The sequence below is a fragment of the Virgisporangium aliadipatigenens genome, assembly GCF_016863615.1.
Classification (GTDB): domain Bacteria; phylum Actinomycetota; class Actinomycetes; order Mycobacteriales; family Micromonosporaceae; genus Virgisporangium; species Virgisporangium aliadipatigenens.
This window is the reverse complement of record NZ_BOPF01000010.1, coordinates 170418-228088: the sequence shown is the minus strand read 5'-3', so window position 1 is coordinate 228088 and position 57671 is coordinate 170418. Positions and strand designations below refer to the sequence as shown.

General features: G+C 72.9%; 44 protein-coding genes (2 of these 44 cut by a window edge). 16 read left to right on the top strand and 28 right to left on the bottom strand.

Annotated elements, in window-relative coordinates:
- On the bottom strand, positions 1-691 hold the 5' portion of the coding sequence (locus Val02_RS16805; protein WP_203900002.1) for a sugar ABC transporter substrate-binding protein. Its footprint begins 386 nt before the window's first position; 691 of the gene's 1077 nt are visible here — the first part of the coding sequence; its start codon is at positions 689-691; the stop codon falls past the left edge of the window.
- 118 nt (positions 692-809) lie between these two features.
- Between Val02_RS16805 and Val02_RS16800 the strand changes: the two genes are divergently transcribed.
- Positions 810-2030, top strand: coding sequence for an ROK family transcriptional regulator (locus tag Val02_RS16800; RefSeq protein WP_203900001.1), 1221 nt, complete (start codon positions 810-812; stop codon positions 2028-2030).
- Between the two features lie 54 nt (positions 2031-2084).
- Here the strand turns inward: Val02_RS16800 and alc are convergent, their stop codons facing one another.
- Genes alc through Val02_RS16785 form a run of 3 tightly spaced genes read right to left on the bottom strand, consistent with a single transcriptional unit; the run spans position 2085 to position 5624 of the window.
- Entirely contained in the window at positions 2085-3167 is a 1083-nt protein-coding gene (gene alc / locus Val02_RS16795; RefSeq protein ID WP_203900000.1) for an allantoicase, read from the bottom strand.
- Positions 3160-4428: an allantoinase AllB gene (gene allB, locus Val02_RS16790; protein WP_203900100.1), complete on the bottom strand. Its 1269-nt coding sequence runs from the start codon at positions 4426-4428 to the stop codon at positions 3160-3162. Before allB ends, alc begins: the two co-directional genes overlap by 8 nt.
- A gap of 20 nt (positions 4429-4448) precedes the next feature.
- On the bottom strand, positions 4449-5624 hold the full coding sequence (locus tag Val02_RS16785) for a DUF6986 family protein (RefSeq protein ID WP_203899999.1): 1176 nt from the start codon (positions 5622-5624) through the stop codon (positions 4449-4451).
- A gap of 128 nt (positions 5625-5752) precedes the next feature.
- Here Val02_RS16785 and Val02_RS16780 point away from each other — a divergent pair, with 128 nt between their 5' ends.
- Positions 5753-6310 carry a hypothetical protein gene (locus Val02_RS16780; protein WP_203899998.1) on the top strand — a complete coding sequence of 186 codons (558 nt, stop codon included), beginning with the start codon at positions 5753-5755 and terminating at the stop codon, positions 6308-6310.
- On the opposite strand, the gene Val02_RS16775 is transcribed toward Val02_RS16780, so the two are convergent.
- The 3 genes from Val02_RS16775 to Val02_RS16765 form a co-directional block, all read right to left on the bottom strand.
- Positions 6268-8559, bottom strand: coding sequence for a putative bifunctional diguanylate cyclase/phosphodiesterase (locus tag Val02_RS16775; protein ID WP_239153025.1), 2292 nt, complete (start codon positions 8557-8559; stop codon positions 6268-6270). The two genes, Val02_RS16780 and Val02_RS16775, sit on opposite strands and share 43 nt — an antisense overlap.
- Positions 8560-8680: 121 nt before the next feature.
- Complete coding sequence (locus Val02_RS16770; protein ID WP_203899997.1) at positions 8681-9382, bottom strand: response regulator; 702 nt, start codon at positions 9380-9382, stop codon at positions 8681-8683.
- Positions 9383-9705: 323 nt separating this feature from the next.
- Positions 9706-10737, bottom strand: a complete 1032-nt coding sequence (locus tag Val02_RS16765) for an App1 family protein phosphatidate phosphatase (RefSeq protein WP_203900098.1) — start codon at positions 10735-10737, stop codon at positions 9706-9708.
- A 171-nt stretch (positions 10738-10908) separates the two neighbouring features.
- Between Val02_RS16765 and Val02_RS16760 the strand changes: the two genes are divergently transcribed.
- Positions 10909-12468 carry a hypothetical protein gene (locus Val02_RS16760; protein ID WP_203899996.1) on the top strand — a complete coding sequence of 520 codons (1560 nt, stop codon included), beginning with the start codon at positions 10909-10911 and terminating at the stop codon, positions 12466-12468.
- 88 nt (positions 12469-12556) lie between these two features.
- Here Val02_RS16760 and Val02_RS16755 read toward each other — a convergent pair whose 3' ends face one another.
- From Val02_RS16755 to Val02_RS16725, 7 genes are all read right to left on the bottom strand, one after another.
- Complete coding sequence (locus tag Val02_RS16755) at positions 12557-14770, bottom strand: tetratricopeptide repeat protein (RefSeq protein ID WP_275415581.1); 2214 nt, start codon at positions 14768-14770, stop codon at positions 12557-12559.
- A gap of 23 nt (positions 14771-14793) precedes the next feature.
- Positions 14794-18405, bottom strand: coding sequence for a methionine synthase (gene metH, locus Val02_RS16750; protein ID WP_373317903.1), 3612 nt, complete (start codon positions 18403-18405; stop codon positions 14794-14796).
- A 331-nt stretch (positions 18406-18736) separates the two neighbouring features.
- Positions 18737-19633, bottom strand: coding sequence for a TIGR03619 family F420-dependent LLM class oxidoreductase (locus Val02_RS16745; protein WP_203899994.1), 897 nt, complete (start codon positions 19631-19633; stop codon positions 18737-18739).
- A 5-nt stretch (positions 19634-19638) separates the two neighbouring features.
- Positions 19639-20394, bottom strand: a complete 756-nt coding sequence (locus Val02_RS16740; RefSeq protein ID WP_203899993.1) for a hypothetical protein — start codon at positions 20392-20394, stop codon at positions 19639-19641.
- 111 nt (positions 20395-20505) lie between these two features.
- The gene (locus Val02_RS16735; RefSeq protein ID WP_203899992.1) at positions 20506-20832 is read right to left on the bottom strand and encodes a hypothetical protein; all 327 of its coding nucleotides are present in this window, start codon (positions 20830-20832) and stop codon (positions 20506-20508) included.
- 77 nt (positions 20833-20909) lie between these two features.
- Entirely contained in the window at positions 20910-21893 is a 984-nt protein-coding gene (locus Val02_RS16730) for a phosphotransferase (RefSeq protein ID WP_203899991.1), read from the bottom strand.
- A gap of 73 nt (positions 21894-21966) precedes the next feature.
- Positions 21967-22698 (bottom strand): SDR family NAD(P)-dependent oxidoreductase, encoded by a 732-nt coding sequence (locus Val02_RS16725; protein WP_203899990.1) that lies wholly within the window; start codon positions 22696-22698, stop codon positions 21967-21969.
- A gap of 78 nt (positions 22699-22776) precedes the next feature.
- Here Val02_RS16725 and Val02_RS16720 point away from each other — a divergent pair, with 78 nt between their 5' ends.
- Positions 22777-23628 (top strand): LysR family transcriptional regulator, encoded by an 852-nt coding sequence (locus tag Val02_RS16720; protein ID WP_203900096.1) that lies wholly within the window; start codon positions 22777-22779, stop codon positions 23626-23628.
- Here Val02_RS16720 and Val02_RS16715 read toward each other — a convergent pair.
- The 6 genes from Val02_RS16715 to Val02_RS16690 form a co-directional block, all read right to left on the bottom strand.
- Positions 23601-24554, bottom strand: a complete 954-nt coding sequence (locus Val02_RS16715) for a TAXI family TRAP transporter solute-binding subunit (RefSeq protein WP_239153068.1) — start codon at positions 24552-24554, stop codon at positions 23601-23603. The two genes, Val02_RS16720 and Val02_RS16715, sit on opposite strands and share 28 nt — an antisense overlap.
- Positions 24554-25972 carry a sensor histidine kinase gene (locus Val02_RS16710; RefSeq protein WP_203899988.1) on the bottom strand — a complete coding sequence of 473 codons (1419 nt, stop codon included), beginning with the start codon at positions 25970-25972 and terminating at the stop codon, positions 24554-24556. The genes Val02_RS16715 and Val02_RS16710 overlap by 1 nt, the downstream gene beginning before the upstream one ends.
- A complete protein-coding gene (locus Val02_RS16705; protein ID WP_203899987.1) occupies positions 25972-26640 on the bottom strand; it encodes a response regulator transcription factor in 669 nt (222 codons plus the stop codon). Before Val02_RS16705 ends, Val02_RS16710 begins: the two co-directional genes overlap by 1 nt.
- A gap of 115 nt (positions 26641-26755) precedes the next feature.
- Positions 26756-28813 (bottom strand): carbohydrate-binding protein, encoded by a 2058-nt coding sequence (locus tag Val02_RS16700; RefSeq protein ID WP_203899986.1) that lies wholly within the window; start codon positions 28811-28813, stop codon positions 26756-26758.
- Positions 28814-28823: 10 nt separating this feature from the next.
- On the bottom strand, positions 28824-30452 hold the full coding sequence (locus tag Val02_RS16695) for a mucoidy inhibitor MuiA family protein (protein ID WP_275415580.1): 1629 nt from the start codon (positions 30450-30452) through the stop codon (positions 28824-28826).
- Positions 30449-33976, bottom strand: a complete 3528-nt coding sequence (locus Val02_RS16690) for an adenylate/guanylate cyclase domain-containing protein (protein ID WP_203899985.1) — start codon at positions 33974-33976, stop codon at positions 30449-30451. The genes Val02_RS16695 and Val02_RS16690 overlap by 4 nt, the downstream gene beginning before the upstream one ends.
- 200 nt (positions 33977-34176) lie before the next feature.
- Between Val02_RS16690 and Val02_RS48215 the strand changes: the two genes are divergently transcribed.
- Positions 34177-34308 (top strand): hypothetical protein, encoded by a 132-nt coding sequence (locus tag Val02_RS48215; protein WP_275415579.1) that lies wholly within the window; start codon positions 34177-34179, stop codon positions 34306-34308.
- 120 nt (positions 34309-34428) lie between these two features.
- Entirely contained in the window at positions 34429-36270 is a 1842-nt protein-coding gene (locus Val02_RS16685) for a glycosyltransferase 87 family protein (protein ID WP_203899984.1), read from the top strand.
- On the opposite strand, the gene Val02_RS16680 is transcribed toward Val02_RS16685, so the two are convergent.
- Together Val02_RS16680 and Val02_RS16675 are read right to left on the bottom strand one after the other, a co-directional pair.
- A complete protein-coding gene (locus Val02_RS16680; RefSeq protein WP_203899983.1) occupies positions 36170-37573 on the bottom strand; it encodes a dihydrolipoyl dehydrogenase family protein in 1404 nt (467 codons plus the stop codon). The two genes, Val02_RS16685 and Val02_RS16680, sit on opposite strands and share 101 nt — an antisense overlap.
- 141 nt (positions 37574-37714) lie before the next feature.
- Positions 37715-39229, bottom strand: a complete 1515-nt coding sequence (locus tag Val02_RS16675; RefSeq protein ID WP_203899982.1) for an LVIVD repeat-containing protein — start codon at positions 39227-39229, stop codon at positions 37715-37717.
- A 320-nt stretch (positions 39230-39549) separates the two neighbouring features.
- Here Val02_RS16675 and Val02_RS16670 point away from each other — a divergent pair, with 320 nt between their 5' ends.
- Positions 39550-40044, top strand: a complete 495-nt coding sequence (locus tag Val02_RS16670; RefSeq protein ID WP_239153023.1) for a DUF305 domain-containing protein — start codon at positions 39550-39552, stop codon at positions 40042-40044.
- Here Val02_RS16670 and Val02_RS48210 read toward each other — a convergent pair.
- Entirely contained in the window at positions 40041-41588 is a 1548-nt protein-coding gene (locus Val02_RS48210) for a hypothetical protein (RefSeq protein WP_203899980.1), read from the bottom strand. The genes Val02_RS16670 and Val02_RS48210 overlap by 4 nt on opposite strands.
- Before the next feature lie 46 nt (positions 41589-41634).
- Between Val02_RS48210 and Val02_RS16660 the strand changes: the two genes are divergently transcribed.
- The 6 genes from Val02_RS16660 (at position 41635) to Val02_RS16635 (ending at position 50471) form a co-directional block, all read left to right on the top strand.
- The gene (locus Val02_RS16660) at positions 41635-42264 is read left to right on the top strand and encodes a hypothetical protein (RefSeq protein WP_203899979.1); all 630 of its coding nucleotides are present in this window, start codon (positions 41635-41637) and stop codon (positions 42262-42264) included.
- 282 nt (positions 42265-42546) lie between these two features.
- A complete protein-coding gene (locus tag Val02_RS16655) occupies positions 42547-46857 on the top strand; it encodes a choice-of-anchor D domain-containing protein (protein WP_203899978.1) in 4311 nt (1436 codons plus the stop codon).
- 247 nt (positions 46858-47104) lie between these two features.
- On the top strand, positions 47105-48718 hold the full coding sequence (locus tag Val02_RS47385; protein ID WP_239153021.1) for a beta-1,3-glucanase family protein: 1614 nt from the start codon (positions 47105-47107) through the stop codon (positions 48716-48718).
- A gap of 81 nt (positions 48719-48799) precedes the next feature.
- Positions 48800-49303: a hypothetical protein gene (locus Val02_RS16645; RefSeq protein ID WP_203899977.1), complete on the top strand. Its 504-nt coding sequence runs from the start codon at positions 48800-48802 to the stop codon at positions 49301-49303.
- Positions 49304-49321: 18 nt separating this feature from the next.
- Positions 49322-50092: a M23 family metallopeptidase gene (locus tag Val02_RS16640; protein WP_239153019.1), complete on the top strand. Its 771-nt coding sequence runs from the start codon at positions 49322-49324 to the stop codon at positions 50090-50092.
- A gap of 37 nt (positions 50093-50129) precedes the next feature.
- Positions 50130-50471, top strand: coding sequence for an ArsR/SmtB family transcription factor (locus Val02_RS16635; RefSeq protein ID WP_203899976.1), 342 nt, complete (start codon positions 50130-50132; stop codon positions 50469-50471).
- Here the strand turns inward: Val02_RS16635 and Val02_RS16630 are convergent.
- Both Val02_RS16630 and Val02_RS16625 read right to left on the bottom strand, forming a co-directional pair.
- Positions 50455-51411 (bottom strand): zinc-binding dehydrogenase, encoded by a 957-nt coding sequence (locus Val02_RS16630; RefSeq protein WP_203899975.1) that lies wholly within the window; start codon positions 51409-51411, stop codon positions 50455-50457. The genes Val02_RS16635 and Val02_RS16630 overlap by 17 nt on opposite strands.
- A gap of 18 nt (positions 51412-51429) precedes the next feature.
- On the bottom strand, positions 51430-52005 hold the full coding sequence (locus tag Val02_RS16625) for a TetR/AcrR family transcriptional regulator (protein WP_203899974.1): 576 nt from the start codon (positions 52003-52005) through the stop codon (positions 51430-51432).
- Between the two features lie 40 nt (positions 52006-52045).
- On the opposite strand from Val02_RS16625, the gene Val02_RS16620 reads away from it, so the two are divergent.
- Positions 52046-52870 (top strand): alpha/beta fold hydrolase, encoded by an 825-nt coding sequence (locus tag Val02_RS16620; RefSeq protein WP_203899973.1) that lies wholly within the window; start codon positions 52046-52048, stop codon positions 52868-52870.
- Positions 52871-52958: 88 nt separating this feature from the next.
- Here the strand turns inward: Val02_RS16620 and Val02_RS16615 are convergent, their stop codons facing one another.
- From Val02_RS16615 to Val02_RS16605, 3 genes are all read right to left on the bottom strand, one after another.
- Positions 52959-53855 carry an anti-sigma factor RsbA family regulatory protein gene (locus tag Val02_RS16615; RefSeq protein WP_239153017.1) on the bottom strand — a complete coding sequence of 299 codons (897 nt, stop codon included), beginning with the start codon at positions 53853-53855 and terminating at the stop codon, positions 52959-52961.
- 23 nt (positions 53856-53878) lie between these two features.
- The gene (locus Val02_RS16610; RefSeq protein WP_203899971.1) at positions 53879-54217 is read right to left on the bottom strand and encodes an STAS domain-containing protein; all 339 of its coding nucleotides are present in this window, start codon (positions 54215-54217) and stop codon (positions 53879-53881) included.
- Positions 54218-54307: 90 nt separating this feature from the next.
- Positions 54308-55717 (bottom strand): hypothetical protein, encoded by a 1410-nt coding sequence (locus Val02_RS16605; protein ID WP_203899970.1) that lies wholly within the window; start codon positions 55715-55717, stop codon positions 54308-54310.
- A gap of 61 nt (positions 55718-55778) precedes the next feature.
- Between Val02_RS16605 and Val02_RS16600 the strand changes: the two genes are divergently transcribed.
- Both Val02_RS16600 and Val02_RS16595 read left to right on the top strand, forming a co-directional pair.
- Positions 55779-56282, top strand: coding sequence for a DinB family protein (locus tag Val02_RS16600; RefSeq protein ID WP_203899969.1), 504 nt, complete (start codon positions 55779-55781; stop codon positions 56280-56282).
- Positions 56283-56302: 20 nt separating this feature from the next.
- A protein-coding gene (locus Val02_RS16595) for a peptide MFS transporter (RefSeq protein WP_239153016.1) crosses the window boundary here: on the top strand, positions 56303-57671 show its 5' portion. 98 nt of this gene lie beyond the right edge of the window; only the first 1369 of its 1467 coding nucleotides appear in the window; it begins with the start codon at positions 56303-56305; the stop codon falls past the right edge of the window.

The window sequence follows — 57671 nt, the reverse complement described above, 5'->3', positions numbered from 1 at the left end:
CCGACAGGACGCCGACGATGTTGTCGCGCCCCAGGGCGGTGATGGCCTGCTCCATCTCCTGCTGGGCCTTGTCCGGGCTCCAGTCCGGGGTGTCGAACTCCCGGCCGATCTGGACCTTCCCGTCGAGCACCTTGTGCGCGCCGTTCTTGTAGTCGGCCGAACTGGGATCGGTCGGCGCGCCGTTGATCATGACGATCTTGCCCTTGTCGACCGTTCCGGCCCTGGTCATGGCGTCGAGCAGCGCCTGGCCCTGCATCTCGCCGACCCGCACGTTGTTGAACGACACGTAGTACTCGTAGGAGATCGCCGAGATCAGCCGGTCATAGGCGATCACCGGAACCTTCTTCTGCTTGGCCTGGTTCACGAGCGAGGCGACCGCGCTGGCGTCGACCGCGTCGAGCACGAGCACGTCGGCACCCTGGGTCAGGGCGGCCTCGACCTGCTGTTGCTGCTTGGCCGCGTCCTGGTCGGCATTGGAGTACAGCAGTTTGCAGTCGGCGCACAGCGCCTTGACCTTGGCCTCGAACAGCGGCCGGTCGAACGCTTCGTAACGGGTCGTCTTGGACTCGGGGAGGAACAGGGCGATGGTCGGGGCGTCCTTGTCGCCGGAGTTGCCGGTGGCCGAACCGTTGCCACAGCCGCTGATCAGGGTTGCCGCTACCAGAGCGACGGCGAGCCAGCTGGTTCTCATGAGGTTGCCTCCTGAACCTCGGTGGTGCTGAGCATCGTGGGTCACGCGGCGCGATTTGGCTAGGTCCTTTACGAATTTGATAAGAGACCTTTTCGAAAGGCTGTGGCACGCTGGGCCGGTGCAGATCACCGGGGCCGCCAGTACGACCAGCGTGTTGCGCGTGATGAACTCGCGCGCCGTCTTCGCCGAGGTGTTCCGCCTCGGTAAGGCGTCGCGGCCCGAGCTGGCGCAGACGACCGGCCTGTCCAAGCCGACGGTGGCGATGGCGCTCACCCACCTCGAACGGGCCGGCCTGCTGCGCCAGGTGGGCCAGCGCTCCGGGGCGGCCGGACGCTCCGCCCTGCTGTACGAGGTCCGGCCGGAGGCCGGCTGGGTGCTCGGCGTCGACGTCGGCCGCGGATACGTGCGGGTCGCCGTCGCTGACCTGCTCGGCACCATCGTCGCCCGTAAGGACCGGCCGTCGCGTGGTTCCCGCGCGTCGACCCTGGTCACCCAGCTCACCCGCCTCGCCGACGAACTGACGGCCGAGGTGGGCATCGCCCGGTCCGACATCACGCTCACCGTGTTCGGCACGCCGGGCGTGCACGACGCGCAGACCGGGGCGCTCCGCTCGGCGCCCAACCTCCCCGGCTGGGACCGCCCCGGCTCGGTCGAGCGCCTCGCGGAGGTGGCCGGCGCGCCGTTCGTGGTGGAGAACGACGTCGACCTCGCCGCCGTCGGTGAGAGCGCGTACGGGCTCGGCGCCGGCATCGACCACTTCGTCTACGTGTCGATCGGCACCGGAACCGGCATGGGCATCATGATCGACGGCAAGCTGTACCGCGGGTTCCGCGGCGCGGCCGGCGAGGTCGGCTACCTACCCGTCGCGGAGGGCGACCCGCTGCAGGACGAACCGGCATCGCGCAAGCGCGGCATGTTCGAATCGGTGGCGTCCGCCGACGGCGTCGTCTCCCTCGCCCGCCGCCTCGGGATGGCCGACGCGGCCAGTGCCAAGGACGTGTTCGAGGCCGCGCGCGCCGGCGACCCCACCGCCACGCGGGCGGTGCTCCACGAGGCCGACCACGTCGCACACGCCCTGGCCGCCGTCACGGCCATCCTCGATCCCGAACTGGTCGTGCTCGGGGGCGGCATCGGCACCCAGGGCGGAGACCTGCTCACCGGACCCGTCCGGGATCGGCTCACCAGCCTGGTCGCCCTCGACCCGCCCCGGATCGAGGTCTCCGCGCTCGGTGCCGACGCGGTGCTGCGCGGCGCGCTCGCCGTCGGTCTCACCGGCGCCCGCGACCTGGTGCTCGACCGCGCCGCCAGCATCGCCACCGCCACGACGGGCCAGCGGTGACGGTGCGCGCGGGTCGTCGGCCACGCCGCGACGCCTACCGCCGGCGGCCGCGCCTCACCCGAGCCTGAGCGCCGGGACGAGCGGGGCCAGCGCCGCCGGGTCCGCCAGCGGGCGTTCGACGCCGGGGAGGAGGGCCGCCGCGTGCGCCTCCGGCAGCGCCTCGAACCAGCGCAGCGCCAGCGCGGCGAACGCCTCCGGCGTGAGCCTGCCCCACAGGCGCAGCCGGGCCAGGCCGCCGTCCGGGTACGCGTCGAGTCGGACGTTCACGGCGTCGCGGTCGGGTGTCAGGGGGAAGCGGTGCCGGGTGTCGGGTTGGAGGCGGGTGCGGGGCAGCAGTTCGAGGCGTTCGCCGGCCGCGTCCACCGCCGTCAGCGAGGCCCAACCGGGTGCGTTGCCCTTGAAGTGCGTGGCGTCCAGTTCGGCCAGGTGGATCCGGCCGGGGGCGGCGAGGCGCACCTCGACCCAGTCGTTCCCGTCGTCGCGGCGGCGTCTGGTCTCCCAGCCCTCGCCCATCACCCGGGCCTGACCGGGCAGCAGGAGGTTGGCGGGCGAGCCGTAGAACATGTCGCTGCACCCGACGATGCGCCCGCCGTGCTCGAGCGCCGCGAGGTCCAGGAAGCGGTCGGGAATGTGCCTCGGGTCGGCGACGGGTTCCCCGTGCACGCGCAGCCGCGCCACCCCGCCGTCCGGGTAGATGCTCAGGCGCACGTGCGTGTACCGGCGGCCGCTGTCGACCGGGAACACGTTGCGGCTGTCCCCCGCCAGCGGCGAACGTGGCACCAGCGTCTCCCACCCGTCCAGTTCGTCGGGGGCGGGGTGGCCCTCGGCGCCGCAGGCCTCCACCGAGGCCTCCGTCGGGTAGTTGCCGGTGAAGTGCGCGGTGTCCACGACGACGCCCCGCACGACGCCCGGCGCGCCGAGCCGCACGATCGCGTGGTCGTGCCCGGGAGTGCGCCGGCGGCGGGTCTCCCAGCCGTCGTACACCTGCCCCTTGGGCCCGAACGTGGCCCGCGTGAACCCCGGCGGTTCGGCCAGTACGAGGTGGTCCGCGGCGGCGAAGAACTCGTCGTTGGCGTGGATCACCCCGCCGCCCAGCGCGCGGGAGGCCAGATCCGGGAACGTCTCCAGGTCACTCATGGGTCAGGAACCTTCCCCTCGGAGTCGTGCCGTCCACGGGAACGCCGCGCAGCCACACGTGGCGCACGACGCCGTGCAGGCGCTTGCCGGCGTACGGGGTGACCGGGTGGCGGTGGTGCAGCGCGGCCGGTTCGACCAGGAACTCCTCGTCGGGCGCGAACGCCGTCAGGTCCGCGTCGGCGCCGACCTCGATGCGCCCCTTGCCCCGCAGCCCGGCCAGCGCGGCGGGGTGCGCGGCCATCCAGCGCACCACGTCGTCGAGCCCGAACCCGCGCCGCCGCGCCTCGCTCCACATCACCGGCAGTCCTAATTGGACACTCGCGATGCCGCCCCACGCGGCGCCGAAGTCGCCGGTCTCCGGCCGTTTCAGGTCCGGCGTGCACGGCGAGTGGTCCGACACGACACAGTGGACGGTGCCGTCGGCGAGGCCGGCCCAGAGCGCGTCCCGGTTGGCGTCGTCGCGGATCGGCGGGCAGCACTTGAACTCCGTGGCGCCGTCGGGCACCTCGTCGGCGCTGAGCGTCAGGTAGTGCGGGCAGGTCTCCGCCGTGATCCGCACGCCGTCGGCGCGGGCGGCGGCGATCAGCGGCAGCGCGGCGGCGGCCGACAGGTGCAGGATGTGCGCCCGCGCGCCGGTGGCCCGGGCGGCGTCGATGACGGCCGCGACGGCGCGCGCCTCCCCCGCACCCGGGCGCGACGCCTCGAAGTCCGCGAACCGCCGGGTCGGACCGGGATCGCTGACCGCCGAAGGGTCCTCGGCGTGCACGATGAACAGGGCGTCCACAGTGGACATCGCGGCGCGCAGCCCGGCCGGGTCCAGCGGCGGGAACTCCGGCACGCCGGAGTCGATGAGGAAGCTCTTGAACCCGAAGACGCCCGCCTCGTGCAGCGGCACCAGATCGGGGGCGTTGCCCGGGACGGCGCCGCCCCAGAAGCCCACGTCGACGTGGCACTGGCCGGTGGCGGCGGCCTTCTTCTCCTGCAGGGCGGCGACGGAGGTGGTGGGCGGCAGGGAGTTCAGCGGCATGTCGACGATCGTGGTGACGCCGCCGGCGGCCGCCGCGCGGGTCGCCGTGGCGAAGCCCTCCCACTCGGTGCGCCCGGGCTCGTTGACGTGCACATGGGTGTCGACGAGGCCGGGCAGCAGCGCCACGTCGCCGAGATCGACGTCCACTGTGGACGGTGCGTCGTAGGCCAGCACCGCGGCGATCACGCCGTCGTGCACCCGTACGGCGGCGGGCTGCGGGCCGGAAGGCAGCATCACCTGCCGGGATCGAACAATCACAGGTCCTCCAGAACCGCGCGCTCGAACGGGATCTCGGAAACGTCCACGGCTCCGCAGTCGAGCGCGCGCAGCAGGAATCCCGCCATCGCCCGCGCGGTGGCCGGCTCGTCCAGCACGCCACCGACCCTGCGTTCGAGATAGTCGGACAGGCGGCGGCAGGCGGCCGGCAGCCCGTCGCGGAAGAACGCGTAGGTCGCCGCGTACCGCGTGGGCAGCTGCGCGGGATGCAGGTCCCAGCCCTGGTAGAACCCGCGTTCCAGGGAACGGCGCACCAGCCGCAGGTGCAGCGCCCAGGCGGCCTGCACGGCGGTGGGCTCGCCGTCGGGGACGATGTTCGTCGAGCCGTCCGCCACGGGCACACCGGTGCCGGCGGCCGCCACCTGCAGCACGGCCTTCGCGTGGTCGGCGGCGGGATGTTCCATCGACTGGTGCGCCGGTGCGATGCCCAGCGCCGCGCTGTAGTCGTAGGTGCCGTAGTGCAGGCCGGCGCAGCGCCCCGCGGCGGCGTGCAGCATGCGGGCCACCGTCGCGGTGCCGCCCGCGTCGAGGATCGCCGGGGCCGTCTCGATCTGGATCTCGAACCGGAGCGCGCCCGGCGCCAGCCCGTGCGCCGTTTCCAGGGCGGCGCACACCTGCACCATCGCCTCCACCTGTGCGACGGCGCTGACCTTCGGCAGTGTGATGACGAAGCCCGCGGGGAGCGGACCGAGTTCCCCCAGAAAGAGATCCAGGGTCCGCACGGCCCGGGCCCGGGTCCGCGCCTCCAGGCTCTTGCACCGCAGGCCCACGAAGGGCGGCAGCGGCCCGGTCCGCAGCCCGGCCACGCACACGGCCACCGCGGCGTCCTCCTCGTCGTCGGGCCGGATCCCGTACCCGTCCTCGAAGTCGACCCGCAGATCCTCCACCGGTTCCCGCTGAAGCTTGTCGACGACCCGCGCGCGCAGCGACTCCTCGAACGGCAGCGGCGGGAAACGGCCGAGGGCCGTCAGCGCGGCCTGCCCGAACTCCTCGACGAGCCCGGGCTTCACGCGGTCGGCCGGGACGTAGACGGTGTGGATCGGCAGGCGGCCGCGCACCGGGCCGGGATATCGCGCGGCGAGGTCTGCGTCGGTGGCCGCGAGGTGGGCATCGAGCCTGGCCAGCAGGCTTTCGGGCAACCGTCCCGCGTCCATCCGTTCAGCTTAGGCGCCGAACCGGCAACCGGGGATCTTCACGCGAAGTGGCTACTTTCACTACGCAGAGTCGGGGTCGGCCGGGTTACTCTTCGAGAATTGATCCGAGTAGATGGGTCGGGGGGCGCATGCGGATCGACGTCGCCGGGGCCGTCCCGGCAACCCTCCTCGAAGGGGCGTGGAAGCTCTACACGGAGGCCTTCGAGGAACTCCAGTGGCAGGCGGTGCAGCGGCACCTGATGTACCGCGCGGAGTTCGACGCCGTCATGGCCGACACCCGGGTCGACAAGTATCTGGCGATCGACGGCGAGGGCGTGCGCGGGCTCGCGACGTTCACCAACGACCTGGACGCCGTTCCGCTGATCTCGCCGCTGTACTTCGCCCGCCGGTGGCCGGTGCACTTCGCCGAGAAGCGCGTCCGCTACATCGGATTCGTGGCCGTCGCGGCGGGAAGCGAGGGGGCGTTCCGGCGGATGATCACCGCCATGTACGAGGTGGCGCACCGCGAACGGGCCGTCGTCGCCATGGACTTCTGCCGGCACCGCACCGAGGTCAACCGGATCGCCGACGTCGTCGGCCTCATCGTGCGGCGGCTCCCCGCACCCCTGCGCGGCCACCGGATGGACGAGCAGTCGTACTGGCTCTACGAGTTCCCCGAGGACGAGCTCCCCGAAGCGGCGGCCTGAGTCGGGACGGCCCAGCCCGCCGCGAAAGCAGCGGGGTCCGTGGCGCGTCCCCAGAGCCAGCCCTGCGCCAGCGTCACCCCGAGCGCGTCCAGCACCGACCGCTGGTCGACCGTCTCCACCCCCTCGGCCACGACGGTCAACCCCAGCGCCGAACTCATCGCCACCACCGCCCGCACGATCTCCTCGTCCTCGGTGTTGGCGCCCAGCCCCGCCACGAACGACCGGTCGATCTTCACCCCGGTCACCGGGTGCCGCCGCAGGTAGCCCAGCGCCGAGAAGCCGGTGCCGAAGTCGTCCACCGCGATCCGCACCCCGAGCGCGCGCAGATCCTCCATCACGTGTTCGGTCACGTCGCCGCCGTCGACCATCACCGATTCCGTGATCTCCAGAACGACGCACGCCGCCGGCACGTCCCAGCGTTCGAGCTCGGCGCGCAGCACCCCGGCGAGGCCGCGGTCGGTCAGTTGGCGCGGCGACACGTTGATCGACAGCCAGAAGTCGTCGTCCACCACACCCGCGCGGCGCCACTGCGCCAGCTGCTCGATCGAGCGCAGCAGCACCCAGGTCCCGATGGCCGAGATGAGGTTGGACCCCTCCGCGATCGGGATGAACGTCGTCGGCCCCAGCACGCCCCGCGTCGGATGCCGCCAGCGCACCAGCGCCTCCGCGCCCGAGGGCGCACCCGTCGCCAGGCGCACGATCGGCTGGTACTCCAGCACCAGCTGGTCCTGCGCCACGGCGCTGCGCAGGGCGACCTCGATGTCGAGGCGTTCGCGCACGGCCATGCGCATCGACGCGTCGAAGACCGTGAAGCTGCCGCGCCCCTCCGACTTGGTGCGGTACATGGCCGTGTCGGCGTCGCGCATCAGCGCCTCGGTCGAGTCCTCGTGCGCGTCCTCGCCCGTGCAGGCCATGCCGACCGACGCGGTGAGCACGACCTCGGCGCCGTTGACCAGCAACGGTTTGTCGACGCAGTCCAGGATCTGCTGGGCCTGCGCCAACGCCTCGGTCTCGGTGCAGCAGCGGATCACCACGAACTCGTCCCCGCCGACCCGGGCCACCGTGGCCGGCTCCGGCAGGGCCTGCCGCAGGCGGCGCGCCACGTCCTTGATGAGCTGGTCGCCGGCCGGGTGACCCCAGGAGTCGTTCACCACCTTGAAGCCGTCGAGATCCAGGTAGAACAGCCACACCGGGGCGCCGTCCGGGCGGGGACGGGCGAGCAGGTCGTCGACGACGGTGCGCACCATGCGCCGGTTGGGCAGCCCGGTGAGCGGGTCGTGGGTGGCCATCTCGACCAGGCGGTGCTGCACGGCGGCGTAGTTCTGCACCGCCGACAGCGAACGCATGAGCAGCAGCGCCACCATCAGCGCGCCGCCGGCGCCGAGCACCCACCGTTCGGTCGAGCCCTTGTCCTGCACCGCGATCGTCAGCACGAACGGGCACGCCAGCGCCGGCAGGATCAGCAGCAGCCGCGGCACCGACCACTCCTGCACGGCCAGCGGCGTCGGCCGGTCGAGGTGCCGCGCCGACGGGTGCAGCCCGGCCGCCCCGCCGAGCGTGAACGCCAGCAGGAACGGCAGGTCCAGCCACGGCGACGCGTACAGTTCGCCGGAGATCCCGATGATCGCGTACGACACGTCGCCGACGAACATCCACACCATCATCAGCAGGATGAGGATGAAGCTCGGCTGGCGCACCGCCGTCGTGAACGCGAGGTTGGCGACGATCAGCACCAGCACGGCGTCGAGCACCGGATAGACGCCGGCCACCACGGACACGGCCACCGGGCGCCCGGGGATCGACGCGGCCGGCAACGCGAACACCACCACGGAGGCGACCGCCGCACCGGTGAACACGATGAGGCCGTCGATGACGGTGTGGCGTTCGGTGCCCCGGCGCGCCGCGAGGAAGTGCGCGAGGCCTGCGATCGCCAGCAGGTAGCCCGGCAGCGTGAACACGTCCGACAGCAGCACCAGGTAGCCGTGCGCGCCCGCGACGACCGGCCGGATCAGCACGCCGAGGAGGAAGAACACGCCGGCGAGGGTGAGCAGCCGCCACGGCCGGCGCAGCTGCGTGCGGTGCAGCCACGGCGCCAGGAACCAGGTCACCACGCTGCCCACGCCCACCACCGCGAACGCCGCCTGCGGCGCTATCCCGGCCGCGTACAGCCCGGTGGCGGCCAGTCCGCCGCAGAGGTAGAGCAACCAGGGCCACCCGCGCCGCAGGGCGGTGTCAGTTGCTACGACCACACAACCCGACAAACCGCCCACCTATCCGCATTAGCCCCGGCAAGACAGTGCGGACCCCAATTCGGCCCCGGCTCACCTTATGGCCAAGGAGGTGGTTATCGATCAGCCGAACGACGCTAATTCACCGGGTCGGGCCGGTCGAGATCGGCGGCACGGGGTGGAACGCGTCGTCCACCAGCCCGAGCCGGTGCGCGTATATGCCCGCCTGCACCCGATTGCGCACGCCCAACTTGTCGAGCAGCGCCACGATGTGCGTCTTGACCGTCGTCACCCCGAGGTGCAGCCGCGCGGCGATCTCCTGGTTGGACAGGCCGGCGCCGACGAGCGCCAGCACGTCCCGTTCGCGGGGCGTCAGCCCGGCCGGTTCCGGCCCCGGGCGGTTGCCCGTGCGTTCCGCCTCGAAGGCCCGCCGCGCCCGCTGCACCACCCGCGCCAGCACCGGCCCGCCGAGCACCGGTTCGCCCCGGGCGGCCCGCCGGACCGCGTCGGCGATCACCCGCGGATCGCCGTCCCGCACGAGAAAGCCGATTGCACCGGCGGCCAGCGCGGCGTAGATGGTCTCCTCGTCGTCCCGCCGGGTGAGGATCAGCACCTGCGTGCCGGGCGAGCCGGCCACGATCCGCCGGGTGGCCTCGATCCCGTCGACCCGCGGCATCCGCGCGTCGGAGACGACCACGTGCGGCCGCAGCCGTTCGACCGCGCGCACCGCGTCGAAGCCGTCCACTGCCTCACCGACGACCTCGATGTCGGGCGCGCTCTCCAGCACGACGCGCACCCCCGCCCGGACCAGACTCTGATCGTCGACCACGAGAGTGCGGATCATGGGTAACAGTGTCACCCGTCGATCGGGTTTTGTGACCGCCCGGATCTTCGTTTAGTCACCAATTTGTTTTGAAGCACTGCGTTTCGAGGATTCAAAAGCCAGATCAAGACCTTCATTTCGCCCGTCCACCGCCCGCGCGACCGCACGTGTGTGAGCGTACGGAGGTCAACTAGCGATTTGATCTCCCTGAGCTCACACACGTCCGCACTCAACTCACACCCGTGTGAGCGCGACCGCCGTGAGCTCACACCCGTGCGGCGCCATGGCGGTCGGGTGGGCGGTGAGCTGGGCGGCTGAACGCGAATCCGGCAGCGGAGCGTCCTTCAGCCCTTCGGGTGGGAGAGGCCGCTCTCGCGCAGCTGGCGCCAGAGGCCCGCGCCGTCGGGGGCGTACATCCAGCGCAGGCCGGCCGGGCCGGACTCCTGGCCCTCGACGACCGGGGCCGGCAACCCACCGGCCAGCACCGACTGGGTCGGCGACAGCCGCCGGATCGCCACCGCCGCCACGTTGTCCGGATGGTCGGCCGCGAACTCCGCGTAGATCTCCTCGTCGTGCTGCCCGTCGTCGCCGACCAGCAGCCACTTGACCTCCGGGAACTCCCGCGCCAGCCGCGCCAGCGTGGCCCGCTTGTGCGCTCGCCCGCTGCGGAACCAGCGGTCCGACTTCGGCCCCCACGCGGTCAGCAGCAGCGGCCCCGCCGGATACAGGTGGCGGCCGAGAAAACGGGTCAGCGTCGGCGCCACGTTCCACGCGCCGGTGGAGAGGTAGAAGACCGGCGCGCCGGTGTAGGCGTTGGTGAGGCGTTCGTAGAGAACGGCCATGCCGGGCACCGCCATGCGGGCATGCTCGTCCAGCACGAACGTGTTCCACGCGGCGAGCAGCGGGCGCGGCAGCGCGGTCACCATGACCGTGTCGTCGATGTCGGAGATCAGTCCGAAGCGCACCGACGGGTCGACCACCCGGATCGGCGCCTCGACCGGCTGCGCGTGGTCGGTGCGGATGCCGACCGTGCACCAGCCCGGCGACAGGTCGCCCTCGACCCGGCAGTCGACGAACCCCTCCCGGTCGGTGATCGCCTCGTGGCTGGTGCCGCCGACGTCGATGACCACCGGGGTGTCCTTCACCGGCAGCGTCATGAAACTGCGCCAGCCGCGCACCTTCACGGCGCGGTGGCGTTGGCGGCGTTCGACCCGGACCAGGACGACCCGCGCCAGGACCCGCGCCCAGCCGGGGCCCCCGTAGCCGGTGTACGGGACGATCATGACCCGCCAGCCGCGTTGTCGCAGGCGCCGCTCCATGACCTGGTGCACGGCGTCCTCCAGCCGTGCCGCGCGGTGCAACGTCTCGGGCCTCATGGGGCCCACGGGTGTCTGCGCCACGATGCCACGGTGCCATACCCGGCCCCACCTGGCAGGGCAACACGACGGCCGCTCGCGCACTCCTGCGCGCGCATGGACTCCCCCGTTCGCCGAGAAGAACATAGACTTTCGCGTATGGAAGCGGGCGGTAACCGAGCGTGTACGCAAATGGCGCCGGCCGGCCTTCTCCGCGAGGCCTGCTCCCCGGAGCTCTACCGGCGCAACCCCTTCCGGACGGCGGGGCTGCCGGTCGGTGTTCCCACGGCACTGGTACGACAACGGCTCGCGGGCGACCCCGCCGCCGACCGGCTCGAGGAGCCCCTCGCGCGGCTCCTGGACGGGTTCTTCTGGTACCGGGCGGATCCGGCCCTGGACGCGCTGGCCGCCGGGGACATCGCCGGCACCCGCGCCCGCTGGGAGGCGGCCGCCGGGACCGACCCGGTCGCCCGGCACAACCTCGCGGTCCTCTGCCACAGCACGGCCCTGGAGCACAGCGCCGGGGACTTCTTCCCGGACGACCTCTGGCCGGACGCCTACCGGCACTGGCTCGCGCTGCGCGAGACCGACGCGGCGTGGACGCCGCAGCTGCGGCGCGTCCGCCGGATCCTGCCGCTCGCGCTGGCGCTGGTCAACGCCCGGCTCGCGGTCGACGCGCTCGCCGCCGGCGGTCCGGTCGAGCCGGCGCTGCGGCACTGGCGGCTGCCGTTCGAGGCGGGGCTGCCGGAGGGGGTCGCCGAGCGGGCCGCGCGGATCGCCGCCGCGCCGCTGCGCGCCCGCGTCGCGGCCGCCCGGGAGGCCGTCGACGACGGGACACCGGCCGAGGCCGAGGCCGCCCTGCGCGCCGCGGTCATCCCCCTGACGACCCTCCAGCTCCTGGACCCCACCCAGGACGATCCGGTCGAACTGTTCCTGCGCGCCGCCGCCCGGCATTCCTCCTCCGGTGCCTGGGCGAGCGCACGGGACCTGCTCGCGCTCGCCGCCCCGCTGGCCCGCACGGCCGCCGGCGTCGACGCCGTGCAGCGCCAGCTCCGCGCCGCCGAGCAGGAACTGCGCGTACGCGAGGCCGTCGAGGCGTACCGCCGGCGCAAGCTGCGCGAGGAGTCGGAGGCGCGCAGCGCCCGGGCCGCGCACGAGGCCGCCGAGGAACGCCGCGCCCGCGCCGCCCGCGAGGCCGCCGCACGGCGGGCCGAGGCCCTGCGGATGGCCGCCCAGCGCCAGGTGATGGAGTCGCGCCGGCGCACCCGGGCCGCCCGCACGGGTGAGCCGCAGCGCGCGACGCCGCCCCCGCCGGCGCCACCCGTGCCCGGACCGCGCCGGGACGCCTCCACCGACCGCGCCGCCCGCAACCTGCTCGCGTTCGCCGTCGACTGGGACGGCTGCCACTACTGCCAGCGGGTGCGCCGCAGCCCGCGGCACGACCACCCGGTGAGCCTCGCCCGCGGGGCCGACGTCGCCACCGTCTCGGTGCCGCGCTGCCTGCCGTGCCGGTGGCGGCAGACGGGGCGGGCGTGCCTGGGGCTGGTGCTCATGGCGTTCACCGTGCTGATCGTCGTGATCGTGACGCCCGCGGCCGCGCGGTGGGTGAGTTGGACGGCGGTCGCGGTCGGGCTGGTCTGGACCGTCACCGGGCTGCTCGCCGTGCGCCGCGGGGCCAAGGCGCGCTGGCTGCACACGCTCACCTATCCGCCGGTCGCCGACCTGTGGCGGGAGGGCTGGCGCCGGCACTAGTTTCTTCCGGTGATCTCTCCTGGTCCGCGCGACCGGCCGCTGGTGAGCTGATGGACATGAACCAGCTCGCCTGAGCCGATCCCGCCGATCAGCGCGTCACCACACCCCGCAGCGTCGCGGCCACCTCGTCCGCCAGTGGATGCCCGATCTCGGTCAGGATCCGGTGCGCGTACCGCAGGTGCACGCGGGCCCGGGCGGGATCCGTGGCGGCCGACATCCGGCCCAGCCCGTGGTGCGCCAGCGCGATGTCCGACCGGTCGGCCAGCGCCTCGGCGGTGGCCAGCCAGCGTTCGTAGCTGATCCGCGCCGCCTCCGGGTCCCCGGCCGCCTCCGCCGTCTCCGCCCGGCAGCGCCACACCAGCGACTGCGTCTCCCGGTCGCCGCGCTGCTCGCTCGACTCCATCGCCAGGTCCACCGTGCGGAACGCGTCCGCGTACAGCCCCGCCCGGCGGTACGACTCCGCCATCCCGAGCAGGCTGTACGCCTCGCCGCGCGGATCCTTCACCTGCTGGCGGAGCAGCAGGGCGGCCCGGTGCGCCTGGATCGCGCGGTCGTGGTCGCCGATGGCGCTGTGCGTGGTGCCGATGTTCGTCAGGTACGCCGCCCGCCGCGGCAGGTTGTCCGGGTCGCACAGCCGCAGCGACTCCTCGAACCGGGGCAGCGCCTCCTCGTGCCGGCCCAGCTGCCCGTGCGCGATGCCCAGCAGGTTCAGCATCGCGCAGCGGACCAGCGGCGGCTGCTCCTCGGCGGCGACGGCGCGCACCGCCTCCTCCAGCAGCGGGATCCACTCCGCGAAGAGGAACCGGCGGTCGACGAACGGGTTCATGGCGTAGGTGAGGCGCCACGCACCCGCGCCCCAGCCGCCGGCACCCCCGCCGTCGGTGCGCGCGTGGTGCAGCAGCGCCACGATCGTCGGGTACTCGTCGGCGAACCACGCCATCGCGGAGGCCCGGTCCGGCAGCACGGGCGGCAGCGACGTGGCCGCCGGCTCGAACTCGAACGGCCGCGGCCGCACCCGCAACCGGGTGTCGGCGGCGAGGGCCGTGGTGACGTAGAAGTCCAGCAGGCGGCGCAGCGCGGCACGGCGTTCCGGCTCGGGGAGGCCACCGGCCAGCCGCCGCGCGTACAGCACCACGAGGTCGTGCATCCCGTACCGGCCCGGCCGCGCCTCGCCCAGCAGGTACGAGTCGCACAGCGCCAGCACCCGTTCCCGGGCGGTCGCGTGATCGGTCCCGACCAGCGCCGCGATCGCCTCCAGCGACAGCGAGTCCCCCGGCGGCAGGCCGAGCAGGGCGAGCGTGTGCCGCAGTTCCGGCGACAGCGCCCGGTACGTCGTGTCGAAGACCGCGCCGACGTTGTCGTCCTCGACGGCCAGCGCGCCCAGGTCGCCGGAGACCAGCGCCGCCGCCGGTTCGTGATCGGCCGCGAGGCGGGCCGCGGCGACCCGCAGCGCCAGCGGCAGGTAGCCGCAGAGCGAGGCCAGCTGGTCCACGTCCTCGTCGTCGGCCGTCCCGGCGACCGCCCGGATCAGCGCCACGGACGCCGTGTGCGTGAGCGGGCGCAACGACACCGTCCGGGCCCCGTCGAGCGCCACCAGCCCGTCCAGCCGCACCCGACCGGTCACCACCACCGCGCAGGCGTCGTTGCCCGGCAGCAGCGGCCGGACCTGGTCCGAGGAGGCGGCGTTGTCGAGCAGCACGAGCGTGCGGGTCCCGGCGAGCCGGCTGCGGTAGCGCGCCACCTGTTCGTCGAAGCCCGACGGGAGCGTCGAGTCCGGCCCCTCGAGCTGGGTCAGCAGCTGGCCGACGGCCTCCTGCGGGGTGAGCGGCGCCCGATTCGGGTCGTAGCCGCGCAGGTCCACGAAGAGCTGGCCGTCCGGGTACTTCGCGGCGATGCGGTGCGCCCAGTGCACGGCCAGCGCCGACTTGCCGATGCCGGCCATCCCGGCGATCACCACCGGCGCGCCGGCGGCCCGTTCGTGCGCCGCGTCCAGGGCGTCGACCTCGTCGTCGCGCCCCACGAACGGGGCCGGCGCCCGGGGCAACGCGCGAGGTACCGGATGCTGCGCCTCGTCGGCCCAGGCGGCGTCGTGCGCGGAGCGTTCGAACGCGGCCCGATCCGCACCGGCCAGGCCGAGCGCGTCCGCCAGCAGCGCCACCGTGGAGCGGTGCGGCCGGTTGACCCGCCCGCCCTCCAGGTCACCGATGGTGCGGCTGCTGACCCCGCTACGGTCGGCGAGCTGCTCCTGGGTCAAGCGGGCAAGCCTCCGCCGACGGCGCAACAGATCGGCGAAGGTACCCACGCGACGAAAATACCCGGATTCTCCTAGTCGGGCTCGTAGGCCAGGTTGGGGCGCAGCCAGCGCTCGACGTCCGCGACGGCCATGCCCCGGCGGGCGGCGTAGTCCTCGACCTGGTCCCGCCCGAGGCGCCCCACCGTGAAGTAGCGCGACGCCGGGTTGGCGAAGATCAGCCCGCTGACGGCGGCGGCCGGCGTCATCGCGTACGAGTCCGTCAGCCCGAGCCCCCGCTGCTCCGCCTCCAGCAGGTCGAACAGCTCCCGCTTGAGCGTGTGGTCCGGGCTCGCCGGGTAGCCGAGCGCGGGCCGGATGCCGCGGAACCGCTCGGCGTGCAGGTCCGCCAGCACCGGCTCGGCGTCGGGCTCGAACCACGCCCGCCGCGCCTCCAGGTGGATGTACTCGGCGAACGCCTCCGCCAGCCGGTCGGCCAGCGCCTTCACCATGATCGCGCGGTAGTCGTCCTGCTGGGCCTCGTAGTCGCGGGCCAGTTCCTCGGCGCCGTGGATCGCGACCGCGAAGCCGCCCAGGTGATCGTTTGCCGGTGCCACATAGTCGGCGAGGCTGCGGTTGGGGCGGCCGGCCGGCTTCTGGGTCTGCTGGCGCAGCATCGGGAAGCGCACGCCGTTGCCCAACACGATGTCGTCGCCCTCGGACGCCGCCGGCCAGAACCCGTACACGCCCTCGGCCGTGAACGACCCGTCCGCGATGATCTTGTCGAGCAGCGTGTTGGCGTCGTCGAACAGTTCGCGCGCCACCGGCTGGTCCAGGATGGCCGGGTACTTGCCCTTCAGCTCCCACGCCAGGAACAGGAACTGCCAGTCCACCATCGCCCGCAGCGTCGGGATGTCCGGCCGCACCACCTTCAGCCCGGTGAAGGCCGGCACCGGCAGGTCGCCGAAGTCGACCGTCTCCGGGTTGGCCCGCGCGGCGGCGAGCGACAGCATCGCCGCGGCGGAACGGTTGGCGTGCTGCTCGCGCAGCCGGTCCTGCTCCGCGCGGTTGGTGAGCGCCAGCTGCTCGGCCCGGTCCGGGTCCAGCAGGTCGGAGACCGTCCCGACGACCCGCGACGCGTCGAGCACGTGCACGGTCGTCCCGTCGTACGCGGGCGCGATCCGCACCGCCGTGTGCTGGCGGGACGTGGTGGCCCCGCCGATCAGCAGCGGCAGCTTGAGCCCGCGGCGCTGCATCTCGGTCGCGACGCTCACCATCTCGTCCAGCGACGGCGTGATCAGCCCGGAGAGCCCGACGGCGTCCGCCCCCTCGGCCACGGCCGTGTCGAGGATCTTCGCGGCCGGCACCATCACGCCGAGGTCGATCACCTCGTAGTTGTTGCAGCCGAGGACCACGCCGACGATGTTCTTGCCGATGTCGTGCACGTCGCCCTTGACCGTCGCGAGGACGACCTTGCCCTGGCCCCGCCCGGTGTCGATCTCCCCCCGGGCTCGCGCCTCCTCCTTCTCCTTCTCCATGAACGGCTCCAGGTACGCCACCGAGCGCTTCATCACGCGCGCGCTCTTGACCACCTGCGGCAGGAACATCCGCCCCGAGCCGAACAGGTCGCCGACGACCTTCATCCCGTCCATCAGCGGACCCTCGATCACCTCCAGCGGCCGGGCGAACTGCTGCCGGGCCTCCTCGGTGTCCTCCTCGATGAACTCCACGATCCCGTGCACGAGCGCGTGCGACAGCCGCTCGTTGACCGGCGCCTCCCGCCACGACAGGTCGACGGCCCGCTTGGTGCCGCTGCCCTTCACCCGCTGGCCGAACTCCACCAGCCGGTCGGTGGCATCCGGGCGCCGGTCGAAGATCACGTCCTCGACCATCTCCAGCAGGTCCTTGGGGATGTCCTCGTACACGGCCAGCTGGCCGGCGTTGACGATGCCCATGTCCAGCCCGGCGCGCACGGCGTACAGCAGGAACGCCGAGTGCATCGCCTCGCGCACCACGTCGTTGCCGCGGAACGAGAACGACAGGTTGGAGATGCCGCCGCTGGTGCGGGCACCCGGGCAGCGTTCCTTGATCCGCGGCAGCGCCTCGATGAACGCCTTCGCGTACCCGTTGTGCTCGCTGATGCCGGTGGCGACGGCGAGCACGTTCGGGTCGAAGATGATGTCCTCGGCCGGGAAGCCGACCTTCTGCGTGAGCAGGTCGTACGCGCGACCGCAGATCTCGACCTTGCGGTCCGCGGTGTCCGCCTGCCCCTGCTCGTCGAACGCCATCACGACGACACCGGCGCCGTAGTCCCGGATCCGGCGGGCCTGCTCCAGGAAGGGCTCCTCGCCCTCCTTGAGGCTGATCGAGTTGACCACGCCCTTGCCCTGAACGCACTTCAGCCCGGCCTCCAGGACGCTCCACCGGGAGCTGTCGATCATGACCGGGATGCGCGCCACCTCGGGTTCGGTGGCGATCAGGTTGAGGAACGTCGTCATCGCCCGCTCGCTGTCGAGCAGGTCGGCGTCCATGTTGACGTCCAGGAGGTTGGCGCCGCCGCGGACCTGTTCGAGCGCCACGTCGACCGCGCCCTGGTGGTCGTCGGCCTCGATGAGCCGGCGGAACTTCGCGCTGCCCGTGACGTTCGTCCGCTCACCGATCATCACGAAGCCGGTGTCCGGCCCGATGGCGAACGGCTCCAGCCCGCTGAACCGGGTGGCCGGCGCGATGGCCGGCACGCGGCGCGGCGCGGCCCCGGAGACGGCCGCGGCGACCTTGGCGATGTGCGCGGGCGACGTGCCGCAGCAGCCGCCGGCGATGTTGACCAGCCCCGACGCCGCGAACTCCCCCAGCAGCGCACCGGTCTCGGCCGGCGTCTGGTCGTACCCGCCGAACGCGTTCGGGAGGCCGGCGTTGGGGTGGCTCGCCACGTAGGTGCCGGCCAGCCGGGCGAGCTCCTCGACGTGCGGGCGCATCTCGGTGGCGCCCAGCGAGCAGTTGACGCCCACGACCAGCGGCTCGGCGTGCGCCACCGAACGCCAGAACGCCTCGACGGTCTGCCCGGAGAGGGTGCGCCCGGAGAGGTCCACGATCGTGACGGAGATCCACAGCGGCAGGTGCGGCGCCACCTCGCGGGCCGCGGCGATGGCCGCCTTGCAGTTGAGCGTGTCGAAGATGGTCTCGATCAGGAGAAGATCGACGCCGCCCTCGGCCAACCCGGCGATCTGCTCCGCGTAGGCGGCCTTCACCCGGTCGAACGACGACGCGCGGTACGAGGGGTCGTCGACCTTCGGCGACATCGACAGCGACACGTTGAGCGGCCCCACGGAACCGGCCACGAAGCGTCCGCCGACCTCGTCGGCGGCCTGCCGGGCGAGGCGCGCGCCCTGGACGTTCATCTCGCGGACGAGGTGCTCCGTGCCGTAGTCGGCCTGGGCGATCGAGGTCGCGGTGAAGGTGTTGGTGGTGGTGATGTCGGCGCCCGCGGCCAGATACTGCCGGTGCACGTCGAGGATGACGTCGGGGCGGGTGAGGATGAGGAGGTCGGGGTTGCCCGTGACGTCCTTCGGGTGGTCCTCGGGAATCAGGCCGCCGCGCCGGTAGTCCTCCGGCGTGAGGCCGGCGCCCTGCAGCATGGTGCCCCACGCGCCGTCGAGAACGGCGATCCGCTCGTCGAGCAGGCGACGCAGAGCAGCGGTGGATTCCACCAGCGATACCTCCGAAGCATCTCGGAGGCGCCCTTGCTCGGTACTGCTCGTGGTCGAGCGTGGCGGACCCTAGGCCCGTTGCAGCGCCTCTCGACCTGACCTCCGAGGGTACCGGACGTTCATGAGCGAGCGGCAGCCGTCACCCGCCCGGGCGCCGTGGCGCAGATCACCCGTCCCGCGATGCGGACAACCAGGTCTCGGGGTCCCGTCCGGCCACGAACCCCAGATGTGGACTCGCCGGCGCGACGCCCGCTAGTCGCCGCATGCTCCCGCGCGGCGGACAACTCCTCGGCCGCCAGCAGGCCCGGAAGGATCACGAAACCCTGGGCGTTCACGCCGGCGCGTACGCCTCGAGCAGCGCCGACGCGCGCTCCGTCGCCGCCTCGGGCGACACGTCCGGCGAGCCGATCAGCGGATCCCAGTTGAGGTCCAGGAAGACCTCGGTGACCCCCTGCACCGCCAGCGCGTCGAGGTCGCCGCGCACCTTGTCCGGCTCGCCGTGCAGCAGTCGCACGCCCGGGTCGGTGCGCAGCACGCCGCGCACCACGACGCGCACGCCCGCCGGGTCCTTGCCGGCCTCGGCGGCCCCCTGGCGCACCAGGTCGACGCTGTCGGCGATCTCGGACAGGTCGGCCCGGCTGCTGCTGACCCAGCCGTCGGCGATCCGCCCCGCCCGCTTCAACGCGGCCGGCACCGTGCCCCCGAGCAGGATCGGCGGCCCCGGCCGGGTGACCGGCTTCGGCGCCATCCGGCTCGGCGGCACGGTGTAGAACTCCCCGGCGTGCGAGCTGACCTCGTCGCCCCACAGGGTGCGCAGCACCTGGACGAACTCCTCGACCCGCTTGCCGCGCCGGGCCCCGTCCGAGCCGGTGGCCGCGAACTCCACCTCCGACCAGCCGGCACCGAGCCCGAGGTCGAGGCGCCCGCCGCTCAGTCTGTCCACTGTGGACGCCTGCTTGGCCACGATCGCCGGCGACACGAACGGCACGTTGAGCACCGCCACGCCGAGCCGGATCCGGGACGTGTGCGCCGCCGCGAAGGCCAGCGTCACCAAGGGGTCCAGCACGCTGCGATAGACGGGATCGAGCTGCTGGTCGACGCCCACGAGCACCCGCTGGAACGTCCACAGTGAACGGTAGCCCAGCTCCTCGGCGCGCCGGGCGACCCGCGCGACGATCTCCGGCTGCGCCCACGCGCCCGATACCGGCAGTCCGAATCCGACGTCCATGACTCCTAACCGTAAACGAGTTCGTTGCTGCTGGTGCGCCGTGCGGCCGTCGCGACGACCGGCTGGCGGGTGGCGAGAACGGCGCGCCCGCGCGCGAGCCGGGCTTCTTCCTGGAGGCTCTTGCGGGCGGCGGAGGCGGTCTCGGCCTGCCGCCACGCCTCGCGTTCGGCGGCCGACGCGGCGCGGTAGGAGCGCAGCAGCCGGTCCCGCGCGGCCCGCCGCAGCAGTGCGTCCAGCTCGAACGGGTGCCGCTCCGGGTCGAATCCGTTGCGGTGGAACAGGATGTCGAGCAGCTGGTCGGAGTCGATCTGCCCGCGCCGGAACGCCTCCTGCGCGGCCTTGTGCAGTTCTTCGGGCGTTCGGGGGGTGGCCTCCGGGGTCGGGTAGGCGGCGGCCTTGTCCAGCCGGCGCCATTCGGCATCGGCGGTGTCGTAGGCCTTCCAGGCGGCCTCGGTGGCGATGTGCGCGGCGAGCCACTGGTCGCGACGGCGTTCGGCCATCTCGGTGGCGCGCTCGGCGGCGGCCCCGATCTCGTCGGCGTAGCGGCGCGACTCCGCGGCCCGCTTCCCGAACGACGGCTTGCCAAGGGCGGCCCGCGCGGCGCGGGCCTTGCGCGAGCGGCGCCAGTCGAGGAAGCCGAAGAGCATGGCCAGCAACGCGAACGGGGCGGCGACCGCGGCGGTCAGCAGGAACCAGATGGACAGGGCGGTGGGCATACCGGACGCGAACGTGTCGGCGGCCGGCGAGAAGACGTCGGACATGGTGAGGCTTCCTGCTCGTGGGGAAACACGGGGAGAGTGGGACCGGCGGGGAGCACGGGAACTACGGCGACACCCGTTCCCAGAAGCCGGGTACCGCGAAACACGTGGAGGTCAGACGGCGGGTGGAGCCCGCGACCCGACAGCGACCGGGGTGACCCCGGCGGGGACAACGGCGTCGGTCCACAGTGGAGCCGCCACGGCGACCACCACGGGTCGCGCGGGCTCCTCGGCGGGCGAGGGGGCGACCGTCTCCGCGGCGGCGACCGGGGCGTCCGCCTGCGCCACGACCGCGGACGCGGGCGGTGGCGTCGTGACCACGGCCGGTGCCTGGAGGTACCCACCGCTCAGCGCGAACGTCAGCGCCGCGAACACGGAGGCCCACCGGCGACCACGGCGCGCGCACCACCGCACACGGCGGGTACGCGAATCGACGGTCACGGATGACAAAATACCCGGTCAGAGCCCTGCGGCGCACCCGCCCGCCCGAGTGACTCCCACTATGTGGGAGGGTGTATTCACCCGCCGAGCACGTCCATCTCTTCGGTGAACAGCTGACCCAACCGTTCCCGCCGCTCGACCGAGGACGGCCCGACCATCGCCCGGCTCGGCATCTCCACCAGCATCAGCAGATAGAGATGGAGCCGATACAGAGCGAGACGACGGCGGGCCGCGTTGTCGAAGCGCACCGGCCCGGCCACGGACTCGTACCCGCGCACGAACGGGTGCTCCGGCTCGTCCTCGATCCGCCGCCGCAGCGCCGGGGAGACGAAGTCCACGAGCGGGTCGCCGAAGAGGTAGCGCTCGCCGTCGACGAGGCCGCCCAGCGCGAGGCCGCCGCCGTCGTCGGTGACGGCCAGGACGTTGCCGTCCCACAGGTCGAAATGCAGCAGCGCGGGGCGTTCGACGCGGTCGAGGGCCCACGCGTGGCGCGCGACGGCCTCGCGCACCCGCCGGGCCGAGACGGGCAGCGGCACGCCCCAGTCGTCGCCGTCGGAGAGCAGGTCCTCCACCATCGCGGTGAACGCCGCCCGCCAGGCCCCGCGGTGCACCCGCAGCCCCGGGTAGCCGAAGCGCGGCCCGGTCACCCGGTGCAGGTGCGCGACCGCCGCGCCCAGTCCGTGCCGCACCGGCGCGTCGTCCGCCCCCGGGGGCAGGTCCGGCAGCGCCGTCCCGGGCAGGAGCGTCGTCACCATCCAGTTCCCGCCGTGGTACAGGATCTCCGGCGTGGGAACGGCTTGTGCCCGCTCACGCACGAGTCGGAGATATCCGGCCTCGGCGTCGATCAGGTCCCGTTCGTAGCGCAGGAGGCGCACGCCGGGCGGCGGCCCCACCTTCAGCACACCGGTGCGTCCGTCCGCGAGGCGCAGGCGCCACACCGCGGCGAAGCCGCCACCGCCCAGTTCGGCACAGTCGGCGAGCACGGCGTCCGCCCCGAACGCCTGCCGCGCGTACGCCTCGAGCTGCCCCGGCGTGAGCCGGACCTGCGTGGGGCTCCTCATGCGCAGAAGCGTAACCACCAGGCGCCGGGCGCCCTTTCCAGGACCCTATCGGTGGATTGTCCACAGTAGAACGTCACCAGGGCACGACGGCCCCGTCGTCGGCGTAGAAGCCGCCGGTGGGGCCGTCGTTACCGACCGTCGCCAGCCGCACGACGTTCGCGGCGCCGGCGGCGGCCGGGCGGGTGCCGGCGTGGTTGTTGAAATCCGTGGCGCAGTAGCCGGGGTCGACGGCGTTCACGAGGATGCCGGTGCCGCGCAGTTCCTTGGCGTACTGCACGGTCAACGCGTTCAGCGCGGCCTTCGACGGCACGTACGCCGCCGAGCCGGGCAGCTGCCCCAGCGGCCCCCGGAAGTCCCGCTGGACGTGCAGCGAGCCGACGCTGCTGGAGACGTTGACCACGCGCGGCGCGGCCGACCTGCGCAGCAGCGGCAGGAACGCGTTGGTGACGTTCATGACGCCGACGACGTTGGTGTCGAACACCGCGCGGACCACGGCCGGATCCGAACCGGTCAGCGGCATCCAGCCCCCGCTGACCGCCGCGTTGTTGACGAGCACGTCGAGCCGGCCGTAGGTGGCGTCCACGAGAGCGGCCGCCGCGACGGCGCTCGCGGGGTCCGTCACGTCCAGTTCGACCGGATGCACGTCCGCACCGGTGGCCCGCAGCGCGGCGACGGCCTCCTCGCGGCGGACCCGGTCCCGCGCGCCGAGCAACACGGTGGCCCCGGTCGCGGCCAGCTGCGCCGCCGTCTCGAAGCCGATGCCCTTGTTTCCCCCGGTGACCAGGGCGATGGTGGTGTTTGCCATGCGCCCAGCCAACCCGCGCCGGCCCGACGCGGCGATGACGAACCGGGTCCGCACCGATACCGTGAGGGTATGGATGGGCTGGACCGGCGGGACCTGGAGTACTTCGTCGCCGTCGCGGAGGAACTGCACTTCGGCCGCGCCGCCGAGCGCCTCGGCATCGCCCAGCCGCCGCTGTCCCGCGCCATCCGCGCGCTCGAACGGCGCCTGCGCGTCACGCTCTTCGCGCGCACCAGCCGCCGGGTCAGCCTCACCCCGGCCGGCGACGTCCTGCTGCGCGAGGGGCGCCGGGCCCTCGACGCGCTCGACGCGGCCACCAGGCGCACGACGCGCGCCGGCCAGGGCGCCCCGCGGCTCGTCCTCGCCACCAAGCCCGGCGGCGACTCCCGGATGCTGCCCGACATCCTCGCCGCCTACCGGGCGCAGCCAGACGCGATCGCCGTCGAGGTGGCCGTCTGCGGCATCGGCGAGGTGGCCGCGCACCTGCGCGACGGGCGGGCCGACGTGGCGCTGCTGCACCGGCCCTTCGACGACCTCTCCGGGTTCGACCACGAGGAGCTCAAGACCGAGCCGATGGTGGCCGTGCTGCCGGCCGGGCACCGGCTCGCCGGGCGGGAGAGCCTCGCCTGGGCGGATCTGGCCGGCGAACCGCTGCCGAGCTGGCCCGGCGACAAGGACTCCGGCCCCGGCCCCGCGGTGCGCGACGGCGGCCAGCTCATGTACCTGATCGCACTCGGCGAGGCCGTCGCCGTGCTGCCCGAGAGCTGCCGCGACGACCTGCGGGCCGGCCTCGTCACGGTGCCGATGCGCGACGCGGAGCCGGTCGTGACGCTGCTGGCGTGGCCGGAGGGCAGCCGTTCGCGGGCGCTCGCGGGCTTTGTGCGCGCGGCCTGCGAGGCGGCGGCCTACGCGAACGGCTTCGTCTCCCGGTAGTGCCGCCGCGCCCCCGGGTGCAGCGGCACCGGGCCGGTGGCGAGCGCGGTGCGCGGGTCGATCCGCCGGGCGGCCGGGAGCGCCGCGATCAGTGCCGGGCGGGCGTCGAACAGCAGGCCGGTCAGCGCGCGGGCCACCGCGTCGGGCAGTTCGGCCGAGGCGACCAGCAGGTTGGCGACGCCCACGGTCACGTCGCCCTCCGGGGTGTCGTACACGCTCATCGGCATCGAACGTTCGGCGTACGTGCCGCCCCAGCTCGCCCGCAGCTGCTCCACCTCGTCGGTCAGCCGCAGCAGCCGCAGGCGCACCCGCTCGCGCACCCGCAGGATCGGCGCCAGCGGCGGAGCCCCGCTCACCACGAACGCGTCCACCGTCCCGGCCGCCAGCGCCTCGGCCGCGTCCGCCACGCGCAACGGGATCGGCTGCACGTTCGCGTTGATCGTCAGCCTGCCCGCGGCCAGCAGGCGGGTCGTGACGAGTTCGGCCCCGGGGGACCCCGTACCGAGCCTGCGCCCGGCGAAGCGCGGCAGCTCCCGCACGCCCACGTCGACCCGGGTGAACGCGTGCACCACGTCCTCGTAGAGGTTCGCCAGGGCCAACACCGGCAGCGCGCCGCGGAACGGCGGCTCCCCGCCGCGGGCCACCGCCACCAGGTCCGCCGGCGCGAACGCCACCGCCGCGCCGCCGCCCGTCACCAGTTCGAGGCTCTCCCGGGGGCCGGTCGCGTCGACCACCCGTGCCTCGATCGACCAGCGGTCCCGGGCGTGTGCGGCCAGCGCCTCGGCGATCGGACGGAAGCCGTCGTCCGGGCCGCCGGCCGCGATCGTCAGGCGTTCCAGGGGCGGGGCGGCGGCGCCGTCACAGCCGGCGGCCGGCAGCGCGGCGGCGAGCGCGCCGGCCGTGCGCAGGAACCCCCGCCGGTCCATCACGCCCGTTCCGTCCCGGACGCGCCCGCCGCGACGGCGCCGTCCCGCCCGGCCGCCTGCAGCACGATGCGCGCGTGCAACCCGTGCGGCCGCGCGGGAAGCAGTTCCAGCCGGCCGCCGGAGGCCGTCACGAGCGAGTCGGCGACGGTGACGCCGAGCCCGGAGCCGTCGAGGTTCTGGTGATCCGGCCGGCGCCAGAACGCCTGCGCCGCCCGCGCGAGATCCTCCGCCGGCATCCCCGGCCCGTCGTCGACGACGTGCACCGCCACCCGGCCCTCGCGCGCCGGCTCCACCGACACCACCACCTCGGCGCCCCGACCCGCGTACTTCACGGCGTTGCTCAGCAGGGCGTCGAGCACCTGGTCCAGCACCTGCGCGGCCACCCGCACCGGCACGCTCGCGGCCCCCTCGCGGCGCAGCCCCACCCCGGCCAGCTCGGCCATCGCGCGCCAGACGCCCACCCGTTCGTCGGCGACGGCACCGGCGTCCACCGTGGTCACGTCGGCGGCCGTCACCTCCGCCCGGGCGTAGGAGAGCAGCGCGTCGCACATGTCGCGCATCCGGGTCACCTCGTCGGCCAGCAGGTCGAGGTCGTCCGCCCCCTGCGGACCGACGGAGGGGCGCAGGTTGTCCAGGCACAGCCAGATCGTCGCCAGCGGCGTGCGCAACTGGTGGCTCGCGTACGACACGAAGCTGCGCTGCCGTTCGACCAGGGTCGCGATCCGGTCGGCCATCCGGTTGAACGCCGTCGCGAGCGTGCGCAGCTCCGGCGGCCCGGCGTCGGCCGGCACCCGATCGTCGAACCGCCCCTCCGACAGCGCCTCGACGGCCAGTCCCAGGGTCTCCACCGGCCGCGTCATCCAGCGCGCCAGCGGTCCGGTGACGGCCGCCCCGGCAGCCAGCACCAGCAGGCTCACCGCCGTGATGAGCAGCAGCGTGCGCCACGCCAGGGCGCGCAGCGCCGACACCGGCGACACCGACAGGACGGCACCGAGCACCTCGCCGCCCGGCCCGATCGGCGACGCTACCACCAGCGGCTCGTCCCGCCACGGCCAGAACGTCTCCTGCAGCGCGGCGTGCCGGCCGGAGAGCGCCTGGTCCAACCGCTGCGCGAGCGGCCCGGCCGACAGGTCCAGCCCGTCGCGGGAGGCGAGCAGCGGCCGGCCCGTCCGGTCCACGATCACCACCGCGATCCCGAACATCTCGTCGTACTGCCGCACCTGCGCACCGAGGTCGACATCCCGCCCGGTGCGCACGAACTGCTCCGCCAGATCCGCGAACCGGGCCGTGTCGTTGAGCCGGTCGATGAACATCTCCCGCGCCGAACGCCCGGTCAGCGCGGCCGCCAACGGCAGATCCAGTCCCAGCAGAACCAGCGCCAGCAGGCTCACGAAGATCAGGCGCAGCCGGCGGCGCATCAGCCGGACTCCTCCTCGGCCGCGCTCAGCCGGTAGCCGACCCGGCGCACCGTGTGGATCATCGCCGCGGCCTCGCCCAGCTTCCCCCGCAGCGTCGACATGTGAACCTGCAACGTGCGCCGCATGGGCGGCCAGGTGGTGTGCCACACCTCGGCCAGCATCCGATCGCTCTTCACCGTCCTGCCCGGCTGCGCGGCGAGCATCGCCAACAGCTGGAACTCGATGTTGGTCAGCGCCACTTCGGACGTTCCCACGAAAGCCGTGTGACTGTCGACGTCGACCCGCAGCGGCCCCACGGTATGCACCCCGGCGGAGCGGGGCCGGGCCCGCCGCAGCACGGCCTCGATCCGGGCCTGCAACTCGGGAAACCCGAACGGCTTGACGACGTAGTCGTCGGCCCCGCCGCGCAGCCCGGCCACCCGGTCCCGCTCCTCGGCGCGGGCGGTCAGCACGATGATGCCCGCGTCGCTGCGCTCGCGCAGCCGGCGGCACAGCTCGAACCCGTCCATGTCCGGCAGCCCCAGGTCCAGCAGCACCAGGTCGGCCACCGGCGCGGCCAGCGCCGCGGCGCCGGTCATCGCGTGGTCGACCTCGTAATCCTTGTGGCGCAACGCGGTCACCAAGGCCCGCGCCAGCCGGAAGTCGTCCTCGACGAGCAGTACCCGCATCGGTCCTCCTCGTTGTCCTGCGTCGATGGTCCTACACTCACGCCAACCCCGGCACGGCGTCAGGTTAAGAGCGGGGGCCGGTCGCGGACCCCGGCGCTTTGCAGAAGCTTGACGTTCAGGCGCGCTGGAAGCCGATCCAGCTCATCCCCCAGCCGCGGCGCGCGGGCGACGGGGCGCTCAGCCGCAGCACCTGCGGCCCGGCCGGCAGGTCGACGGTCCCGGGCACGGCCACGATCCGCCAGAGTCCGTTGGTGTTGACCGGTGTCACCACCGTCGACCCGGCGACCTCGAGCCGCACGGCCGCGTTCGGCACGTTCTCGAACGTCCACACGCGATACACCACCCGGTAGCGCCCCGCGACGGCCACGTGGACCGGGATCTCGATCGGACCGCCCTGATGACCGAATCCAGTGTCGTCGATGAGGATGAAATCGTTGCCGGGAACGCCGTCGTAGCCGCATCCGGTCTCCGCCGGCCAGGGCGCGCAATGCCCGAAGTAGGCGTCCGGGTCGACGTCGACGGTGGCGTCCACGCCCGCGCGCAGCCGGGTGGTTCCCGTTCTGGTCCGTTCCAGTTGCACCACGGTCTCCTGGCCGGGCAGGCCGGACAGCGGCACCGGCGGCGGGTCGAACAGGTCGCTCAGCCGCACCGCGTACAGGTACTGGTCGCCGGTGACCTCGTCGCGCGAGCCGTCGCCCTGGTACGCCGCGATCCACAGGGTGTGCCCGGCGGCGACCACGCCCGGCCAGCTGTCGCCGGTCAGCGGCGTCGGCTGCGGCAGCAGCACGCGCCCGAGGTCGACCGGCGTCCCCATCCGGAACGTCATCCCGGGCCCGTGCCCGCTCACCCGCACCGACATGAGCGTGCCGGTGAGCGTGAGCGCCACCATGACTCCGGTGTCCGGGTCGGGGATCAGTCCCGTCATGCCCACCAATCGGTTGGCCTGCACCAGATCGAAGTCCGGACGGCAGGCGACGCCCCACGTCTGCGCCCCGTCGGCGCCCCGCGTGCGGTAGTCGCCCGCCGGCCGCCCGTCGGGCCGGCACGCCGCGAGGTTGCCGCCCGGAAAGTAGAGCGCGAGGCTGCCGCCGTTGAGGTTGCTGTGGCGGGCCGCCCACAGGTTGCCGTCGCGGTCGTAGCGCAGCGCGCCGTAGCCAACGAACGGCAGTTCCTTCTTGTCCGAGCGGGTCCCCGGGATCAGCGGCGGCGTCGTCGGCCGGATCCCCTCGCCGGACAGCGTGAAGGCCTGCAGCACAGGCGCCCGCGGGGTGCCGTCCGGTGCCGTCACGTCGAGGCCGACGACAAACCGTTCGTCGCCTTCGACCCCCGTGGGGTCCGCGTGCACCTCCCGCGGCGCCACCCGCAGCCCTTCCATCCGGGGGAACGGGTAATGCGCGCCCATCCGCACGACGTAATCACCGCTCCCGGGCTGCCGTTCGACGCGCATCACCCGCAGACCCGGCGGGTCCGCCACGGCCGCCACGAGCCGGCCGGAGGCCGGCAGCGCCGCCAGATCCCCGAACGCCGCACACGAACCGTCGGCACACGTCCCCGGGTCGAGCGCGTCGATCCCGGCGGCACTGCGCACGTTCTCCGGCCGAACCGTCCACTGTGGACCATCGCGGGTCAGCACACCGAGCACCGGCCAGGTGCGCTCCGCGGCGGGCCCCGGATCCGCGACCGACCGGCGCACCGTGAACGCCACCGCGTCGTCCGGCCCGCCCAACGCCACCAGCCCGCGCACCGAACCGCCGGCGAGCGCACCGGCGGGAGTCCGCACGGAGGTCTCACCCGTGGTCGTCGGCACCCGCACCGTCGTCGACCGCCGCGCCACCGGGTCGAACGTCGTCAGCACCGTCTGCGCCGACCTCGAACGCCCCTCCCAGGACTGCGTGACGCCGGCGACGACAAGGGTCCCGTCGCCCGCGCCGATCACCCGTCCGGCCATGACGCCCGGCGGAAAACCCCATCCGGGGACCGCACGCGTCGACGCCGTCTGTCCACTGGGGACGGTCGTCCCGAGCGAACCGAACGCGCCGGCCCGCCCGTACACCGTCACGGTGCCCGGCGGCCCCTCCTCCGGAACGGCAACCCGCCCCGGACCCCGGCTGCCGGCCGCCGCCAGCACCAGCGCCCCGCAGAGGAGCACACCGCAGAGTCGCCTGACGCGCACAGCGCCAAGGCTATTCCCTCCAGCCCACCAGTTCGACACCCTTGGATACATCCACCCGGAAGCCGAGGAAGATCTCGACCGGCTGGCCCGGCGGCAGCGTGAACCGCCACGTCAGCACGCCCAGCTCGGTCCGCTCGGCCGGCGGCGGAACGACCTTCAGCTCCCGCACGACGATGTTCTCGTCCCGGGAGACCGGCAGCTGATCGAGGATCGTGAGCCGGCTGGGCCTCGGCGTGTGGTTGGTGACCCGGATCCGGTACTCCACCTCCTGGCGGCGGGTCGCCCCGAGCGTCGCCTTGGAAGCCTTGCGGTTGACCAGTTCCCGTTCGACGCGCACCCGGTCGTCGACCCCGAGGGCCAGCTCGATCTCCTCGCCCGGCGCCCACGTCTGCAACCCGGTCGTCCCGACGAACTCCCCGGCGGTGAAGACCGACGCCTTGCCCGGCAACAGGGTGTGCTCGCTGGTGTTCGTGACGGTGGCGCGCAGGTGCGCATCGGTGGATACGGCCGGCGCGGTCACGTGGTCCAGCACCACCGCCAGATCGAGCGCGGCCACCGTGGCCCGGTGCTCCTGCCCGTCCGACGGAACGGCCACCGGCCGCGCGGTCCGGTACGTCGCCGCCGTCACGCCCTGGCTCACCGTCGCCGTGGCCTGCACGACCGGCGGCGGCGGGGCGGCCTCCACCGCACTCGCCATCGGCGCGGCGGACGGCATCGGCGGCGGGCCGCCGGGTGCCGCCATCGCCGGCTGCCCGTAGGCGGCGCCGGGGTAGGTCATCGGACGCGGCGGCGGCGGGGGCGTGTACCGGTTCAGGTACCAGGGGTCCAGCTCCGGCACCGTGGCCGTCTCCGCCGGCCGGGCCGTCGACAGCGCCAGTTCGCACTCCGGCCAGTCCTCGCCGCTGCGCTGGCTGACCTGCCCGTACCAGGTGAGCGAGAGCTTCTCGCCGTCGACGCGCACGTCGTAGGAGGAGGTCCAACCGGCGCCGTCGACCATGTACGACAGGTCCAGGAGCAGGTCGGTGCCGCCCTCGCCGACCTCCACGTCGACGGCCGCGGCCGTCCGGTCCGGCTCCCGCCGGTTGCCCGCGGCGGTCAGCCGGCGTTCCAGGGCGGCGATCTCGCGGCCGACCTCCTCGCGCCGCTGCACCAGGTCCCGCCGCCGGGCGTGCGCCTCGGTCAACTGGCTCGTGAGGCTGTCCGCGAACGCCGCCACCGCGTCCGGGTGGGCCGAACCGATCGCCAGCGCCCGCGCGTAGCTCGCACTCGCCCGCTGCCCCAACGACGTGAGGAACTCCGTGTGCCGCAGGTGCACCGCGTCGAGGTCCGCCAGTTCGGCCTGCTCGGCGTCGAGCACGCGGCGGCGTTCCCGCATCTGCGCCACGCCCGGGTCCGGGCTCACCGGCCGGGTGCGCCGCACCACGTCGACGCCCAGCACGGCCGCGTTGCCCTGGCCGCCGACCCGGATCGAGTCGCTGATCAGGTTGGGCGGCAACGGCTCCACGAACACCCGGTGCCGGCCGGCCGGCAGGCGCACCGACCCGCGCCGGGTGACCCGCGCGCGGTGCGGATACACGGTGACGGCGACGATCGGCGCGTCGACGGGCTCGGTGAAGTCTTGATCAGGCGGCAGGCTCACCCGGTCGAGGGTAGTGACGCGAGCAAGGCCGCGAGGCCGGGCACACGATTGCGCTCCGCGAACGCGCGCACGCGGCGTTCGAGCGGCTCGGCGCCCGCCTTGTCGCCGAGCGCCCGCCGCGCCCGGGCCGCCCACAGCGCCGCGAGCACCGCATCGCTGATCCCGCCGATCACGTCGTAGCGCTCCATCGCGGTCGTGTAGTGCGCGGCGGCCGCGGCCCGTTCGCCCCGCACCGTCGCCGCCGCCCCGTCGGCCAGTGCCGCCGCCGCCTCGACCCAGCGGTTGCGGTTGAGCGCCGTCGCGATGACCTCACCGACCAGCGCCGCCGCCTCGGGCACCGCCTCCGCGGTCAGCGCGCCCGCGTGCCCCAGCGCCGACAGCCACTCGAGGGTGACCCCGGTCGGCGCCGAACGCCACAGCCGCACCGTCTCCTCCAGCAGCTCCACGGCCCGGTCGAACTCCCCGTACAGCGCGTGCCCGAGCGCCCCGTACGACAGCGCGCAGAACGTCAGCCGGTTGAACCCGGAGCGGCGCGCCGTCTCCAGGCAGCGGGTCAGCTCTCCCCGGGTCGGCTCGCCGCGCAGGATCCGCAGGCACGCCCGCCGGCCGCGCAGCTGGAGGTCCCACTCCTTGGTCTCGTCGCCGTCGCCGTCGAGATAGTCGTCGGCGGCGCGCATCAGGGTCACCCAGTCGCCGCGGAACCAGGCCAGCTCGGCCTCCTCGTCGTGGCTGACCACCAGCGTCACCTGGGCGCCCTGCGCGGCCGTGCTCTCGGCCTCCAGCGCGGCGGCCCGGGTCAGGTCGCCCTCCTCCTGCAGGGCGAGGGCGAGGTTGGCCAGTGCGCGGCGCAGCGCGGGCAGGCGCCGGGTGCGGCAGAGTGTCACGGCGCGTTCGAGGTCGTCTACGCCGGCCCGGTCGCCGCCGACGTAGCGCGCCATTGCCTGCGTCACCAGCGCGTTGGCCGCGTGGTCGGCCAGGCCCAGCCGCGCGGCGAGGTCGCCGGCCGCGCGCGCCTCCGGCAGCGCCCGCGCGTGCTCGTACTCCATCAGGTGCAGCCGGGACAGCTCGGCCAGCGCCTCCGCCTTCGCCGGGTCGTCGGGCAGCGCGTCGAAGATGGCCACGGCCGCCTCCAGGTGCGAGCGGGCGCGGTCCCGGTCGGCGCGCATCAGCTCGGCCTGCCCCAGCAGCGTCTCCGCCCGCGCCTCCCCGGAACGGTCCCCCAGCTCGCGCGTCACGTCGATCAGCCGGGCGATGTCCTTCGGCCCGCCGTCGCGGTAGAACCGGTCCGCGTCGGCCAGGAACGACAGCCGCAGCCGCAGCAGCTCCGTCTCCCGCCGCTGCCCGATGTCGTCGCCGGCGGGCCAGTGGTTCAACGCCTGCTCGATGTGCCCGAGCGCGGTCTCCACGGCGTACACCGCGAACGCCGCCTCGCCCGCGGCCGTCAACGCCCGACGCGCCCCGAGCGCGTCCTCGGCCGTCTCCTCGCCCAGCTTCGTCGCCAGTTCCAGCGCGGCCACCCGGTGGTGCGCCACCGCGGCGGCGAGATCGTGCCGCCCCTCGACCGAGGCGTCCGAGAAGTAGGCCGCCGCGCGCCGGTGCAGCGAGGCGCGCTGGGCCCGCGGCAGCCGCCGGTAGGCGACATCGCGCATCAGCAGGTTGCGGAACGTCAGCTCGGTCGTCCCGACCAGCAGCGACACCTGGTTGGCCTCGAGGATCCCGCGCCGCTGGAGCACGTGCAGGCTGGACTCGACCGTGGCGTCCTCGACGTCGAGCATCGCGCACACCGCGCCGGACCAGACCGTGTCGCCGAGCACCGCCGCCGCGTGCAGCACGGTGCGCGACTCCGGGTCGAGCAGGTCGATACGGTTGGCCAGAACGCCGTGCACCGTCTCCGGGATCGCCATGTCCATGCCCAGCTCGGGCTCGGTGTCGACGGCCCGCTCGGCGAGCATCCGCACGTACTCGACCGCGTAGAGCGGGTTGCCGGAGACGATGGTGGCCAGGCGCTCGGTGAGCCGCTCGGGCAGCCGGTGGCGCACCAGCAGGTTGCGGATCAGCTCGTGCTGCTGCGCGCCGCGCAACGGGCCGAGCGAGATGGTCAGCTTGCCCGGCAGCGCGGCCGCCCAGGTGGGCTGGTCCTCCAGCAGCTCCGGCCGGTAGGTGCACAGCACGAACAGCGGAACGTCGCTGGCCGCCTTCACCAGGTCGGTCAGGAAGCGCGGCATCGCCGGGTCGGCGAAGTGCAGGTCCTCGACGACCAGCACGGTCGGCATGTGCGCGGCGAGCGCCAGCAGGATCTGCCGCCACGCGGCGTCGATCTCCCCGGGACTCACCGGCCGGCCGGGCAGCCCGGCGAGCGGTCCGAGCAGGCGGGTCAGCCGGTCCACCTCGCTCGCCGGCAGTATCTCCGACAGGGAGGCCGCCAGCTGCTCCCGCGCGGTCGCCACGTCGTCGGTCTCGTAGACGTTCGCCTGCGCCTTGACGATCTCCGCTAGGGCGCCGTACGGGCCGCTCTCCCCGTAGGGCAGGCAGCGGCCGACCCGCCACCGGACGAAGATCTCCTCGGAGGCGTCGATCCGCCGCCACAGCTCCCGCACCAGACGGCTCTTGCCCAGCCCGTGCGGCCCGACCAGGGAGACCAGCTGCGCCTGCCGGCTCGCCACGCAGTGCACCAGGGCGGCGTTGAGCACGTCCAGCTCGTGCGCCCGGCCGACCAGCGGCGTGTCCTCGACGTCCTCGTCGAGGCGCACCCGGGCGGTCTCGCGGGCGACCCAGACGTTCATCGGCGCGGACTTGCCGGCCAGGCTGATCGTCTCGGCCTGCTCGGCGTAGCGGATCGAACCGATCGTGGCCCGCCGGGTCGGCATGTCGACGAGGACGCTGCCCTTGGGGGCGTTCTGCTGGAGGCGGGCGGCCGTCGCGACCACGTCGCCGGAGGCGAGCACCTCGCCGCCGTGCCGGGCCGCGGCCAGGTCGACCAGCGCCTCGCCGGTCGCCACGCCGACGCTCGCGCGCATCCGGTAGCGCCCGGCCAGGAGCCGCCCGTCGAGCGCGCGTTGCAGCTCCAGACCGGCCGTCACGGCCCGCAGTGCGTCCAGCTCGGTCTGCACGGGAACGCCGAAGACCGCCATCACCGCGTCGCCGATGTACTTCTCGACGATCCCCTGGAACCGGCGGATCACCGCACTGGCCGTGGCGAAGTAGGAGACCTGGAGCCGGCGCAGGTCCTCCGGGTCCAGCCGCTCGGCGACGCTGGTGAACCCCGCCAGGTCGACGAAGAGCACCGACACCACGCGCCGCTCCTCGCGCACCGCCGGCCGGGTGCCGCGGCTGTCGATCTGCAACGCGTTGCCGCAGTACGTGCAGAACTCGGAGCCCGGCGCCACCATCGTGAAGCAGCCGGAGCACACGATGGGCAGCGCGGTGCCGCACCGGCCGCAGAACCGGTGGCTCGGATCAGCGGGGGCGCGGCACTTCGGGCAGGCTCGGTCGATGGCGTACCCCGGCAGCGGCTCCTCCATCATCGTGCGGACATCATCCCAAGCACCGGCCTCAACCGGAACACTCGATCAGCTATCGGGCAGAGGACATGTGGCTATCGGTACCCGGGTGTCGCACCTCCGACTGTGCGGTCACAGCGCACCCGGCACGCCGTAGCGTTGCGCGCGGCCCGTCGTATGCTGCGGCGGAATCAAAACCGCGGATGGATGGAGGGGGGAACATCATGAGCCAGCCGACCGGCGGTGAGGGCACTGACGGCAAGGGCGTCACGTCCACCGGTGACGACAACACCACTGATGGCAAGGGCGTCACGTCCACGGGTGACAGCGAAACCCAGGGCAAGGGCGTCACCTGAGCCGCTGAACTTTTCGAGGCGCCGGTCTGTCCCCAGTCGGGACGACCGGCGCTTCTGTTCGTTTGAGCGGGGCGGCTAGCATCCGCCGGAAATGGACCGATCTTCGCCGGAGGTGCCCGCATGGCCGGCCCCGTGACGACGCTGTCGCCCGGTATCCGCCGGGGTGCTCTCGTGGCGCTCTGCGCCGGCTGGGCGGCCGTTCTCGCCGGTGTGGTCGCGGCACGCAACGGCGCCCCGCTGGACATGGACATGGCGGTGCGCGATCTCGTCGACGCCGCCGGTGACGGTGCCGGTCCCCGCGTGGCGGCCGCGTTGACCCAGGTCGGCGCCGGGCCGGTGCTCTACCCCGTGCTGCTCGTGCTGTGTGCGCTCGGCCTGCGTTCGCGGCGCACCGCGCGGGTCTTCCTGCCGGTCGCGGGGCTCGCCGCCGGGCAGGTCGTCGAGATCGTGCTCTTCGCCTCCCTGGACCGGCCGGCGCCCGGCGGGCTGGTGCGCACGACGTTCTCGTCCGGGCACTCGGCCGCCGCCGTGCTGGGCTGGGGGCTCGTCGCCTGGCAGGTCGGCCGGCTGCGGCGTCCCGAGGGCGGGCCGGCGCCGCGGTGGCTGTGGCCGTTCGCGGTCGCGGCGGGTGCGCTGGTCGGGGCGACGCGTGTCTACCTGGGGGTGCACTGGTTCTCCGACGCGGTCGCCGGGGTGCTGGTGGGGGCCGTTCTGCTCGCGACGGTGCTCGTCGTCCTCGAACGGGTCACCCGCCACGCCGGCCCGTACACGAGAGAGCGAACCTGGCTGCGCACGTCGCCGTGGGCCTGGAGCATTCCGGCCGCCGCCGCGGTCGTCCCGCTCGCCGGCATCTTCGCGCAGCCCGGCCCGGAACGCCTCAAGGACATGCTCGTCTACCACGGCGCGGGCGGTTCGGCCGGCGCCGGCGAGAACCTGTACGCCTACCGCACGGTCTTCTCGATGCCGTTCACGTATCCGCCGTTCGCGGCCCTGATCATGGAGCCGCTGTCGCGGATGCCGCTGGGGCTGGCGCAGTTCCTGTGGACGGCGGCGTCGCTGGCGGCGGTGGTCGGCGTGGCGGCGTACGCGCTGCGGCCCGTCGCCGACCGCATCGGCCTCCCGCTCACGGTCGCCGCCCTCCTGGTCAGCGCGCCGGTGCGCAGCCACCTGCGGTTCGGGCAGGTGGGGCTCTTCCTCGTCCTGCTCGTGGCGCTGGACCTGCTGCGCCGCCGCCGCGCGGGGGACCATCCGCTGCGGCCGGGCCTGGGGCTCGGGCTGGCCATCGCGATCAAGCTCACGCCGGCGGTGTTCCTGCCGTGGCTGCTGGTCACCGGCAAGTGGCGCCGCCTCGGCGGAACGATCCTCTGGGCCGGCGCCGCCACGCTGGTGGGCCTGCTGCTGCTGTGGCCCAGTTCGATCGACTACGTCCTGCGCGCCTCGCGCGACACGACCCGCTTCGGCCTCAACGACATCCCCGGCAACCAGTCCGTGCGCGGCATGCTGCTGCGCGCGATGGCCGACGGGCCCGCCGAGTACGCGTGGCTCGCCTGCGCCCTGGCGCTCGTGCCGCTCGCCACCTGGCAGGCGTGGCGCTGCGAACGCGCCGGCAACCGCCTCGCCGCCGTCGGCGTGCTCGCCGCCCTGTCCGTGGCCGTCTCGCCGATCTCCTGGGTGCACCACCTGGTGTTCCTGACGCTGCCGATCGCCGCTCTCGCGGCGGCCGGGCGCTGGTGGCTGGTGTCGGCGTGGTTCCTGGTGCTGGTGATCAGCTTCCCGTTCATCGGCCGGGCCCTGGAGTTTCCCCTGTTCACGAACCTCCAGGGCCTCACGGCCGTCGCGGCGATCCTCCTTCTGCCGGCGCTTACAGCCCGTACGCCTCCAGCAGCCGCAGCCACACCTCCGACACCGTCGGATACGACGGAACCGCGTGCCAAAGACGTTCCAGCGGAACCTCTGCCGTGACCGCGACCGTGCCCGCGTGCAGCAGCTCGGCCACCTCGGACCCCACGAACGTGACCCCGAGCAGCACCCGGCGGTCCTCGTCGACCACGGCGGACGCCTTGCCCGGGCCGTCGGCGCGCAGGTAGGCGCCGGAGACGCTGGGCAGCTCGTACTCGACCACGCGGATCGTGTGGCCGCGCTCGCGGGCCTGCGCCGCGGTCAGCCCCGCGGCCGCCACCTGCGGGTCGGTGAAGACCACCTGCGGCGCGCCGCGCCCGTCGGCCCCGGCCCGCAGCGACGACCACGGCCCGTCGTCCTCCTTGTCGCCGCGCGCCCGCGCGACGATCACGTCCCCACAGACCCGGGCCTGGTACTTCCCCATGTGCGTGAGCAGGTTGCGCCCGTTGGCGTCCCCCACGACATACAGCCATCCCTCGGGAACGTCCTTCGCCCGCAGCGAGTCGTCGACCTCGACGTACTTCCCCTCGGGCAGCCCCACGGACGGCAGCCCGATGCCGGTGGTGTTCGGCGTGCGCCCGGTCGCGACGAGGATCTCGTCGGCCTCGACGGTGCTGCCGTCACCGAGGTGCACCGTCACCGGCCCGCCCTCGACCGGCCGCTCGACGCGGGTCACGTCGGCCCGCAGCCGCACGTCGATCCCCGACTCGCGCAGCGCCTTCTCGACAGCCTCCCCCGCGAACGGCTCGTTGCGTGGCAGCAGCGAACCGCCGCGCACCAGCAGCGTGGTCTCCGTGGCGCCGAGCGCGTGCAGCGCCTGCCCCATCTCGCAGGCGACGACCCCGCCGCCCAGCACCACGAGCCGCCGCGGAACGCTCTTGACCCCGGTCGCCTCCCGGTTGGTCCACGGCTTCGCCTCGGCCAGCCCCGGCACGTCCGGGATCAGCGCACCCGTGCCGGTGCCCAGAACGACGGCGTGCCGCGCCACGAGCACCCGGTCGCCGACCGCCACCCGCTTCGGCCCGTCGAGCCGCGCCTTCCCGCGCACCAGCGTCGCCGGCACCGACGCGATCCACTTGGCCTGCCCGCCGTCGTCGTAGTTGCTGACGGCCTCGTCGCGCCGGGCGAGCACCGCCGCCGCGTCGATCCGCCCCACGGACAGCCCCGGCACCCGCTCGGCCGCGGCGTGCAACTCCACCGGCCGCAGCAGCGCCTTGCTGGGGATGCACGCCCAGTAGGAACACTCCCCGCCGGCCAACTCCGACTCGACGATCGCGGCCGACAGCCCGCCGCGCACGGCCCGGTCGACCACGTTCTCGCCGGCCGGCCCCGCCCCGATCACCACAACATCAAACGTCTCCTCCACGCAGGCCACCCTACAGAGATCGGCGTCCAGGACTCCCGCATCCGCGCAAGCGATCACCACCCCGTAAGAGCACGCTGCGGACGGCGAAACAAAGAAAGAGGCCCGGCGCCAAGGCCGAGCCCCTTCCGATTTCTTCAAGAACTAAAAGCCCGGAGGCCCCCAGTACCACGGCTGGGACTGGGTGTTGAGGGTGCCGATGCGGTTGAGCTTCGCCGTCCACACCCGCCAGTCGTTGACCTCGAGCACGTCGAGGCCCTTCTGGATGTCGTTGGAGAAGACGAATCCGTTGTACCAGTACGCCGACCAGGAGCCACCGGTGATCGCCTGGGTGTCGGACAGCGGCCCGCGCTCCCAGTAGCCGATCTCGACCGGGTGCGCCGAGTCGGTGAAGTCGAAGACCGAGATGCCGCCCTGGTACCAGGCCTGCACCATGATGTCGCGGCCGAGGACCGGGACGAGCGAGCCGTTGTGGGCGACGCAGTTCTCGGTGTTGGCGTTGGTCCGCGGGATCTTGTAGTAGCTCTTGAACTCGAGCGTGCGGTTGTCGCCGCGGCCGTGGATGTCGTAGATGGCGTCCGCACCGCGGTTCGGCCCGATGGTCGGGTTGCAGGTGGGCGCGCCGCCGCCGCCGAGTTCGTCGGTGAAGATGACCTTGTCACCGGACTGGTTGAACGTCGCCGAGTGCCAGAACGCGAAGTTGGTCGTGTCCCGCACGCGGCTGATCACGCGGGGCGCCTCCGGGTCGGCGATGTCCATCAGGATGCCGTCACCCATGCAGGCGCCGGCCGCGATCCGCTTCGCCGGGTAGGCGGTGATGTCGTGGCAGCCGGTCGTCGCCGAACCGGTGGGGCTGCCCGGGAATCCGCCGTCCGGGAACAGGTTCGGCGTGCCGATCAGCGCCGCCGACGTCGGGTTGCGCAGTGGGACCTTGACGATCGAGATCAGGTCGTGCGGCGGCTGGCAGTCGGGGAACGTCGCGTTCGGGGAGTACGAGGAGACGTAGAGGTAGGCGGTGCGCCGGTCGGCGCTGGGCACCAGCGTGTGCGTGTGCGAACCGCAGTTGGTCTCGACGGACTTGATGTAGCGCGGGGCCGACTTGTTGCTGATGTCGAAGATCTTGATGCCCTCCCACGACTCCTTGATCGTCGCGGACTGGGTCGTGCTGTTGCACGAGTCGTCGTTGCGCGAGGTGTCCGTGGAGAGGAACAGCAGGTTGCCGTAGACCGTGATGTCGTTCTGCGAACCGGGGCACAGCACCTGGGTCACGATCTTCGGCCGCTTCGGATTCCTGACGTCGTACACCATGAAGCCGTTGTAGTTGCCGGCGTAGGCGTATCCGTCCTGGAACGCGATGTCGGAGTTGAGCGCCGTCAGCGCGTCGAACGTGCCCTGCTTGGGGATGTTGGCGACCTGGCGGATGTTGGGGCTGCTGGAGATCTCGTCGGGGGCCAGCGTGGCGCCCGCGTCGTCCATGGCGGTGCCGTCGAGACAGAGTTCGGCGAAGTTGTCGCCGGCCGCGGCGAGCGCGGCACAGTCCACAGTGGACGGACTAGCCTGGGAGGGCGTGGCCACGAGGCCCGTACCGAGCACGACGGCCGTCGCCAGCAGTGCGCCCGCCCGGAGTCGCCACAGCCCTCGTGGGGTGTCTGCGATCATGTACATCCCCTTACGCGGATCGATGGGTTGGGTGGACATTACGCCGTACACACGTCCGTCGATGTGACGTGCATCACTTTGTGGAACCGATCATCATCAATTGCCCATATCGATGACGCCGTTACCGTGTAGCCATGCCCAAGCTCCCCCGGCGCGCAGTCCCCGTCGCTCTCGCAGTGGCCGTATCGGCCCTGGTCGCGGGCTTGTTGATCGCAAACGGCGGCGGAGCGGACGACGACGCGGCGCGGCCCTCGGCGAGCCCTACAACATCCCCTATACCTGTCGTGCTGCCCGGCCGTCCCGGCGAGTCAGGGGCCGTCGTGGACTCCGACGACGTCACCGCGCCCGACGGATCGGTGTACAACCAGCTCGACGTGACGTTCGTGCGGATGATGATCGTTCACCACGGGCAGGCCGTGCAGATGGCCACCCTGGCCCAGGGCCGGGCCGGCAACCCGCAGGTCCTCGCCGTGGCCGAACGCATCCGTGGCGCACAGCTGCCCGAGATCACGCTGATGAAGGGCTGGCTGGAGTTCCGGAAGCTGCCCGTGGACGATCCGCGCGGCGGCCACGACCACACCACGATGGCCGGCATGCAGACGCCCGAGGCGATCAGGGCGCTGGCGGCCCTGTCCGGGGCGGAGTTCGACAGGCGGTTCGTGGCGATGATGTCGGCGCATCACGAGGGGGCCCTGAAGATGGCCACGGACGTGCTGAAGGTCGGCAAGAACCAGCAGATCGACGAGCTGGCCACCTCGATCGTGGCCGAACAGTCCATCGAGATCGCCCGCATGCGCGAGATCGTCAGCGGCTAGCTGTTTTCCTTCCAGAGGTCCCGCACCGGTTGCCAGGAGCCGCCGGCCTGGTCCTTCCAGTTGGCGACCACGAAGCCGGCGACCGGCTTGGAGGTGTCGTCCCACCAGAGGCCGGCGAAGACCCGCCCGTCGTCGACCTTGAACCCGTACTCCAGATAGTCGCCCTCGGAGTTGCCCGACGAGGTGCGCTTCTTGGACGGCGCCTCCAGCCCGGGAACCAGCGCCGCATTGTCGCTCGCCTGACGCACGCGGCGCTCGCGGGCCTTGTCGCGTTCCTCGACCGAGGCGTACTGCACGAAGTACACGTCCATCGCGGAACTCTGGCAGAAGATGCGCACGACCTCGCCGTCGCCCAGCGTCGGGCCGCCCGAGTCGTCATGCCGGGTGCAGTTGCGCACGCGGGGCAGCCACGAGTCGGCAAACGGCCGCAGCTCCGCCGGGAACTTCGCCTGGTCGGCCGAGGTGCCCACGGACGGCGCCGGGGAGGCGGCCGCGGTCGACGGCCCCTTCGGCGGGTCCTTCGGGTCGTCACCGGTGCCGAACAGGAAGAACCCCCCGACACTCAGCAGCAGCAGAACGACCACCGCACCGGCGACGATCCCCAGGATCAGGGTGCGGCGGGAACCCGGCTCGGTCGGCTCGATGCGCGGCTGCCAGCCGCCGGGGTCCGGCTCGGCCGGGTAGCTCGTCCAGCCCTGCTGCGCGGGATCCGCCTGCGGATCCTGCTGCGGCGCGTAGGAGAAGCCGCCGTGCGCAGCCGGGTCGGCCGGCGCGAAACCGTGCTGCCCCGGATCATTCGGCGGGAAGCCGTGCTGGCCGGGATCGGCCGGCGGGAAACCGCCGTGCGGCGGCGCGCCGGCGGGTGGGAACCCGCCCCGCTGGCCGGGATCGGCGGTCGGGACGGCGGCGTACTGCGCCGGATCGACGGGCGGGGTCGCCGGGAAACCGCCGAACGGCGCGGGATCGGCGGGCCGGAAGCCCCCGTGTGCGGCCGGATCGGCGGGCGGCGGCCCCGGCGGGAAACCGCCGGGCGGTGCGGGATCGCCGTGCGGCGGGGCGGGGGCGTATGCGCCCTGCGGCGGCGGGAAGGCTCCCGGGTGCGCCGGGTCCGGCCCTCCGGGGACGCCGCCCCGGTAGGCGGGATCCGGCTCGTGCGGCGCCGGCGGGAACGAGCCCTGATAGAGCGGAAACGCGCCGCGCCGCGGTGGATCCGACGACGAGCCACCCGACCCGGGCGCGAAACCGCCCTGCGCGGGCGAGCCGTCCTGCGGCGAGGCCGGAGGGAAGCCGCCCTGCGCCCCGGGCCCGCCCTGGCCGGGCGGCGGACCGCCCTGCGGGGACGGCGCACCGAATCCGCCCTGCGAGCCGGATCCACCCTGCGGCGGCGGATACCCGCCCTGCGACTCGGATCCGCCCGGCCCCGGCGCGAAGCCGCCCTGCGAGCCGGATCCGCCCTGGGCCGGTGGGAAACCGCCGTGCGGCGGCGGATAACCGCCCTGCTGCGGCAGCGTGAAGCCACCCTGCGCGGACGAGGCCGGGGGCACTGAGGCCGAGCCATAGGGCCGTCCTCCCTGCCCGGGCACCCCGGAGGTGGGCGCGGCTCCAGACGTGGGCGCCGCGGAGGAGGGCGGCCCGGAGGCGGGCATTCCCGAGGTGGGCGCGCCCGACGTGGGCCCCGCCCCGCCGGATGTGGGCGCCCCGGACCACGGCCCCTCGCCCGGGACCGGATATCCGCCGGGCGCCGACCCGCCCGAGGCCGGCGGCGCACCGGCCCACGGCGACTCACCGGGACGCGGCGGCGGCACGTACACCCGCGCCGTCCCGGTCGCGGGCGGACCGCTGGCAGGCGGACCGCTCACCGGCGGCCCACTCGTCGGCGGCCCGCTCGTGGGCTGCGCCCCACCGGCCGGCGGGAAGGAGCCGGGCGGCCCACTCACCTGCTGCGCCCCACCCGCGGGCGGGAAGGAGCCCGCAGGAGGGCCCGACGGCGGCGGAAAGGAGCCGGCCGGCCCACCAGCCGACGGACCGGGGGGCGGCGGTGGGAAAGGAGCCGGTGGGAAAGGAGCCGGTGCCCCGGCCGCGTGCGGCCCCGAAGCCGGCGGCCCCAGAGGCCCGGGGAAGGAAGGCGGCGGAAAGGCGGGCGGCGGAAAGGACCCCGGCGCGGACTCCGGCGGCGGTGGCGCCGGCGGGACCGAGGTCGGCGGCGCGGAGATCGGATAGACCGGCGGCGCGGGCAACGTCGGCTGACCGCCCGGCGCGGGAGACGTGGGAGCCGGCGGCGGCGACGCCTGCTGGCCGTACAACGGATGCGGCGAAGGCTCCCGGCGTTCGTCCCCGCCGGGGCGCCCGCCCGTGCCTTCACTCACGTTCACCAAAATAGCAATGCGGCGCAGCCGGCCGACATCGATCTCCACCTGATCCGCCCTCCCGAAGACCCTCTATATGCAGTAGCGTTTCGCGCCGCGGAGGCATCCGCGTCCATCTGTGCCCGGGGGGAATCTCATGCCGTCGACAAAGCTGCGCACGTTCTGCGGTCGGGGGCTGCTGACTCTCGCGCTCGCCGCGGGCGCCATCGCTGTCACGCCGACCGCGGCACCGGCGGACGTGTACACCAACGCCCAGGACGACCTGCGCACCGGCTGGGACCGCGCCGAACCGGGCCTCACACCGTCCACTGTGACCGGTAGCAACTTCGGGCAGCTGTTCGCGACGCACCTCGACGGGCAGGTGTACGCGCAGCCGATCGTGGTCGGCAACACGGTGCTCGTCGGCACCGAGAACGACAAGGTCTACGGCCTGGACGCCACGACCGGCGCGGTCAAGTGGAGCCGGGACTTCGGCCCGCCCTGGCCGGCGAGCGCGATCGGCTGCGCCGACCTGACACCCAACCTGGGCAACACCGCCACGGGTGTCTACGACCCGGCGACGCAGACCTACTACGTCAGCACGAAGGTCAACGACGGCCCGGACCTGCTGCACCCGAACTGGTACCTGCACGCGCTCGACGCCCAGACCGGTGCCGAGCGCACGGGCTGGCCGGTGCTGATCGCCGGCACCCCGCCGAACGACCCCAACCACCCGTTCAACGGCAAGGACGTCAACCAGCGCCCCGGCCTGCTGCTGATGAACGGCGCCGTGTACCTGGCGTTCGGCAGCCAGTGCGGCTACGGCCTCTACAACGGCTGGGTCGTCGGCGTGAACACCACCACGCGGGACCAGGACGTGTGGGCGACGCAGACCGGGCCGAGCGACCAGGGTGCCGGCATCTGGCAGGGCGGCGGCGGCATCGTCTCCGACGGCGCGGGTCGGATGTTCGTGTCGACGGGCAACGGGGTGGTGCCGCCGGTCGGCCCGGGCAACGCGCCGCCCGCGACCCTCGGCGAGGCGGTCGTGCGGCTGGGCGTCGGCGCCGACGGCACGATCTCCGCGCAGGACTTCTTCAGCCCGTCGAACGCCCCCACGCTCAACACCAACTTCCAGGACCTCGGCTCGGGTGGTCCGGTCGGCCTGCCCGGCGAGTTCTTCGGCACGGCGGCGACGCCCAACCTGATGGTCGTCATGGGCAAGGACGGCCGGCTGTTCGTGCTGAACCGCGACGATCTCGGCGGGCGTTCGCAGGGGGCGGGCGGCACCGACAAGGTGGTGCAGACGCTCGGCCCGTACAGCGGCATGTGGGGCCGTCCCGCGGTCTACGGCGGCCAGGGCGGTTACGTCTACGCCGTGCAGAACGCCAACACCATGCTCGCCTTCAGGTACGGACTCGACGGGCAGGGGAAGCCGGCGTTCAGCCTGGCGGGTAACACGGCCGAGATCTTCGGCTACACGTCGGGTTCCCCGATCGTGACGTCGGACGGGACGACGCCCGGCTCGGCGACGGTCTGGGTGGTGCAGGTCGCCGGCCCGAACGGCGCCGACGGCAAGCTCTGCGCCTACGACGCGATCCCGTCGAACAACCGGGTCAACCTGCTGCGCTGCTTCCCGATCGGCACGGCGACGAAGTTCAGCACGCCGGCGTCCTCGAACGGCCGCGTGTACGTGGGCACCCGCGACGGCTACCTGTACGGGTTCGGGCAGCCGACGACGTCGCCGCTGTCGGGGGTGCAGACGACGTTCGGGAACGTGACCGTGGGCACCACCGGCACGGCGAAGATCACGGCGACCGCCACCCGCACGGTGACGGTCAACAGCGTCACCAACACCGGGCCCTTCACCGTGAACGGAACGCAGCCGGCGCTGCCCGTCACGCTCACCGCCGGCCAGAAGATCACGGTCGACGCGACGTTCTCGCCGACGGCTCCGGGCTCGGTCACGGGCACGCTGAACTTCGGGGTGACGCACGCCGGCGTGCCGGAGACGGTCGGCTTCGGCCTGCACGGCAACGGGATCCGCGCGGGCTTCACCGCGTCGCCGCCGCAGCTGGACTTCGGGGACATCGCCGTCGGGTCGAGCAAGACGCTGACGACGAGCTTCACGAACACCGGCACCTCGGACGCGACGGTGACGGCGGCGGGCAGTCCGGCGGCGCCGTTCTCGGTGAGCGGGCTGCCGGCGACGGGTGCCGTGGTGGCGCCCGGGCAGTCGGTGACGGTGGCCGTCACGTTCAGCCCCACTACCGCGGAGGCGAAGAGCGCCGAGCTAAGTCTGTCCAGTGTGGACGGTGCGGCCACCGTTCCGCTGAATGGTCGTGGGGTGACCGGAAACCCGGAACTGACGGTCTCGCCCGGGTCGCTCTCCTTCGGTGAGGTGCCGCTCGGCGCGGCGGCGACGCGGACGCTGCGCTTCACCAACACCGGCAACATCAACCTGACGATCACCAAGGCGGGCGCGCCGACCGCGCCGTTCGTCGTGGACTCGCCGTTGCCCGAGGGCACCGTGATCAGCCCCGACCAGTACGTCGAGGTCCAGATCAGATTCCAACCCGGTTCGCTGGGGAACGTCACGGGCGACTACCTGATCACCGCGGACGACGGCCACGGCCCGCGGCACATCTCGATGAGCGGCACGGGTGTCGCCTCCCGCAGCGGCAGCGCGCTCCCGAGCGTCGGCAACGGCGCGTGGTTCGCCAACGGCAGCGCCCAGATCAACGCGAACGACATCGTGCTGACCCCGGCCGACCGTGCCAAGGCCGGCAGCGTCATCTTCTCGACGCCGCTCGCCACGAACGGCCTCTCCGCGAGTTTCACCGCCGACATCGGTGGCGGCTCGGGCGGTGACGGCATGACGCTGTCGCTGCTCGACCCGTCGGCGACGACGCAGTACAGCCTGGGTGGCGGCGGCAGCGCGCTCGGGTTCGGGGCGCTCAAGGGCATCGCCGTCACGCTCGACACCTACCAGAGCACCGGCGACCCGTCGGCGAACTTCGTCGGCATCGCGCACTCGGTCGGCAGCGACCTGGTCTACCTGCAGACCACGACGAACGTGCCCGCGCTGCGCGGCACCTCGCGGGCGGTCCGGGTGACGGTGGTCAACAACGTGCTGACCGTCTGGGTCGACGGCGTGCAGCGCATCCAGCGCACGGTCACGCTTCCGCCGACGGTGCGCGTCGGGCTGACGGCCGGCACGGGTGGGGCCTACGACCGGCACGCGGTGCGCGACGTTCAGCTCTCCTCGGGTGCGACCGTCGCGCCGAAGCCGGGCAAGCAGTGGCACCTCGGCGGTTCGGCGACGATGGACGGCGCCAACCTGGTGCTGACGCCCGCCCAGCAGGAGAAGGCCGGTGCGGCGTTCTGGTCGGACGCGGTGCAGACGGACGGGCTGGCGGCGTCGTTCACCACCAGCATGGGTGGCGGCAACGGTGCGGACGGGATGACGTTCTCGCTGCTGGACCCGGCCGCCGGCGGCCCGGCGCGGGTCGGTCCGGCCGGTGGTGGGCTGGGCGTGGCCGGCCTCGGCGGGGTGTCGGTGGCGTTCGTGTCGTATCCGCAGGCGGGCGTGATCGAGTCCTACAACTGGGTGGGCATCGCGACGCACGCCCCGAACGGCAACCTCGTCTGGCTGGCCACCAACACCAGCGCGAGCGTTCCCGAGCTGCGGCAGGGCAACCACAACGCGATCGTGCGGGTGACCGGCAAGACGGTGAGCCTGACGGTGGACGGCATCCCGCTGCTGAGCGCGGAGGTGCCGTCGCTGACCCGCACGGCGTACGCCGGGTTCTCCGGTGGGACGGGCGGCTTCTTCGACCACCACACCGTCTCGAACGTCACGATCCTGCCGGGTGCGCCGGTGGTGCCGGTGCCGCCGCAGCAGGCCTGGACGTACAACGGTTCGACGACGGCGTCCGGCAACCGCATCCAGCTGACGCCGGCGACGGTGGGCGCGACCGGTACGGCGATCTACGGCACCCCGGTGCCGACGGGCCGGCTGTACGCGGAGTTCACCACGGAGATCGGCGGCGGCTCCGGTGCGGACGGGATGACGTTCATGCTGCTGGACCCGGCGCGCACCAATGCGAATGCGCTGGGCCAGGGCGGCGGCGGGCTCGGTTACGCGGGGCTGCCGGGCGTGGCGGTGACGTTCGTGACCTTCGCGCAGCAGGGCGACCCGTCGAGCAACTTCGTCGGCGTCGCCACCGGCGGCACACCCGGCGCGCTGCAGTACGCGGCCCGTTCCACGAACGTGCCGAACCTGCGCGCGGGCACGCATCACGTGGAGGTCTTCGTCGACGCGGCCGGGACGCTGAAGGTGAAGATCGACAGCGTTCAGGTGATCGAGGTGGCGGTCCCGGTGCCGGCCAACGCGCTGCTCGGATTCTCCGGTTCGTGCGGCGGGGTGACCGACGTGCACGCCGTGAAGGACCTGCACATCAGCTATTGAGTACCCGCGGAAGGTGTTCAAGGGATCGCGGAAAGCTATTAAAGAGCCTAGTGATCCGCGTTTAATGCGCCTTTAAAGGTGGCTTTGACAGGGTGGCGGTACCGGAGCCAAGATCTCCGGGCCGCTCCCCTGCGAGAGCGCTCTCAGCACTCATCGGACCACCCCCGGAGGCTTCACCTTGCCCAGCAGACGAGCCACTCGGCGCGCATTTCTCGGATTCGCGGCAGCCGGCGCCACCGCCGTCAGCGTGCCCGTGCTCTTCTCGGCACTGAACAACCGCGCCGAGGCCGCCGCCGGCCTGTCGATGAGCGTGCTCAACCAGACCGGCAAGTTCGCCAACAGCGCGATCAAGATGTACATCGTCGGCACCGAACTCTCGACCGGCCGGCAGGGCTTCGTGAAGTCGCCCGGCGTCTTCACCCCGGCGGCGCTGTCGGACAACGGCCCCGACGGCTTCGCCGACCTCTCCGTGCCGCTGGCGGCCGGCACCGCTGCCACGTCGTTCGCGCTGCCGAAGATGTCCGGCCGGGTGTACTTCTCGATCAACGGGCAGCTGAAGTTCAAGGTGGTCGCCGACGGCAACGGCAAGCCGGCGCTGCAGTATCCGGCGGCGTGGGTCTCCGCCGACCCGAGCTTCAACGTGCTGCACGACTGCTGGGAGTTCACGTACAGCGACGCCGGCATGTTCTGCAACACCACCAACGTGGACATGTTCAGCGTGCCGATGGCCATCAAGCTCACGGGTGCGCGCACGCAGAGCACCGGCGCGCTGGTCGACGGCGGGCGCGACAAGATCTTCGCGGCGATGCGGGCCGAGCCGACGTTCAACCGGCTGGTCATCGGGGACAACCTGCGGATCATCTCGCCCGGTCACGGCATCGGCGCCGGCCTCTTCCCGGCGAACTACTACGACGCGTACATCAACGAGGTGTGGGCCAAGTACGCCACCACCGACCTGAAGATCACCACCAACCGGGGCACGTTCACCGGTCGGGTCAACGGCGGGCGGCTGACGTTCGACGGCGGGGTGGCCTCCTTCGGCAAGCCGACCACGACCGACGTGCTCTTCTGCGACGGCGCGCTGGTCTCGCCGAACGACGGCGTCACCGGCCCGGTCGGCGCGGTGCTCGGTGCCGGGTTCAACCGCAGCACGCTGGTCAGTCACCCCAACCAGCCGACGACTGACCCGTCGACGTTCTACAAGGCGCCGATCTCCAACCACTTCTCGCGGATCCTGCACGCGAACCACGCCGACGGGAAGTCGTACGGCTTCGCCTACGACGACGTGGTGGACTTCGCCTCGTACATCCAGGACGAGCGGCCGGCGTCGATCGAGGTGCGGCTGACGCCGTTCGGGGCGGGCAACCCCAACCCGGGCCCGACCGCCGCCCCGACCGGATCGCCGATCATCGTGGTGCCGCCGCCGACGACGTCCTCGCCGACCGGTGGCGCCACCCGCAGCGCGTACGCGCGGATCGAGGCGGAGTCGTTCGTGGCGCAGGGCGGCACGCAGACCGAGAACTGCTCCGAGGGCGGCCGCAACGTCGCCTACGTGTCGAACGGCGACTGGATCTCGCTCGGCCGGATCGACTTCGGCACGGCGCCGGCGAAGCAGTTCCAGATCCGGGCGGCGTCCGGGGCGGGTGCCGGCGTCTCCGGCCTGGTGGAGGTGCGCCTCGACAGCAGGAACGCCGCACCGGTGGGCACGCTCGCGATCGGCAACACGGGCGGCTGGCAGTCCTGGCGGACCGTCCCGGGCGGCCTCGCCAACACGACCGGCGTGCACGAGGTCTTCCTGACCTTCACCAGTGGCCAGCCGGCCGACTTCGTGAACGTCAACTGGGTGCAGTTCGGCAAATAACGTACTGGCGAAAACGGCGGAATGTCCCGTGGTTCACGGACTCCGCCGTTTTCGGCTTTTTGCCCGCCTAGCATCCCCCACATGCGTGCCATCCCACGTGTGCTGTTACTCCTCAGCGCCGTCGCGTTGGGTCTCGGACTGACCGTCCTGCCCGCCGACGCCGCCGACAGCCGCGCAAGTTTCCTGACCCACGCGCAGGCGGCGCACCAGTTCCGCGCCGCCGGCATCACCTGGTCGTCCAGCGGTAGGTGCGACGACCGCGACAACCCCCGCTGCACCTCGTTCACCAGCATCCGGCAGAGCACCGTCACCGGCGTGAAGACGCTGAAGCGGGCCAGCGGCTGCCCGATCCACCTCACCGGCGGCACCGAGACGGGCCACGCCGCCGGCACCTACAGCCACTGGAACGGCTTCAAGCTCGACATCCGCCGCAACGACTGCGTCGACCGCTACATCACCGCGAAGTTCGCCGACATGGGCATGCAGGAGGGCTGGGGCCACCAGTTCCGGGCCGCGTCGGGCAACCTCTACACCAACGAAGGGCGGCACTGGGACATCGTGTACTACACGTGCGGCTGCGCATGATGCGCCAACAGGGCTAAGGTGGCCCAGGTCCGCGACCCGAGCGAGGAAGAGGTCGGAGCCCTGTCGAGAAGCATCCGCGCCGCCGCGCTCGCACTCTGCGCACTGGTCACCTTCACCGCCTGTGGCGGCGAGGACAAACCCGCCGCCACGGGCCAGCCCGCCGGGGCCGCGCCGTCAAGCGAGGCGCCGTCCCCGCCGTCCCCGCCGTCCCCGCAGCCGTCGTCCGCCGCGCCGAGCCCGGCCGCCAGCAGCGCGCCGCCGAAGGACCTCAAGCGGGTGTTCCCGGTGACCGGCGCGAAGTACGGCTACGCCCGCGAGCACCACGACTACCCGGCGAGCGACATCATCACGGCGTGCGGGGCCACCGCCCTGTCCGTGACCGACGGCGTGGTGCTGGAGGTCGACCGGACGGACCGGTTCGACAAGAAGGTCAACGAGGGCTCCACGCGCGGCGGCCTGTACGTGTCGATCCTCGGCGACGACGGGGTGCGCTACTACGGCTCGCACTACCAGTCGATCAACCAGGAGATCCAGCCGGGCGTGCGGGTGCGCGCCGGGCAGCCGATCGCGATCGTGGGCCGCACCGGTGACGCCGGCGCGTGCCACATCCACTTCGGGCTCTCCCCCAAGTGCATGACCACCGGCGACTGGTGGACCCGGCGGGGCGTGATCTGGCCGTGGTCGTACCTCGACTCGTGGAAGTCCGGGGGCAACAAGTCGCCGGTCGAGGAGTTGGCCGCCTGGGAGAAGACGAACGGCTGCCCGCAGAAGGCCCCGGCCGGCTACTAAACCGCTATATATAAGCCGGCACTGTTAACGTGGTGGCGTGCACGCGTTCGACGTTCTCGGTGATCCGGTGCGCCGCCGCATCCTCGAGCTGCTCGCCGACGGCGAACGGCCCGCCGGTGAGGTGAGCGCGGTGGTGCAGGCCGAGTTCGGGATCACCCAGCCGGCCGTGTCCCAGCACCTGAAGGTGTTGCGGGACAACGGGTTCGCGGTGGTGCGGGCGGAGGGGACGCGGCGGCTGTACGCGGTCGACCCCGCGCCGTTGCGCGAGGTCGACTCGTGGCTCGACACGTTCCGCCGGTTCTGGGTGCCGCACTTCGACGCCCTCGGCACCGAGCTGGCCCGGGGGAAGCGGCAGCGCCGGCTCAGCGCCGGGGAGTGATCTCCAGCAGGGTCTTACCGACGCTGGTGCGCGTCTCTATCGCGGCGTGTGCATCGGCTGCCCGTTCCATCGGAAAGACCTGACCGATCACGGGGCGCAACCGGCCCGCGGCCGCCTCCGCGAGCGCGCGCCGGGAGAACCCGGGGATCTCCTGAGGGGTCCCGAACGGCCCGCGCACGACGGTGACCTCGGGCCTGTCGGGCAGCTCGGGCCAGGCGCCGCTCGCGAGCCCGAACGAGACGAACCGGCCGCCCGGCCCGAGCAGGTCGAACGCGGCCCGTCCGATTGCCCCGCCGACCCCGTCGAAGACCACGTCGAGCCCGCCGGCCGTCTCCCGCACCGCCGCGGTCCAGCCCTCGGCCGTGTAGTCCACGGCCGCGTCGGCGCCGAGGTCGCGGGCGAGCGCGATCTTCCGCGCGCCGCCGGCCGCCGCCACGACCCGCGCCCCGGCCGCCCGCGCGAGCTGCACCAGCTGCGACCCCACTCCCCCGGCCGCCGCCTCGACCAGGACCCACGCGCCGGGCCGCGGGGCCGCCGCCCGCATCAGCATCAGCGCCGTGCGCCCGTCGGCCAGCAGCGCGGTCGCGCTGTCCAAGGAGATTTCCGGGGGAACGTCGATGAGCCCGCCCACCGGCACCGAAACCCGCTCCGCGTACCCGCCTGAGCCGCCCGTCGTCGTGACGACCCGCCGGCCGACGAGCCCACGGTCGACCCCGTCCCCCACCGCGGCGACGATCCCGCCCACGCCGTTGCCCGGGATCAGCGGCGGCTCACCGGTGAACGGCCCGAACCCGGTGCGCCGGAACATCGTCTCGACGAACGTGATGTTGGCGTACGCCACGTCCACCAGCACCTCGCCCGGACCCGGCTCCGGATCGGGCGCGTCGCCCGCCACGAGCACCTCGGGACCACCGAACGTCGTCAACCACACCGCACGCATGGCCCCGATCCGACAACATCAACCGCGCTTGAGGTCAAACAGTCTCGTCAGGTGGTGTTCGACGACGGCGGTCGCCTCCTCGACGGTGTACCGCCCGAGCAGAACGGCCGGCGTGAGGCCGGCCATCATCGCGGCGAGCCCACGCGCCTCCAGCGTCGGGTGTTCCGCGTGCGCCAACTGGGTCGCGAGGGCCCGTTCGAGGAGGCCGCCCGGGTCGTCCCCGTCGGGTGCGAGGTCGGGGTCGTGCAGGGCGGCCGCGTGGTACGCCGCGTGCACCCTCGTCATCAGACGGCTGTCGTCGTCGCTCGGCAGGAGTTCGAGCAGGCAGGCGCGGACGATCGCCTCCGGCGTGGGGTCGATCGCCGCGAGGCGGGCCCGCATGCGTTCGGCGGCGCGGGCGGTGATCAGGTCGAGCGCGTACCGGCGCATCCGCGCGGTGGTGCCGAAGTAGTACTGGACGAGCCGCATGGAGACGCCGGCCGTCGCGGCGACCTCCCGGAGCGTGGCGGCGGGGAGACCGCGCTCGGCGGCGATCCGCCAGACGGCGGCGGCGATCTCCTGTCGGCGCTGCTCGTGGTCGACCTTCTTCGGCACGGGGGTAGCGTACTTTATGGTGCACGTGCACCATAAAGATATGCGCTTCGACCGCGAACGATTTCTGGCCGCCTACTCCGCCGCCCTGGACGCGCTCTGGCCGCCTCACGCGTCCTTCGAGGTCGCCGGCCCGTTCGGGGTGACACGCGGCCTGCGCCTCGGCCCCGCCACCGGCGAACCCGTCGTCCTGCTGCACGGCTGGGGCAGCAACGCCGTCGCCTGGTACCCGACCGCGCGACTCCTCGGTGACTCCCGACCCGTGTACGCGATCGACACCCTCGGCGACGCCGGGCGCAGCGTTCAGCACGCGCCGATCAGTGGCCCCGACGACAGCGCCGCCTGGCTCGACGGCGTGCTCGATGGGCTCGGGCTCGACCGGGCGCACCTCGTCGGCGAGTCCTACGGCGGCTGGCTCGCGCTCAACGTCGCCGCGCGCTGGCCCGGGCGGGTCGCCTCGCTCACGGTTCTCGACCCGATCGGGCTGGTGCCGCTGCGCAAACGGTTCTACGTGTGGATCGTGGCGTGCGGGTCGGCCGCGCTGGCGCCGCGACCCGTTCGGCACCGGGCCGCCACGTGGCTGACCGCCGGCGCGCTGCGCGAGGACGGGCTGCGGCGGGTGAGCCTGGCGGCGGTCGGGTTCAAGCAGGGCATCCGGCCGCCGGCGGTGCTGGACGACGCCTCGCTGCGACGGATCACGGTGCCGGTGACCGTGCTGCTCGGGGCGCGGAGCGCGGCGTTCGACGCGGTGCGGGCGGCCGATCGGGCGGCGCTGCTGCCGCACGGCCGGGTGGAGATCGTGCCGGGCGCCGGCCACGCTCTCCGCCTGGACCGCCCGGACGTCGTGGACCGGATTCTCACCGGCTAGAGCTTCGGCGATCTTGCAGTTGTGGCGCCCGGGACTCCCGGTTCTGCCCCGCGGCGTCCCCAACCACAACTGCAAGATCGACGCGTGGCTAGCCCCGGCGGACGTAGACGCGGACCGTCGTGCCCGTGGCGGCGCTGTGCATCCGGACCAGGTCGGCCAGCTCGTTGACCAGCAGCAGCCCGCGGCCGCCCACGCCGTCCGGCGGTACCGGCTGCCGGCCGACCAGCGGATCCGTGATCCACCCCGGATCGGCCGTCTCGCACACGACGTGCCCGGTCTCCGCCCAGGTCCGCACGGTGCCGGCGCCCCCGCCGTGCACCACGCTGTTGGTGGCGAGTTCGTTGACGGCCATCGCGAGATCGCCGGCGCGCCACTCGGACAGCCCGGCCGCGACCGCGTGCCCGGACACGAACCGCCGCACCGCCGCCAACCCGTCGACGTCGAACCGGAGCGTGGCGCAGTCGCCGGGCGGTGGGGGCAGCGGCCGGTTGTACCGGTCGACCATCTCCTCGGGCGCGAACGCGTCGCTGACCCGCACACCCTCGCGATCGACCAGCACCGGATGCGTGGCCTCGGCGTCGGCCAGCACCTCGGGTGCCAGTTCGGCGGCGTGGTACGGGCAGAGGATCGTCACGTCGCGTCCCTCGAACGCGCGGTTGATCAGCGCCTCGTGCTGCACGCACGCCGGATACTCCACATCGGTGCGCCCCGGCCAGATCGGTTCGCCGACGATGCGCACCCGCCCGGTGTCCGTTCCCTCGTCGGCGAACGCGCGCAACACGCCGGGGATGATCCGCCCCGGGTTGCGGCCCACCTCGTTCATGTCCAGCATGTGCACGCGCCCCGCGTCACCGCCGAGCGCGGAGCGCAGCACCGCGAGGTTGGGCCCGGGCACGGCGACCGCCACGCGCTGGTCGGCCGCCAGCCCGTCCCGGATGAACGGCACCGTACCGGCCAGGTAGTCCGCCCAACCGCGATAGAACAACGCCGGATGATCGCAACGTCCCGTCATGTTCCCCCGCCTACCGCCATCACGATTTCGAGCCCGCCGAGACTCGGCCACAGGAAGTCGATCGCCCGGCGCACCTGCGGCGACGGCGAGTGCAGGAACATCCGCCGGCCGTCGGGCAGCGTGCGGCAGGCCGCCGTCAGCACCGCGAGGCTGCCCACGTCGACGAACGTCACCCCGGACAGGTCGACGTGCAGGTCGGCGTCGGCGTCACGCAGGTTCTCCAGCGCGGCCTCGAGGCACGGGCGTGACGTGAGGTCGAAGTCCCCGACGAGGGTCAACCCGATCCCGGTGTTTCCCGGAACGGCCGCTGCGACGAGAACCTGGTCGCCGGGCACATCAGCCTCCCGTCACGGTCCGCGTTGACTCCGGGACACGCTAACAGTCGGTAACGCTGTCAACCCTGCCACCGGCCCACGTCACTCGATTCAGGTCAAGCTCCGGGCAAACCGTTGCAGCGCAGGCCAGGGAAGTGCTACGGCCGTGCGGGTGAGCGCGTCGACGCGGGGTCCGATCGCGCCGGGCGGCAGCCCCAGTTGCGTGGAGTAGAGGAACGGCCCCTCGATCCAGAACTCCGGCAACGCACCGGCCTGCAGCGCGTGCACCAGTTGCGGCGTGGCGATCGCGCGGGTGGCCTCGTCGCCGCTGCCCTGCACGATGTCGCGCGACGACACGAACGGCAGCGCCATCGGCAGGTGCACCACCCACACCGTCTGGATCCGGTCCGTCATGCGCGGCGGCCGACGCAGCCGGTCGTACACGGTGAACGTCATCGCGTTGGCCGATCCCGACACGACGGCATGCCCGGTCGTGTGCGCGGCGCCGGTGGGCACCCCGAAGAGCCGGGTGACGGTCTGCGGCCCACCGACCGGCACGGTGGCCTCCGGCACGAACGCCCATCCGTTGCGCCGTGCGAGCTTCTGTCGCGCCCCGACCTTCCGGGGCATCGGCAGCTTCACCCACACCTTCCGGAACACCGCCACGATGATGCCCTCGATCGCCAGCACCACGCCTGCCTCGAGGAACCCGTTGTACGGGAACACCTTGATCACGACGAGGAGCACGACCAGGAACGAGACCCCGATGAAGACCTGCCCGGCGCGCACCACCCGCGGGTCGATGAAGACGCCGACCGCGATCACCCCGAGACCCACGAGGAACGGCCCGATGATCGCCGACAGCGGCCCCGGCAACCCCGCGACGTGCAGCAGCACGGCGAGCGCGATCGACCCGATGACCCCACCGACCGCGCAGATCCGGGCGAGCGTCAGGTTCTGCAGCGACGTCTCCGGCTGGTACACCGACTGCTCGGGGCCGTCGCCGGTGTCGAGGACCGGCCGCCCGAAGTGGCGCATGGCGGCCGTGAGGTGTTCGACCAGCGGGTCGCGCCCCTCCTCCATGCGGGTGACGAACTGGATCGACCGGCCGTCGAGGGTCACCAGCGCGCCGCCGTGCGGCTCCCCGTCCTCGCCGATCCGCGCGATGGTGAGCGACTCCAGTTCGCCCCAGGTCGCGGACTGCGCGCTGCCGTTCTGGGTCCAGACGACGCCGCTCTGGAACACGTAGAGGGCGGAGAAGCCGCGCATCAGCATGAAGAAGCCGAACGCGAAGGCGAAGAGGCCGCCGAGCGCCAGCAGGATGGTCAGGATGCCGATGGCCCTGATCTCGGTCAGCTTCGTGATCCAGGCGGCGAGTGCCGACAGTCCGAAGAGGACGGCCGCGCCGACGATGCAGAAGAGCAGGTTGCCGAGCGGGTTCTCGCCCTTGCGGGTGTGCGTGTGCGCGCCGAGGCCGCGGCTGCCCGCCAGCGCGACGACCTTTTGAGGAGGTGCGTCCATGTCAATCCCCCGTGATCTATTCAGATGTGCGAACGCCGTGCGACATGCTACGTAGACGGGCATGACGAGAACAGACGTCCCCACGACCTGGGACGAGCGCGCCACGCTCACCGCGATGCTCGGCTATGTGCGCGCCACGGTACGTGCCAAGTGCGAGGGCCTCTCCGACGAACTGGCCCGCCGGGCACCGCTGCCCACCTCACCGCTGACGTCGATCTCCGGCCTGGTCAGTCACCTGCGCTGGGTCGAGTACTCCTGGTTCGAGACCGTGTATCTCGGCAAGCCCGACGAGGGGCCGTGGACCGAGGAGGAGCCGGACCGGGAGATGACGTACCGGCTCGACGCGCCGCTGTCGACGCTGCTCGACGAGTACGAGGCCCAGGCCGCCCGCTACGACGCGTTGATCAGCGAGTCCGAGCTGGACAGCACCGCGCAGAAGCCGATCAGCCAGGGCCGGCACGTGACGCTGCGCTGGATCATCCTGCATCTCATCGAGGAGACCGCCCGGCACAACGGCCACATCGACATCCTGCGCGAACAGGCCGACGGGGTCACCGGCGCATAGTTTCCCCGCAAAGCGGGGACATGACGAGAATGGTCGATGTAGCGACGCAGCGGCGCAGACGGACTTTCTTCGGCCAGCCGTGGCCGCTCGCCACGCTCTTCGGGGTGGAGTTGTGGGAACGCTTCTCGTTCTACGGCATGCAGGGCATCCTGCTCATCTACCTCTACTACGCGGCCTCCGACGGCGGCCTCGGCATCGCCGAGTCGACGGCGACCAGCATCGTCGGCGCGTACGGCGGCACGGTGTACCTGTCGACGATCCTGGGCGCCTGGCTGGCCGACCGCGTCCTCGGCTCCGAACGGGTCCTGTTCCTCAGCGCGCTGCTGGTCATGGCGGGGCACATCGCGCTGGCACTGATCCCGGGCGTGGTGGGCGTCGGCGTCGGGCTGGTGCTCGTAGCGGTCGGCAGCGGCGGCGTGAAGGCCAACGCGACCGCGCTCGTCGGCACGCTGTACGCGCCGGAGGACGAACGCCGCGACGCCGGCTTCTCGCTGTTCTACCTCGGCGTCAACGTCGGCGCACTGGTCGGGCCGCTGCTCACCGGCCTGGCCCAGAAGTCGTGGGGCTTCCACGCGGGCTTCGGGCTGGCGGCCGTCGGCATGGCGGCCGGGCTGACGCAGTACGCGTTCGGCCGGCGGGCGCTGCCACCGTCGGCGCGCGAGGTGCCGAATCCACTGCCTCGTGAGAGGAGGCCGCTCGCGGTCGGCATCGGGATCGGGATCGCGGTGATCCTCGGCATCGCGGTGGCATCAAAAAAGATCCCCGCCGACCGGCTCTCCACGATCGTCGTCGTGGCCAGCGCCGTCGCGGCGATCGGCTACTTCGCGGTGATCCTGACGAGCGGGGCTCTGGATCGCGTCGAACGCCGTCGGGTGCTCGCGTTCATCCCGCTGTTCCTGGCGAGCGCGGCGTTCTGGTCGCTGTACCAGCAGCAGTTCACGGTGGTGACGATCTACTCGGACAAGCGGCTGGACCGGGAGCTGTTCGGCTGGGAGATGCCGGTGTCGTGGGTGCAGTCGATCAATCCGGTCTTCATCATCCTGCTCGCCGGCGTCTTCACCGCCCTGTGGACCCGGCTCGGTTCGCGCCAGCCGTCGACGCCCGCGAAGTTCGCCGCCGGAACGGTGATCATGGGTGTGGCGTTCCTGCTGTTCCTGCCGCTGGCGGGCGGCGGTCCGAACAGCGCGCCGCTGCTGGCGCTGATCGGGATCCTGTTCGTGTTCACGCTCGCGGAACTGCTGCTCTCCCCGGTCGGGCTGTCGCTGTCGACGAAGCTGGCGCCGAAGGCGTTCCACACGCAGATGGTGGCGCTGTTCTTCCTGTCGGTGGCGCTCGGCACCGCCGCGTCGGGAACGCTCGCCGGCTACTACTCCGAGGAGCACGAGGCGG

What these genes read in the sequence shown, in the direction of transcription:
- alc (WP_203900000.1), bottom strand. Translation starts at nt 3,167, where the DNA reads ATGAGTGACCTGGAGACGTTCCCGGATCTGGCCTCCCGCGCGCTGGGC.
- allB (WP_203900100.1), bottom strand. Translation starts at nt 4,428, where the DNA reads ATGCTGCCTTCCGGCCCGCAGCCCGCCGCCGTACGGGTGCACGACGGC.
- Val02_RS16785 (WP_203899999.1), bottom strand. Translation starts at nt 5,624, where the DNA reads ATGGACGCGGGACGGTTGCCCGAAAGCCTGCTGGCCAGGCTCGATGCC.
- Val02_RS16780 (WP_203899998.1), top strand. Translation starts at nt 5,753, where the DNA reads ATGCGGATCGACGTCGCCGGGGCCGTCCCGGCAACCCTCCTCGAAGGG.
- Val02_RS16770 (WP_203899997.1), bottom strand. Translation starts at nt 9,382, where the DNA reads ATGATCCGCACTCTCGTGGTCGACGATCAGAGTCTGGTCCGGGCGGGG.
- Val02_RS16765 (WP_203900098.1), bottom strand. Translation starts at nt 10,737, where the DNA reads ATGAGGCCCGAGACGTTGCACCGCGCGGCACGGCTGGAGGACGCCGTG.
- Val02_RS16760 (WP_203899996.1), top strand. Translation starts at nt 10,909, where the DNA reads ATGGCGCCGGCCGGCCTTCTCCGCGAGGCCTGCTCCCCGGAGCTCTAC.
- Val02_RS16745 (WP_203899994.1), bottom strand. Translation starts at nt 19,633, where the DNA reads ATGGACGTCGGATTCGGACTGCCGGTATCGGGCGCGTGGGCGCAGCCG.
- Val02_RS16740 (WP_203899993.1), bottom strand. Translation starts at nt 20,394, where the DNA reads ATGTCCGACGTCTTCTCGCCGGCCGCCGACACGTTCGCGTCCGGTATG.
- Val02_RS16730 (WP_203899991.1), bottom strand. Translation starts at nt 21,893, where the DNA reads ATGAGGAGCCCCACGCAGGTCCGGCTCACGCCGGGGCAGCTCGAGGCG.
- Val02_RS16725 (WP_203899990.1), bottom strand. Translation starts at nt 22,698, where the DNA reads ATGGCAAACACCACCATCGCCCTGGTCACCGGGGGAAACAAGGGCATC.
- Val02_RS16715 (WP_239153068.1), bottom strand. Translation starts at nt 24,554, where the DNA reads ATGGACCGGCGGGGGTTCCTGCGCACGGCCGGCGCGCTCGCCGCCGCG.
- Val02_RS16710 (WP_203899988.1), bottom strand. Translation starts at nt 25,972, where the DNA reads ATGCGCCGCCGGCTGCGCCTGATCTTCGTGAGCCTGCTGGCGCTGGTT.
- Val02_RS16705 (WP_203899987.1), bottom strand. Translation starts at nt 26,640, where the DNA reads ATGCGGGTACTGCTCGTCGAGGACGACTTCCGGCTGGCGCGGGCCTTG.
- Val02_RS16690 (WP_203899985.1), bottom strand. Translation starts at nt 33,976, where the DNA reads ATGATGGAGGAGCCGCTGCCGGGGTACGCCATCGACCGAGCCTGCCCG.
- Val02_RS48215 (WP_275415579.1), top strand. Translation starts at nt 34,177, where the DNA reads ATGAGCCAGCCGACCGGCGGTGAGGGCACTGACGGCAAGGGCGTCACG.
- Val02_RS16685 (WP_203899984.1), top strand. Translation starts at nt 34,429, where the DNA reads ATGGCCGGCCCCGTGACGACGCTGTCGCCCGGTATCCGCCGGGGTGCT.
- Val02_RS16675 (WP_203899982.1), bottom strand. Translation starts at nt 39,229, where the DNA reads ATGATCGCAGACACCCCACGAGGGCTGTGGCGACTCCGGGCGGGCGCA.
- Val02_RS16655 (WP_203899978.1), top strand. Translation starts at nt 42,547, where the DNA reads ATGCCGTCGACAAAGCTGCGCACGTTCTGCGGTCGGGGGCTGCTGACT.
- Val02_RS16645 (WP_203899977.1), top strand. Translation starts at nt 48,800, where the DNA reads ATGCGTGCCATCCCACGTGTGCTGTTACTCCTCAGCGCCGTCGCGTTG.
- Val02_RS16630 (WP_203899975.1), bottom strand. Translation starts at nt 51,411, where the DNA reads ATGCGTGCGGTGTGGTTGACGACGTTCGGTGGTCCCGAGGTGCTCGTG.
- Val02_RS16620 (WP_203899973.1), top strand. Translation starts at nt 52,046, where the DNA reads ATGCGCTTCGACCGCGAACGATTTCTGGCCGCCTACTCCGCCGCCCTG.
- Val02_RS16605 (WP_203899970.1), bottom strand. Translation starts at nt 55,717, where the DNA reads ATGGACGCACCTCCTCAAAAGGTCGTCGCGCTGGCGGGCAGCCGCGGC.
- Val02_RS16600 (WP_203899969.1), top strand. Translation starts at nt 55,779, where the DNA reads ATGACGAGAACAGACGTCCCCACGACCTGGGACGAGCGCGCCACGCTC.